Below are 54,135 nucleotides of genomic sequence, written 5' to 3'. Positions count from 1 at the left end.
CGCGGGCGGGCAGATAGCTGCCCACGCCGCGCACCACGGAACGAAGTGTCACGATGTGGCCTCGAGAGGGGCGACCGGCGGGGCCGGACGCGAAGCATGGTAGGCGTCCAGCATGGAACGGATCTTCGACTGGAGATCGTAGCGGGCCATGTCGTAGGCGAGATCGATCGCGCTGGCAAAGCCGAGCGGGTCGGTGCCACCATGGCTCTTGATCACGACGCCATTGAGGCCGAGGAACACCGCGCCGTTGCTCTTGCGCGGGTCCATCTTCTCGCGCAGCGTCGAAAAGGCGTTGCGGGCGAGCAGATAGCCGAGCTTGGCGCGCCAGGTGCGCGACATGGCGGCGCGCAGATATTCGCCGATCTGCTTGGCGGTGCCCTCGCCGGTCTTCAGCGCGATATTGCCGGTGAAGCCCTCGGTGACGATCACGTCGGTGACGCCTTTGCCGATGTCGTCCCCCTCCACGAAGCCGCGGTAGTCCAGCGTCGGCATGTCGGCGTCGCGCAGGATCTGGCCGGCCTCGCGGATGAACTCGAGGCCCTTGACCTCCTCCACCCCGATATTGAGGAGACCGACGGTGGGGCGGTCCAGATCGAAGACCACCCGCGCCATCGCGGCGCCCATCACCGCCATGTCGACGAGGGCGGCGGCATCGGCGCCGATGGAGGCGCCCATGTCGAGGACGATGGATTCGCCCCTCAGCGTCGGCCAGAGGGCGGCGAGAGCCGGGCGCTCGACCCCCTCCATGGTCTTCAGGTTGAAGGCGGCCATGGCCATCAGCGCGCCGGTATTGCCGGCCGAGACCGCGGCCGCGGCCCTGCCGAACTTCACCTCGTCGAGGGCCCGCCACATGGACGAGACTCGGCGCCCGTAGCGCAGCGCCTTGGACGGCTTGTCGTCCATCCGGATGGCGACGTCGGCGTGGACGATCTCGGAGCGGGCACGGACCCGCGGATTGGCGGCGAGCAGCGGTGCGATCTGCCGCTCGTCGCCGACCAGGACGAATTCGATGTCGCCGTGGCGCGACAGGGCGATTTCCGCGCCCGGCACGACGACGGAGGGACCGAAATCGCCCCCCATCACGTCGAGGGCCAGCCGTACCTTTTCGGACATGCACCTATCCGTATGACCGACGCCCGGAGCCGGGAGTCACGAAAGACTTCGGAGCCGACGGCGCGAGACGCCGGGACAATAGCGACTGGCAACGCCTGCACAAGGGGCAGGCAGCACGAACAGCAAACCGCCGCCTGTTTAGGTGCCGCGCTTCAGTTTGGAAAGCCCCGCGAACGGCGACACCTCGGCGCCGTCCTCCGGCGGCGCGAAGTCGGCGTCGGGCTTGCGCGGATAGGGGTCGACGCCGAGGGCGAGAAATTCCGCGGCGATGGCGGCCGCGTCGATGCCGTTGCCGATGAGCGGATCGTCGGCGGCTACGGAGGCGTCGATGGATAGCCCGTCCTCCTCGTCGTGCACCAGATGCGCCTTGAGCTTGCCCTCCGGGCGGAAGGTCGCCTCGACCTCCTCCGCGATGGCGTTCTCCATGGGCTCCAGAGTGACGACGCAGGTCTGGGTGACGGTGGCGCTCACCGTCCCCTCCACCGCCAGGCCGTCGCCGCGATAGGGCCTGACGTGGATGTCCAGGTCGAGGGCGCTCATGGCGTCGACGCCGATCCAGGCGGCGAAGGCGGCGAGGTCCTCGGCCGGCACGTCGCGGCGGCGCACATGAATGCCGCCGGCGGGAACGTCGGCGATCCGCACCGGCCAACGCGGCAGGGCTGCACCCGGGCGCCGGCCTTCGCCGCTGCTCTGTCCGGTCATGAGCGGCCTCCCGCCGGAACGGCAGGGAACTCGATGTCCCCGGCCAGGAACGATTCGTAGGGGCGCGCGGCGAGCGCCGCTGCCGCCTGGCGGACATAGGCGGCGAGCACGCGCGTATCGCCCGAGAGATCAGCGAGGACGTTGCGGGCGAGCGCGCCCTCCAGCGTTTCTCCCTCCCCGCCCGCCAGCGCCGTGTCGTAGGCCTGGACGCGGCCGTAGAAGGACTCGCCCATCTGCCGGATCTTCTTCGGCACCTTGGTGTCGGAGACGCCGAGTTCGCGCAGGCCGCGGTCGAAGTCGAGGAACAGCATGTCGAAGAGCTCCTGGCCGAGCTGCCGGCGCTCCTCGCTCTCCTCCTTCAGCCGATGGAGTACGAGGAAGGCGTGGAGAACCACCATCTCGAAACGCCCCTGCACCGTGTCGGGTACGCCGTGGTCCCGGTAGAACAGGGGATTGCGGGCCTGCGCCACGATGGCGCCGTAAAGCGTCTCGATGGTCGCGTCCTGCTTCTTCCGCCGGAACAGGCTCAGAATCATCGGCTTCGGCGCCTTCGGGTTGAAATGGTTGCCGACGGGAGTTAAGTCAACGCGCCGTCGTCTTCAAGCGGCGGCTTGCCGCCCCCGCCGGCGGCATCGGGATTGAGAAGGTCGGCCGAGAATGATGCGCGTCACGTCACGTTCCGCCCAGGCAGCGCTTGTCGCGGGTCTCGCGGTGCTCCTGTCGGCCTGCTCGCAGGGGCCCTCCGTGTCGTCGCTGACCCCGAGCCTGCCGACGCCGACGCAGTTCCGCATCGGCGAGACCTTCAACCGCGGCTATGTCGTCTCCGAAGAGGCGCTGGCCCAGGTGAAGGAGGGCAATAGCCAGGACCAGGTGATGATCGCGCTCGGCACGCCGACGACCATCTCCACCATCAACGGCGACGTCTTCTACTACATCTCCGAGAAGCAGACCCGGACCTTCACCTTCCAGCAGCCGCGGACGGTGGAGCGCAACGTGATGGCGGTCTATTTCAACTCACGGCGCCAGGTGGAGCGCGTCGCCAATTACGGGTTGCAGGACGGCAAAGTCTTCGACTTCATCTCGCGGTCGACCGTCACCGGCGGTGAGGAAGCCAATCTCCTGCGCCAGATCATCCAGGGTCCGCGCACCTGATCCACCGACGCCGCCGGCCTTTACCGAAAGCCCCGCCGATGCGGGGCTTTTTGTTGGGCCGACGCCCGATCGCGGGCGCCGGCGGAACGAAGCAGCCCGGCTGCCGTTCCTTTCCGAACCACCGGAAAGGACGCCCATGCCCCATCTCGCCGCAGCCGACGGAACCCGCCTCTTCTACAACGACTGGGGCACGGGACGGCCCGTCGTGCTCATCCACGGATGGCCGTTGGACGCGGACATGTGGGAATACCAGGTGCCGGACCTGGTCGCCGCCGGCTACCGCGTCGTCGCCTATGACCGCCGCGGCTTCGGCCGGTCGGACCAGCCGGCGACCGGCTACGACTACGACACGCTCGCCGATGACCTGAAAGCGCTGATGGAGGGGCTCGACCTCCCGCAGGCGACGCTGGTGGGCTTCTCCATGGGCGGCGGCGAGGTCGCGCGCTACCTGTCGCGCCACGGTGCGCAGCGTGTGAAGAGCGCCGTGCTGATCTCCGCGGTCACGCCCGGCCTGCTCGAAGGCCCCGGCAACCCGGACGGCGTTCCCGCCTCCGTCTTCGCCGAGATGATCGAGGGGCTGAAGACCGACCGGCCCGCCTTCCTCGGGACCTTCGGCAAGCAGTTCTACGGCGCTGGAATGCTCAACTTCCAGGTGAGCAGCGAGCTGCTGGCCTGGACGGCCAATGTCGCGATGCTGGCCTCGCCCATCGCCACCATGGCCTGCGTCAAGGCCTTCGCGGAGACCGACTTCCGGGGCGACATGGCCGCGTTCACCGTGCCGACCCTCATCATCCACGGCAGCGCCGACGCCACGGTGCCGATCGACAAGTCCGCCGACCGCACCGCCGAGCTGATCCCGAACGCGCTCTACCGGGTCTACGAGGACGCGCCGCACGGCCTGTTCTTCACCGACAAGCACCGGCTGAACCCGGACCTGCTCGTCTTCCTCGACGGCGGCATCGAGGCGGCCTCGCACCGCAAGCTCGAGGGCGGCAAGACGCTCATCTGATCGCCCTGCACTGCCATCATAAAAAACCCCCGCGGGATCGCTCCGCGGGGGTTTCTCGTTCGCAGGCGTCGCGCCGGTCAGTGCGCCAGGATGGCGAGGAGCAGCAGGGCGACGATGTTGCAGATCTTGATGGCCGGGTTCACGGCGGGACCCGCCGTGTCCTTGTAGGGGTCGCCGACGGTGTCGCCGGTGACGGAGGCCTTGTGGGCGTCCGATCCCTTGTGGTGGGTGACGCCGTCCTTGTCGACGAAGCCGTCCTCGAAGCTCTTCTTGGCATTGTCCCAGGCGCCGCCGCCCGAGGTCATGGAGATGGCGACGAAGAGGCCGTTGACGATGACGCCGAGCAGCGAGGCGCCGAGCGCGGCGAAGGCCGAGGCCTTGGAACCGGACAGGGCGAGCACGCCGAAATAGGCGACCAGCGGCGCCAGGACCGGCAACAGCGAGGGGATGATCATCTCCTTGATCGCCGCCTTGGTCAGCATGTCGACGGCACGGGCATAGTCCGGCTTGTCGGTGCCGGCCATGATGCCCGGCTTCTCGCGGAACTGGCGGCGGACCTCCTCGACGACCGAACCGGCGGCGCGGCCGACGGCGGTCATGGCGATTCCGCCGAACAGGTAGGGGATGAGGCCGCCGAAGATCAGGCCGGCGACGACGTAGGGGTCGGAGAGGTCGAAGGTGACCGGGCTCATGCCCTTGAAGTAGCCGTAGGCCGTGGAGCCGGCCTTGTTCGCCTCGGTGATGAAGTAGTTGAGGTCGTAGCTGTAGGCGGCGAAGAGAACCAGCGCGCCGAGGCCGGCCGAACCGATGGCATAGCCCTTGGTGACGGCCTTGGTGGTGTTGCCGACGGCGTCGAGCGCATCGGTGGAGTGGCGCACCTCCTTCGGCAGGCCCGCCATTTCGGCGATGCCGCCGGCGTTGTCGGTGACCGGGCCGAAGGCGTCGAGGGCGACGATCATGCCGGCGAGGCCGAGCATGGTGGTCACCGCGATGGCCGTGCCGAAGAGCCCGGCGAGCTGGAAGGTGGAGATGATGCCGCCGACGATGACGAGGGCCGGCAGGGCGGTGGATTCCAGCGAGACCGCGAGACCCTGGATCACGTTGGTGCCGTGGCCGGTGACCGAGGCCTGGGCGATCGACACGACCGGGCGCTTGCCCGTGCCGGTGTAGTACTCCGTGATCCAGACGATGAGGCCGGTGACGACGAGGCCGATGAGGCCGCAGACGAAGAGCGCCGAGCCGGTGATGGTCTTGCCGCCGACGACGCCGATGGTGCCCCAGCCGATGACGGCCTGGGTCGCCAGGGCGAGGCCGCCGATGGAGAGCACGCCGGTGACAATGAGGCCCTTGTACAGGGCGCCCATGATCGAGTTGTTGGCGCCGAGCTTCACGAAGAACGTGCCGGCGATGGAGGTGATGATGCAGACCGCGCAGATGGCGAGCGGGTAGATGAGCGCCGACTGCAGCATCGGCGTGCCGGCGAAGAAGATGGCGGCGAGGACCATGGTGGCGACGACGGTCACCGCATAGGTCTCGAAGAGGTCGGCGGCCATGCCGGCGCAGTCACCGACGTTGTCACCGACGTTGTCGGCGATGGTGGCGGGGTTGCGCGGATCGTCCTCCGGAATTCCGGCCTCGACCTTGCCGACGAGGTCGGCACCGACGTCGGCGCCCTTGGTGAAGATGCCGCCGCCGAGACGGGCGAAGATGGAGATGAGCGAGGCGCCGAAGCCGAGGGCGACGAGGCCGTCGATCACCGTGCGGCTGTTCGGGGCGAGCCCGCCGGGACCGGTCAGGGCCCAGAAATAGACGGCGACACCGAGGAGCGCGAGGCCGGCGACCAGGAGGCCGGTGACGGCACCGGCCTTGAAGGCGATGTCGAGGCCCGCGGCGAGGGACTTGGAGGCGGCCTGGGCGGTGCGCACGTTGGCGCGCACGGAGACGTTCATGCCGATGAAGCCGGCAGCGCCGGAGAGCACGGCGCCGATCAGGAAGCCGACCGCGACGGCCGTGCCGAGCAGCCAGCCGACCAGGACGAGGATGACGGCGCCGACCATGGCGATGGTGATGTACTGGCGCTTGAGGTAGGCGGCGGCGCCCTCGGCGACCGCACCGGCGATCTCCTGCATGCGAGCGGAACCCGCATCGGCGTCCAGCAGCGACTTGGTCGCCCACGCGCCATAGACCACGGACAGCAGTCCGCAGCCGATGATGACCCACAATGCTGTATTCATCGATGTTTCCTCTGTCGCGGCGCCCCCGCGCGGGGACAGCCGTCCGGTCCGCCCGGAACCGGATGTGCCTGCTCGTTTCTTATGCGGCGTGAACGGGCCTCAGGCCCACCCCACCACGAGTCCGACGCATTTCTGCCAAAGTCCGGAAGCCGAAGCAACGGATGGGAGGGCTGCGCGGCTCGTCCTTTTGGCTGTGATGGGGGTTTTCCCGCCAATTCGGGCGGAAACGCCCTCAGGCGAGAGCCGGCTTGCGGCGCGAGCCGACCACCAGCGCCACGGCGCCCACGGCGACGATGGGGAAGACGACCCAGTTGACCATGTCCCAGCCGTAGGTCGTGACGATCTGGCCCGACGAGAAGGAGCCGACGGCCATGACGCCGAAGACGCAGAAGTCGTTCACCGACTGGAGGCGGGTGCGCTCCTCCGGCCGGGCGGCGGCGGCGACCATCGCGCTGGCGCCGATATAGCCGAAGTTCCAGCCGAGCCCGAGCAGGATGAGGGCGAGGTAGAAGTGGGGCACGGTGATGCCGGTCAGCGCCACCACGGCGGAGATCGCCGTGAGCGCGAGGCCGAGGGCGACGATGCGCGGCGCGCCGAACCGGGCGATGAGGCTGCCGGTGAAGAAGCTCGGCGCGTACATGGCGATGACATGCCACTGGATGCCGTAGGCCGCGTCGTCGATGGAATGGTTGCAGCCGATCATGGCGAGCGGGGCCGCCGTCATCACGAAATTCATCAGCATGTAGGTCGCAGCCCCGCAGATCACCGCGGTGACGAAGGCGGGGTCGCGGAAATAGGCCGAGGTCGGACGGAACACGGTGCCGGCGGCGGGCGCCTTCGGCTTCGGAATGTCGACGAAGGACAGGATGACGCCGGCCAGCAGCGCCACCACCGCCTGGCCGATATAGGTGCCGGCGAAGAGCACGGGCGGCAGCGCCTCCTTGGTCCAGACGACGAGCTGCGGGCCGACCACGCCGGCGATGATGCCGCCGGTCATGACCCAGGAGATGGCCTTGGGACGGAACGCGTCGGAGGCGGTGTCGGCGGCGGCGAAGCGGTAGCTCTGGGCCGCCGAGGCGTAGAAGCCGGCCGAGAAGGTGGCGAGGCAGAAGACGGGGAAGCTCGAGAAGGTCACCCCGAGATAGCCGAACAGGCCGGTGAGGACCCCGGCACCGGTGGCGATCTGGTAGGCGGTGCGGCGGCCGAAGCGGCGCACCAGCATGCCCACCGGCAGGGAGGCGGCGGCGAGACCGACCACGAAGATGGAGATGGGCAGGGTCGCGAGCGAGCGCACGGGCGCGAGCTCGGCGCCGACGATGGCACCTGTGGCGAACATCACCGTCGTGTTGGCGCCCGCGAGCGCCGTGGCGAGTGCCAGAATGAAGGCGTTGCGCTTGGCGAGCCGGTCGCCGCGGGCCATGGCTTCGGGGGTGGTGCTGGTCATGGCGGGATCACGCGGCTCGGCAGGGTCCGTATCTCCGGCGGGGCCGTCCGGCGATACATCGCCTCTGCCGATCGTCGAAGCTGGAGAAAGTCTGCCTCCATAGCCCGCCTGCCGCCTCTTCGCCACAGGGGAACCGCCGCGCAGGGCTGCAACGCGGGCATGCACCGCCCGCGACGCGGCGGGTCTTGGCAGACGTGTCCTGCGCGCCAGGTGCTTGCCTGGGTGCGGCCCTTGCTGTCCCCTCGCCTTCCCTTTCGTTCGAGAGACCGCCATGAGCCAGCTCTTCTCGCCCCTCGCCGTCGGCCCCGTCACCGTCCCGAACCGCATCGTCGTCGCGCCGATGTGCCAGTATTCGGCCGACGACGGCTGCATGAACGACTGGCACCTGCAGCATCTGATGACCCTCGCCATGTCGGGCGCGGGCATGGTGGTGGTGGAGGCGACCGCGGTGGAGCGGCTCGGGCGCATCACCCACGGCTGCGTCGGCCTCTACAGCGACGCCAACGAGCGGGCGATGCAGCGGGTCATCGACGCCGCGCGCGCCGTCGCCCTGCCGGGCACGACCTTCGGCATCCAGATCGGTCACGCCGGCCGCAAGGCCTCCTCCGAGCGTCCCTGGGAGGGCGGCGGGCCGCTCAAGGACAACGCCGACCCCTGGGCCACGGTCGCGGCCTCCGCCATCCCCTTCGACGAGGGCTGGCACATGCCACGCGAGATGACCGGTCAAGACAAGGTGCGCATCGCCGCCGCCTTCGTCCAGGCCGCCGAGCGCGCGGTGCGCATCGGCTTCGACGCCGTCGAGCTGCACATGGCGCACGGCTACCTCCTGCACAACGTCATGAGCCCGCTCTCCAACACCCGCACCGACGGCTTCGGCGGCAGCCGCGAGAACCGCTTCGCCTGGCCCCTGTCGATCGCCGCGGCTGTGAAAGCGGCCGTGCCGGCCCGGGTCGCGGTCGGCGCCCGCATCACCGGCCAGGACTGGACCGAGGACGGCCTGCAGGTGGCCGACGCGGTGGCGCTCGCCACCGAACTGAAGGCCGTCGGCCTCGACTTCGTCTGCGTCTCCTCCGGTGGCGCGCACCCGCGCGTGCGGATCCAGGCGAAGCCGGGATACCAGGTGCCCTTCGCCCAGGCGGTGAAGGGCGGCACCGGCATCACCACCCGCGCCGTCGGCCTCATCAACACGCCGGCCCAGGCCGAGGAGGTCGTCGCCTCGGGCGCTGCCGATCTCGTCGCCATCGGCCGCGGCATGCTCGACAATCCCCGCTGGGGCTGGCACGCGGCGGAGGAGCTCGGCGCCGAGCTCTCCTATCCGCCGCAATATGCCCGTGTGGCCAAGAAGGTCTGGCCCGGCGCCGCGCTGGCGAGGCCCACCGCGAAAGGCTGACGAAAGCGGCGCCGCTTACCCCGCATTAACCACGATCCGCCACCTTCCGTGTCACGGAATGGAGGATGGCATGATGGGGTCGAGACGGTTGGGGATCTGCCTGGCGGCAGGTTTGACGGCGGCTGCGACCCACGCTGCGGCCGTCGACCTGCCCCCGCCCGCCACCGGCTGGCAGGCGGAATTCGGATCGCGCGTCTTCTTCAGCGGCGGGCGCCTGCAAAAGGACCTCTACGATCCCGACATCCGCCGCCAGATGAACTCGCGGCTGACCTATGGCGGCACGGCGGCGACGACGGGCGAGCTCTTCGGCCGCCTCGACGCGCCCTCCGGCTGGTTCGTGAAGGGCTATGCCGGCATCGGCACACATGGCGGCGGCCTGCTGACCGACGAAGACTATCCGCCCGACACCGTGCCCTATTCCAAGACCCATTCGAACCTGCGCAGCGGCAAGATCGATTACGGCAGCCTCGATCTCGGGTTCACGGTGTGGCGGTCGGAGAGCGTGCGGATCGGCGCCTTCGCCGGCATCCACCACTTCAAGGAAAAGTACAACGGCTACGGTTGTCTCCAGGTTTCGGGGGGCAATTTCTGCAATGTCACCATCCCCTCCTCCGTGCTGACCCTGTCGGAGACCTCGCGCTGGACGTCGCTGCGCATCGGCGTGGTCGGCGACGTGGCGCTGACCGAGCGGCTGAAGCTGACGGCGGAAGCGGCGGCCCTGCCCTATTCGCGGCTCGACGCCTTCGACAACCACTGGATGCGCCCCGACATCAATCCCATGGCGGAAAGCGGCCAGGGCTACGGCTTCCAGGTCGAGGCCAGCCTGACCTACAGGCTGACCGACGCCCTCAGCCTCGGCGCCGGCGGACGCTACTGGTACCACGCCACGACCGGCGCCAAGACCCGCTTTCCCGGCGAGACCAACGCCTCGCACCTCGATTTCCGCTCCGAACGGTGGGGCGCCTTTCTGCAGGCTTCGTATCGCACGGCGTTTTGAGGGACGGGGCCGGCGTGACACCCGTGCCGTCGACGGCTGGCCAACCATGAGGAGAGCGACATGAGGCGGCGCAGGGCGGCGGCGTGGCGCATGGCCACTGTGGCGGCGACGATCGTCGCGGCATCGCCCGCGGCGGGTTTCGACCTGCCGGAGCCGGTGTCCGGCTGGCGGGCGGAGGTCGGCACCCGCGCCTTCTTCAGCGGCGGGCGCTACCAGAAGAGCCTCTACGGGCGCTATCTGAACTCCCGGCTCACCTACGGCGGCACCCGGGCGGTCACGGGCGAGGTGTTCGGCCGCCTCGACATGCCCGGCGGCGTCTTCGTCAAAGGCTATGCGGGCTTCGGCAGCCATACCGGCGGCACCTTGATCGACGAGGATTTCCCGCCTGGTTTCACCCCCTATTCCCGCACCGTCGGCGAGATGCGCAACGGGCGGATCGACTATGCGAGCCTCGACGTCGGAGGGACGGTGTGGCAGTCCGGCGCCAACCGTCTCGGCCTTTTCGTCGGGGTGCACCGCTTCTTCGAGAAATATCACGCCTACGGCTGCCGCCAGACGGCCACCTCCTCCATGTGCGTGCCGACCACGCCCCTCAGTCATCTCGACATGTCGCAGACCGCGCGCTGGACGGTGCTGCGCGTCGGTGCGGTAGCCGACCTCGCGATCACCGACCGGCTCAAGGTCACACTCGACGCGGCATTTCTGCCCTATGCCCATCTGGACGCCTTCGACAACCACTGGAACCGCCCGGAGATCAACCCCACGGCGGAAGTGGGACACGGGATCGGCACGCAGTTGGAGGCGAGCCTCGCCTATCGCCTGACGGACCATCTGTCGCTCGGTGCAGGCGGACGCTTCTGGTACTACCAGACGGCCAAGGCGAAGGCGCGATTCGGTCCGCCCGACCCGCCGGAGCGCGTGTGGAGCGAGCGCTGGGGTCTGTTCGTGCAGGTCTCCTACCGCACCGCCTTCTGAGGCGGGCGGGCGACTGATCACAGGGCGGACGACCGCAGCGGCCGCCATCCACATCCCTCCCTTTGCTTCCCCGGCGCTTGCGCCTATAAGAGCGCGCCCGCAGGCCTTCCGGCCGTGCGGGTTACCGGCGATTCCCGGGTCACGGGACCCGGATCGCGACACGGACCCTCGAAGCGGATCCAAGACCCCGGCGCATGAGCACCGTCCTCGTCCTCAACGGCCCCAACCTCAATCTGCTCGGCACCCGCGAGCCGGCGATCTACGGATCGACGACGCTGGCCGACGTGGAGGCGCTGTGCCGTACCGAGGCCGAGAAGCACGGTCTCGACGTCGACTTCCGCCAGTCCAACCACGAGGGCGTCCTCGTCGACTGGATCCACGAGGCGGGCCGCGCCCATGCGGCGGGCACCCTGAAGGGCGTCGTCTTCAATGCCGGCGCCTATACCCACACCTCGCTGGCGCTCGCCGACGCGACCCGCGGCACCGGCATTCCGCTGATCGAGGTGCACATCACCAATGTCCACGCCCGCGAGGCCGTGCGGCATCACTCCTTCCTGTCACCCGTCGCGCGCGGCATCATCGTGGGGCTCGGCCCCATGGGATATGCGCTCGCCATCGCCGCCGTCGCGGCGCTTCCGGCCAAGGCGTGAGCGGTCCCCGCCGCGCCCAGCCTCACGAGGGCACCATGCTCAAAGGCAAATCTTCCATCGACACGGCGATGATCCGCGAACTGGCGCAGGTCCTGGCCGACACCGACCTCACCGAGATCGAGATCGAGCTCGAGGCCCTGAAAATCCGCGTCGCCCGCCAGGTCACCGTCCATGCGACCGTGGCCGCGCCGGCCCCGGTCGCCGCAGCACCGGCCCCCCTCGCCGCCCCCGCACCGACGCTGGCGGCCCCCGCCGCCGCCGCGGGCGACGACCCGCGCAAGCATCCCGGCGTGGTGCCTTCGCCCATGGTCGGCACTGCCTACCGTCGTCCCTCGCCCGACGCCAAGCCCCTGGTCGAGGTCGGCCAGAGCGTCAAGGAGGGCGAGCGTCTCTGCCTGATCGAGGCGATGAAGACCTTCAACGACATCGTCGCGCCGCGTTCCGGCACGGTGACGCGCATCCTGTTCGAAGACGGCCGGCCGGTGGAATACGGCGAGCCGCTGATGATCATCGAATGAGTCGCCCGATGTTCAACAAGGTGCTGATCGCCAATCGCGGTGAGATCGCGCTGCGCGTCCTGCGCGCGTGCAAGGAACTCGACATCGCCACCGTCGCCGTCCACTCGACGGCCGACGCCGATTCCATGCACGTGAAGCTCGCCGACGAGAGCGTCTGCATTGGCCCGCCCTCGGCGCGCGAGAGCTATCTCCACATCCCCTCGCTGCTGGCGGCCTGCGAGATCACCGGCGCCGACGCGGTGCATCCGGGCTACGGCTTCCTGTCGGAGAACGCCCGCTTCGCCGACATCCTGGAGAGCCACGGCATCACCTTCATCGGCCCCAAGGCCGAGCACATCCGCATCATGGGCGACAAGATCGAGGCCAAGCGGACGGCCAAGCGCCTGGGCATCCCGACGGTCCCGGGCTCCGAGGGCGGCATTTCCGACGACGAGGAGGCCCGCGCGGTCGCCAAGGAGATCGGCTTCCCCGTGATCATCAAGGCGGCGGCCGGCGGCGGCGGACGCGGCATGAAGGTGGCGCGCTCGGCCGACGAGCTCGAGGTGGCGCTGCAGACCGCCAAGACCGAGGCCAAAGCCGCCTTCGGCGACGACGCCGTCTATATCGAGAAATATCTCGGCAAGCCGCGGCACATCGAGATCCAGATCCTCGGCGACGGCCAGGGCAACGCCATCCATCTGGGCGAGCGCGACTGCTCGCTGCAGCGCCGCCACCAGAAGGTGTGGGAGGAAGGTCCCTCCCCGGTGATCACACCGGAACAGCGCGCCGAGATCGGCGGCGTCTGCGCCCGCGCCATGGCCGACATGGGCTATGTCGGGGCCGGCACCATCGAGTTCCTCTACGAGGACGGCCAGTTCTTCTTCATCGAGATGAACACCCGCATCCAGGTCGAGCATCCGGTCACCGAGATGATCACCGGCGTCGACCTCGTCAACGAGCAGATTCGCATCGCCGCGGGGCAGAAGCTGTCGCTGAAGCAGTCGGACATCGTCGTCGAGGGCCACGCCATCGAATGCCGGGTCAATGCCGAGAACCCGGCGACCTTCCGTCCCTCGCCGGGCAAGCTCAACCTGTTGCACCCGCCCGGCGGCATCGGCGTGCGCGTCGACAGCCACGCCTACCAGGGCTACACGATCCCGCCCTATTACGACTCGCTGGTCGGCAAGCTCATCGTCCACGGACGCACCCGCACCGAGTGCCTGGCGCGCCTGCGCCGTGCGCTCGACGAGTTCGTGGTGGACGGCATCGAGACGACGCTGCCGCTGTTCCGCACCCTCGTGCGCAACCCCTCGATCATCGCCGGCAACTACGACATCCACTGGCTGGAGAAATTCTTGGCCGGCGAGGCGGCGAAGAACGCCTGAGGCTCACGGGCCCCAGAGGCCTTTGAGAACCAGCGGCACTTCCGCGTAGGCGCCCACCAGCGCATGGGGACGCGAGAGCAGCAGGGCCTGCGGCGCGTGGTAGCCCCACGCGACCGCGATCGAAGCGACGCCCGCGGCATGGGCCATGTCGATGTCGTAGGTCGTGTCGCCGATCATCACTGTGTCCTCAGGCAGCGCGCCGACCTCGGCCATGGCCTGCTCGATCATGGCGGGATGGGGCTTGGACGGCGCGTCGTCCGCGGTCTGGATCGTGGCGAAGCGCTCGAGCAGGCCGTGATGGGTCATGACGATGCGCACGCCGCGCTGCGACTTGCCGGTGGCGATTCCAAGCGCCACCTCCTGCTCCGCCAGCCATTCCACCACCTCTCGCGCACCCTCGTAGAGCGGCTCGGCATTGCCCGGCTTCAGGCGCTGGGCGTGGAAGGCGCCCTTGTAGGCCTCGACGAGGGCCGGAATATCCGGGTCGCCCTCGCGCGTCAGCGTGGCGAAGGCCTCGGCCAGCGACAGGCCGACGATGGAGAGCGTCGCCTCGCGCGAGGGTGCGGGGCGGCCGAGCGAAGCGAAGGCCTCGTCCATGCAGGCGACGATGAGGTGCTGGCTGTCGACGAGCGTGCCGTCGCAGTCGAAGATGACGAGCTTCACGTGACGGGCGCTCCGGGACCGGAGCGCCTTGTGGGTCATCGGCGCGCCGAGTTCAAGCGCCGAAGCGGCAGGACCTGACCGCCATGCGGAATTCCGGCGTGCGCGGCACATAGCCCCGGGCTCGGACCGCTTCGCGGCACTGAAGGATGCGGGCGAGATCCGGCCGGCGCGCCTCAAGGCAGGCGATGACCGCGCCGCGCACCTCCGGGCCGCGATAGCCGCGGGCGCGGGCCTCCTGCCGGCACTGGAAGCGCTCGGCGCGCAGCTCGGGATTGCCGCGGCCCATGCCGGGGCCGGGTCCATAGCCGTAGGGCTGGGCAGCGAGCGGGGTGGCGGCGAGCAGCGCGAGGGCGGCGGCGGTGAGGCTTTTCATGGGGAGCATCCGGTGCAGGGCGATGACGCCAGCCTTGGCGCCGGCCGCCTGAACCCCGGCTGAAGGCAGCGTTCAGCCCGGGCGGCGCTCCAGCGCCTCGACCCGATCCTCCAGCGCGGCGATACGCCGCTCGGCAAGGTCGTTGGCACGGCGCAGCTCGGCGACGAGGTCGCCCATGGCACGGCCGTCGCCGCCGCCCGGCACGGTGCGGATCACCCGGCGCGTGACGATGACGATCAGCGCGAGGATGACGGCGAGCACCGCCGCGGTGACGTAGATCCAGCCGGTCAGTGACATTACTCCTCCGGCGCCTCGACGATGGGGTCGTAGCGCGAGACGTCCCAGCCCAGCAGGTTGAACGTCTGCTCCATATGGGGCGGCAGCGGCGCGGAGACATCGATCGTGCCCTTGCCGCGCGGGTGGGGAACGACGATGCGGCGGGCGTGGAGGTGCAGCTTGTGCTGGATGCCACCGGGGATCTCCCAGTTCTCCACGTCGAAATATTTGGGATCGCCGAGGATGGGATGGCCGATCTCGGCGGCGTGGACGCGCAGCTGGTGGGTGCGGCCCGTCACCGGCTTCATGGAAAGCCAGGAGAGCTTCTGCGCCATGGTGTCGATGACGGCGTAGTAGCTCACGGCGTGGCTCGCGCCCTTCTCGCCATGCTTGGCGATGCGCATGAAGCTCTCGTCCTCGCGCTCTTCCTTGGCGAGATAGGTGGAGACGCGGCCCTGCCGGGGCTTCGGCACGCCGGCCACCACGGACCAGTAGATCTTGCGCGCCGCGCGGGTGCGGAATGTCTTCGCCAGCGCCGCCGCGGCGAAGCGGGACTTGGCGACGAGCAGGCAGCCCGAGGTGTCCTTGTCGAGGCGGTGGACGAGCCGGGGACGCTGCCCGTCCTCGTCGGTGAGCACGGCGAGCATGCCGTCGAGATGCTTCTTGGTGCCCGAACCGCCCTGCACGGCGAGGCCGGCGGGCTTGGCCAGCACCATGACGTCGGCGTCCTCATAGAGGGTGATGGAGGCGAGGAAGCCGGCGACGTCCTCGCCGACCTTGGCCGACATGGGCCGCGCCTGGTCGAGCTTCAGCGGCGGCACGCGCACCGCCTGGCCGGCCTCGAGCCGATCCTTGGTCTCGACGCGTCGGCCGTTCACGCGCAACTCGCCCTTGCGGACGATTCGCTGGATGTAGCTGAAGGAGAGCTGGGGAAAGCGCGCCGCGAGGAAACGGTCGACGCGCATATCGGCCTCGTCCTCGGTGACCGTCAGGGTCTGGACGCCGGTCTGCAGCGTGTCGGTGGCGGCGGCCTTCAGTTCGGCGCGGGTCGGGCCTGCCGGGGCCGGAGCAGGCGCACGGCGCGGCGGCCGGGCTTCCTCACGCCGCGGCGCCTCTTCGCGCGGGGCGCGGGCGCGCGCTGTGCGGCGCTCGCCGGCCGGCTCGCGGCGGATGGTGCGCGGCTCCTCGACGGCATCGATGTCGAGGTCGGCCTCGGGCGCCCAGGCGGCGGCGTCGATATCCCAGTCGTCCGAGCGGCCGCGGCGGGGCGAGCCGTCGAAGGAGCGCAGGTCGGTCGGCTCGCGCCGGACGCGCTCGCGGCGCGGCGGCCCGGAGCGGCGCGGCTCGCCGTCGCGCTCCTCGGGCCGGCGATCCTCGAAGCCGCGCTCGTCGGACCGCTCGAAGGGCCGGCGGCTGCGGACCGGGCCGCGTGGCGCGCGCTCGGCCTCGGCGGCGAAGGGCGGGCGCTTGGCCGGCGGACGGGCGCCCATGCGCGGCGCATCGCCGGCAGGCCCGGCGCTGCGGCCGCGGGCCGGCTTTGCCGAACCCTTGCCCGGTCCCTTGCCGAAGCCCTTTGCAGGTCCCTTGGCCGCGCCCTTGCCGCCGAAGCGCTTGGCGCCGCGGTCGACGGGTCCCTGACCGGGCGGCTTGCCCCTGCCCTTCATGAGAAGCTCCTGATGACGGCGAGGCCGACCGCCACGGCTGCGATCGAAAGAACCACCGAAAGCACCACATAGAGGGCGGCGGCCCCATAGTCACCCCGTTCGATCAGGGTCACCGCATCGAGGGAGAAGGCGGAGAAGGTGGTGAAGCCGCCGAGGATGCCGGTGGTGAGGAAGAGCCGGAGGTCCTGGCTCCACGGCACCGAGGCGCGGAAGGCCAGCCAGCCGGCGATCAGCCCCATGGCGAGGCCGCCGACGACGTTGACGATGAGGGTGCCGGCCGGGAAGCCCGGCCCGAAGGCCTTCAGCGACCAGACGTTGACACCGTAGCGCGCCGCCCCGCCGATGCCGGAGCCGAGGAAGACGAGAAGGAGCTTGGTCATGGGCCAAGGCCTAGCGGAAGTCGCGGGCGCCGTGAAGCGTCAGCCGCCGCGCTCGCGCCGGAGCTTCGCCCACCACTCCATGCGCTTCGCCACCTCCCGCTCGAAGCCGCGTTCCACCGGCCTGTAGAGGCTCTGCCGGCCCAGCGCCTCGGGCCAGTAGTCCTGGCCGGAAAAGGCGTCGGGCTCGTCATGGTCGTAGCGGTAGCCCTCCCCATAGCCCTCCGACTTCATCAGCTTGGTCGGCGCGTTGAGGATGGTCTTCGGCGGGGTGAGGCTGCCGCGCTCCTTGGCGAGCGCCAGCGCGGCCTTCCAGGCGGTGTAGGCGGCGTTGGATTTGGGCGCGGTGGCGACGTAGATCACCGCATTGGCCAGTGCCAGCTCCCCCTCCGGGCTGCCGAGGAAATCGTAGGCGTCCTTGGCGGCATTGGCGACGACGAGAGCCTGGGGATCGGCGAGGCCGATATCCTCGACCGCCATGCGGACCACGCGGCGGGCGATGAAGAGCGGGTTCTCGCCGGCGTCCAGCATGCGGGCGAGATAGTAGAGCGCCGCGTCGGGGTCGGAGCCGCGCACCGTCTTGTGGAGCGCGGAGATGAGGTTGTAGTGGCCCTCCTGCGCCTTGTCGTAGATCGGCGCGCGGCGCTGCACGATATCGGAGAGACCGGCGGTGTCGAAGACCTCGCCCTCGCCGGCAGCGCGCCAGACCTCCTCCGCCAGTGTCAGGATGGCGCGGCCGTCGCCGTCGGCCATGCGCACGAGAGCGAGGCGGGCGTCGGCGTCGAGCGGCAGGGGCTTTCCCTCCAGCGCCTCGGCGCGGGCGAGCAGCTTTTCCAGGGCGTCGTCGTCGAGGGAGCGGAAGGTCAGCACGCGCGCACGGGAGAGCAGCGCCGCGTTGAGCTCGAAGGACGGGTTCTCGGTCGTCGCCCCCACGAGGGTCACCGTGCCGTCCTCGACTACGGGCAGGAAGGCGTCCTGCTGGGAGCGGTTGAAGCGGTGAATCTCGTCGACGAAGAGCAGGGTGCCGCGCCCCTGGACCCGCCGGGCGCGCGCCTGCTCGAAGACCTTCTTGAGGTCCGCGACGCCGGTGAAGATGGCGGAGATCTGCTCGAAGGCGAGGTCGGTCTCGCCGGCGAGGAGCCGCGCGACCGTCGTCTTGCCGGTGCCGGGCGGGCCCCAGAAGACGAGGGAGCCGAGGGAGCGGGTGCGCAAGAGCCGCGTCAGCGCGCCGTCGGGACCGGTCAGGTGCTCCTGTCCGGCGACCTCGGCCAGTGTCTGCGGCCGCAGGCGGTCGGCGAGCGGGCGCGGCGCCTTCGGATCCGGGCCCGCGGCCTCGAAGAGGTCCACGGGGCTCAGCCGCCCATCATGGAATTGATGATCTGGCCGCCGCGGTCGATCTGGAAGCGCCAGAGCCGGGCGCGCTGCGCCGTGGCCTCGCGCAGGTCGGCCGGCGACTTGATGTCGCGGCCGTTCACCGACAGGACGACGTCGCCCGGCTGGAGGCCCACCTGCCCCGCCGCCGAATTGGGCTCCACCGCCATGATGACGACGCCGTCCGTGCGGTGGGAGACGCGCAGCTCGTCGGCCATGCCCGGCGCGAGGGTCGCGACGCGGGCGCCGGCGAAGGGCGAGGGCCCGGCGAGGGTGACGGCGTCCTGGCCGCCGGGCGGGGCCGGCTCCAGCGCCACGGGGACGACGAGGTTGCGGCCGTTGCGGGTCACGGCGATGCTCGCCATGCCGCCGATCGGCTTGACACCGAAGCGATAGCCGAAGCCGTCCGGATCCTCGACCGTCTGTCCGTCGACGGCGGTGATGAGGTCGCCGGCGCGCATGCCGGCCTTGGCGGCGGGCGAGTTCGGCACGACGGAGACGACGAGCGCGCCGGTCGGGCGGGCGAGCCTCAGGCTTTCCGCGACATCGGCGGTCACGGCCTGGAGGCGGCCGCCGAACCAGGGGCGCTGGACCGTCTGGCTGCCGGACTTGGCCGATTCGACGACGAGGCGCACGAGCGCGGTCGGAATGGCGAAGCCGATGCCGTGGCTGCCGCCGGAGCGCGAGAAGATGGCGGTGTTCACGCCGACGAGGCGGCCGGCCATGTCGACCAGCGCACCGCCGGAATTGCCGGGGTTGATGGCGGCATCCGTCTGCACGAAGGACTGGTAGTCGGCGACGCCGACCTGCGTGCGCGCCAGCGCCGAGACGATGCCCTGTGTGACGGTCTGGCCGACGCCGAAGGGATTGCCGATGGCGAGCACGATGTCGCCCACCTCCAGCGCGTCGGACTCGCCGATGTCGAGGACGGCGAGGTCGGCCGGCGGGTTCTTCAGCTTCAGCACCGCGAGGTCGGTACGCGGGTCGCGCAGCACGATGTCGACCTCGAACTCGCGCCGGTCAGCGAAGGCGACCCTCACCTCCGTCATGTTCTGGATGACGTGGTTGTTGGTGATGACGAGGCCGGAGCGGTCGACGATGACGCCCGAGCCGAGGGAGCGCGCCACCTCAGCGCGGCCGGGCCCCTGCGGACCGCCCTGCCCGCCCCGGTCGCCGAAGAAGCGGCGGAAGATCGGGTCGTCGAAAAAGGGATGGGCCTGCACCTGCTCGACACGGGCGCCGTAGACGTTCACGACGGCCGGCGCTGCCCGCTTCACCACGGGCGCGAAGGAGAGCTGCACGTCGGCGCGGCTCTGCGGCGCCTGGCGCTGGGCCTCGACGGCACCGGAGGAGAGGACGGCGAGGGCTGCGGCGAGGAGGGCGATGGGAGCGAGTCTGGTCATGGCGCCAATATAGCGAGGCCCCCGCGGTCCCGGAAGGGAATGCAGGGGCGGACTGCGCCGGGCGCCGTTGACGGGCCCCACGCCCCCCGCGAGGCTCTCGGGCCTTCGCATCAGGATCCGTTTCATGACCGCCGTCGATTTCGCCCCCGGCAACTACCGTTTCGTTCCCAATGTCTTCCAGTATTCCGGCGCGGTGGCCGCCATGCCCGGGCACCATCTGGTGCGGACGGTGTTTCCCAAGCCGGTTCCCCTTGCGGAGGCGTTCCGACGTATCGCCGACATGCTCACCTCGGCCGGCCGGCCGCTCACAGCCTTCTGCGCCTGCGAGCTGCGCTCGCCAGCTCCCTTCGACGAAGCGGGGTTCCGCGCCTTCAACCAGATATATGCCGGGACCCTCGCCGCCTGGGACCTGATCGACGGCGAGGTCAACCCGGTGGCCCGGGCCAGTGTCTGCCCCGTCGTCGACCCGCCGGCGGAGCCCTCCATCCACGCCTTCACCCATGTCGCGGTCGGCGATGCGGGCCGCCCCTCCTTCGTCGTCGCCGGCAGCGGCGAGGGTTTCGACAAGGGCCCTGGCCATTTCTCCGAGCGCATCGTCCGCTTCGGCGAGGCCTCGCAGGACGCCCTGCGCGACAAGCTGCGGACCGTGCTCACCCACATGGAGACGCGGATGGCGCCGCTCGGCTTCGGCTGGGCGGATACGACGGCCGCCCAGATCCACACGCTGCACGATCTCGGTCCGCTCCTGGAGGCCGAGGTCTTCGACCGCGGCGCAGGACGGAACGGGGTGACGCTCCACCGCGACCGGCCGCCCATCGACGGGCTGGAGATCCTGATGGACACGCGCGGCGTCGGCGTCGAGCGCGTCCTCTGACGGCGGCAGGCGGCCGATGCGTTCGGGCCGGTTGACCGGGGGGAAACGACCCGCGAGGCTCGCCGGCGAGGAAACGCGGAGACCCCCATGAACCCGATCGACTTTGCCGCCGGCAACTACCGCTACGTGCCGAGCGTGTTCCAGTATTCCGCCGGCGCCGCCGCCCTGCCCGGCTATCACGTCGAGCGGGTGATGTTCCGCAATCCCGTGCCGCTGAAAGAAGGGTTCGCCCGTATCGCCGGCCTCATCCAGGGCGCGGGGCGGCCGCTGACCTCCTTCTGCGCCTGCGAGCTCAGGTCGCCGGCCCCCTTCGACGATGCCGGCTTCAAGGCCTTCAACGAGGTCTATGTCGGCACGCTTGCCGAGTGGGGCATCTACGACCCCGCCACCAGGGCCAACCCCGTGGCGCGCTCCAACGTCTGTCCGGAAATCGGCGGCCCGCCGGAGCCCTCCTTCCACGCCTTCTCCTACATCGCCGAGGGCGACGCGGGCGTGCCGCAGTTCGTCATCTCGGGCTCCGGCGAGGCTCGCGAGGGCGCTGGCCCCTATGCCGAGCGCATCGTCCGGCTGAACGACACGAGCCCGCAGGGCCTGCGCGAGAAGGGGGTCTTCGTGCTGGAGCAGATGGAGAAGCGCATGGCGGCCTTCGGCCACGGCTGGCCGGACACGACGGCGGCCCAGGTCTATTGCGTCCACGACATCCATCCCTTCCTCGCCGACGAGATCGTCCGGCGCGGCGCGGCCCGCTGTGGCCTGTCCTGGCACTACAACCGGCCGCCGGTGGTGGGACTGGACTACGAGATGGACTGCCGGAGCGTCGCCGTCGAGCGCAGCCTGTGACCCCTGCGGAAACCGGGGGCTGGCGCGGCTTCTTCGGGCCGATCCTCGCCGGCTATTGCGGCCTGCTGATCGGCGTCGGCATGGGGCGCTTCGGCTATCCGCCGCTGATCCCGGCCATGGTCGAGGCGGGCTGGGCGACGCCGACGACGCTGCACCTCGCGGGGGCCTTCAACCTCGCCGGCTACATCGTCGGCGCGGGAACGGCGCTGGCCACCGCCCGGGCGCTGGGTGTCAGGCCGGCCATCGCGCTCGCCTCGCTGCTGGCGGTGCTGGCCTTTGCGGTCTCCGCTGTGCCTCTGCCCGGCTGGGCCTTCATCGCCCTGAGGGCGCTGTCGGGCGCGACGGGGGGCGTGCTGATGATCGTCATCCCGCCGGTGGTCGCCAATGTGGTGGCGCCCTCGCACCGGGGCCGCGCCAACGGCCTCGCCTTCGCCGGCGTCGGCACCGGCTTCGTGCTGTCGGGAACGGCGGTACCGGCCTTCGCCGCCGGCGGGCCGGCCGGGGCCTGGCTGGCCCTGGCGGCGGCACTGGCGCTCGCCAGCGTCGTGATGATGGCGCTGCTGCCGCGCTCGGCGCCGCCGGTCGCGGCCAACCGCAACGACCCGGCTCCCGCCTGGCGGCGCGAACCCGCCTTTCTCGGCCTTGCCGCCGCCTATTGCGGAGCGGCGGCGGGCTATGTGCCCCACACGATCTTCTTCGTCGACCACGTCGCCCGTGACCTCGGCTTCGGCCTCGCGATCGGCGGCTGGATCTGGGTGGCGGCCGGCGCCACCGCCGTGGTGGCACCGATGGTGGCGGGGCTGGCGGCGGACCGGTTCGGCTACGCGCCTGTGCTCAGGGTCATCGTTGCCCTCATGGCGATCGGCGCGGCCATTCCCGCCCTCACCCACAATCTCGTCCTGCTGACGCTCTCGGCCATGATGGCGGGCGGGCTGATGATCGGGCTCGGATCATCCACCTCCGGGCGCACCCGCGAGATCGTCGGACCCGCGGCGCACACCGCTGCCTGGGCGCTCCAGACGGTCGCCTTCGCCATCGTCCAGGCGGCGGCAGCCTATGGCTTCACGGCGCTGCTCGCCGCCACCGGCAGCCACGCCCTCGTCTTCGCACTGGCGGGGGCCATCATGGCGACGGGCCTGGCGCTGGAACTGATGACGGCCCGCATGCGGCCCCCCGCCGCCGGCTGATCCGAAACGCGAAAAGGGCGGCCGCAGGGCCGCCCTTCCACCAGCCCGCCGAGGGGCAGGCCTTCATCCTGTGGCAGATCAGGCCGCGGCCTGCTCCGGCTTCGCCTGGACGGGACCGGAGTCCTTGCCCTTGGCGTCGACGTCGCGGTCGACGAACTCGATCACCGCGACCGGCGCGTTGTCGCCGTAGCGGAAGCCCGCCTTCAGCACGCGGGTGTAGCCACCCTGGCGCGACTGGTAGCGGGGGCCGAGAACCTCGAAGAGCTTCTTGACCATGCCGAGATCGCGGATCTGCGAGACCGCCTGGCGGCGGGCGTGCAGGTCGCCGCGCTTGCCGAGCGTCACCAGCTTCTCGACGATCGGACGCAGGTCCTTCGCCTTCGGCAGGGTGGTGACGATCTGCTCGTGCTTGATCAGCGCGGCGCACATGTTGGCGAACATCGCCTGGCGATGCTCGGCCGTGCGGTTGAACTTGCGGTGGGCTTTGCCGTGACGCATCGCCTTGTCCTCCGGTGGATCGCGGACCTCACGGTCGGCGATGAATTGAAAATCAGTAATGGTCCTCGAAGCGCTTGGCGAGCTCTTCGATATTCTCCGGCGGCCAGCCCGTAACCTCCATGCCGAGGTGGAGGCCCATCTGGGCAAGCACTTCCTTGATCTCGTTCAGCGACTTGCGGCCGAAGTTCGGAGTGCGGAGCATTTCCGCCTCGGTCTTCTGGATCAGGTCGCCGATGTAGACGATGTTGTCGTTCTTCAGGCAGTTCGCCGAGCGGACCGAGAGCTCGAGCTCGTCGACCTTCTTCAGGAGCGCCGGGTTGAAGGCGAGATCCGGGATCGATTCCTGGACGACTTCCTTGCGCGGCTCCTCGAAGTTCACGAAGATCTCGAGCTGGTCCTGCAGGATGCGCGCCGCATAGGCAATCGCGTCCTCGGGCGAGACCGACCCGTTGGTCTCCACCGTCAGGGTCAGCTTGTCGTAGTCGAGCACCTGGCCCTCGCGGGTCGGCGAGACCTGGTAGGACACCTTCTTGACCGGCGAGAAGAGGCTGTCGACCGGGATGAGGCCGATCGGCGCATCCTCGGCGCGGTTCTTCTCGGAGGGCACATAGCCCTTGCCGGTGTCGACGGTGAACTCCATGCGGATCGAGGCGCCCTCGTCGAGGGTGCAGATCACCAGTTCGGGGTTGAGGATGACCACGTCGCCGACGGTCTGGATGTCGCCGGCGGTGACCACGCCCGGGCCCTCCTTGCGCACGACCATGCGCTTCGGGCCGTCGCCCTGCATCTTGATCGCGATGTCCTTGATGTTCAGGACGATGTCGGTGACGTCCTCGCGGACGCCCGGAATGGACGAGAACTCGTGGAGGACGCCGTCGATCTGGACGGCCGAGACGGCAGCGCCCTGGAGCGAGGACAGGAGGACGCGGCGCAGGGCGTTGCCGAGGGTGACGCCGAAACCGCGCTCGAGCGGCTCGGCCGTGGCGGTCGCCACGCGCTTCGGGTCATCGCCGGGAACGATGTGGAGCTTCTCCGGCTTGATCAGTTCCTGCCAGTTCTTCTGGATCACGGGGTGTTACCTTCGCTTGGATCTGGCCGCTGTCTCGTCCCCTGCAGGACCCTGACGGCCGGTTCCCCTCGCCTGTCGACGGGGGGCGGAAAATCGCGGACCGCCACAGGCCAGTCCGCGATTGCGAGAAACGTGAGAGATCAGACGCGGCGGCGCTTGCGCGGCCGGCAGCCGTTGTGCGGGATCGGCGTCACGTCGCGGATGGAGGTGACGGTGAAGCCGGCGGCCTGCAGGGCGCGCAGCGCCGACTCACGGCCCGAACCGGGACCCGACACCTCGACCTCGACGGTGCGCATGCCGTGCTCGGCGGCCTTGCGGGCCGCGTCCTCGGCGGCGACCTGGGCGGCGTAGGGGGTCGACTTGCGCGAACCCTTGAAGCCCATGGTGCCCGACGAGGACCAGGCGATCGTGTTGCCCTGGGCGTCGGTGATGGTGATCATCGTGTTGTTGAACGACGCGTTCACGTGGCAGACGCCGGAGGCGATGTTCTTTCGCTCGCGGCGGCGAACGCGGGTGGCTTCCTTGGCCATTCTCTAGTCCTTGTCCTTCAGGCGCGCCCGTAATGCCAGGCGCTCGGGAAACGGTCCGGAGCGCGCGGGGCGCTCCGGGTCACGATCACTTCTTCTTGCCGGCGATCGGCTTCGCCGGACCCTTGCGGGTGCGGGCGTTGGTATGGGTGCGCTGGCCGCGGACCGGCAGGCCCTTGCGGTGACGCAGGCCGCGGTAGCAGCCGAGGTCCATGAGGCGCTTGATGTTCATGGAGACTTCGCGGCGGAGGTCGCCCTCGACCATGTAGTCACGGTCGATGGTCTCGCGGACGGCCAGGACTTCCTGGTCGGTCAGCTGGTTGACGCGACGCTCGGCCGGGATCTTGACCTTGTCGCAGATCTCGGCGGCGAACTTCGGGCCGATGCCGTGAATGTACTGCAGCGCGATGACGACGCGCTTATTTGTCGGGATGTTGACACCCGCGATACGAGCCATGTCTCGTCTCCATGTGATCCGCGTCGCCGCGGTGAGAAATGAAATCCATGCGTCCGGTGGAGGCCGGCCCCTGCATGGTTGTCCTTGAAACGGTACGATCCGCCTGCGCAGCAGACGGACCGAAGCCACCGTCGATCGGACGAGATGGGGCGCATAGCCCGCCCCCGTCCGCACGTCAAGCCGAAACTGGCGGAAACCTCAGACTCCGAGGTGGCCGGCGATGGCTTTCGTCACGTCGTCGATCGGCGCCATGCCGTCGACCGTCTTCAGCGCGCCCTTGGAGGCGTAATAGTCGGAGACCGGCGCGGTCTGGGCCCGGTAGGCGTCGAGCCGCTTCTTCAGGGCCTCGGCGTTGTCGTCAGCCCGCACCGGCTCGCCGCGCGCGGTCATCTCGGCGACGCGCTTCTCGATGCGCCCGACGAGGATGCCCTCGTCCACCTTCAGCTCGATCACCGCGTCCAGCTTCATGCCGGACTTCGCCAGCATGGCGTCGAGCGCCTCGGCCTGGGCGACCGTGCGCGGGAAGCCGTCGAGGATGAACCCCTTCGCGCAGTCCGGCTCGGCGATGCGGTCCTCGATGATGCCGACGACGATCTCGTCGGAGACGAGCTCGCCCCGCGCCATGACGTCCTTGGCCTTGAGGCCGATCGGCGTGCCGTTCTTGACCGCAGCCCTGAGCATGTCACCGGTGGAGAGCTGCACGAGCCCGTGGGTCTCCACCAGACGCTGTGCTTGGGTCCCCTTCCCCGCCCCGGGAGGCCCGAGCAGAATCAGCTTCATCGACGTTTCCCCCTGAGCTGCGACTTCTTGATGAGCCCCTCATACTGATGGGCCAACAGATAACCCTGGACCTGAGCGACGGTGTCGAGCGTCACGGTGACGACGATCAGCAGCGAGGTTCCGCCCAAGAGATAGAAGCTTTGGCCGAGCTGGCCAATCAGCACTTCGGGCAATAGGCAGACCAGGGTGATGTAGGCGGCGCCGATGACCGTGATGCGGGTCAGGACGTAGTCGATGTACTGCGCCGTCTTCTCACCGGGGCGGATGCCCGGGATGAAGCCACCGTACTTGCGCAGGTTGTCGGCCGTCTCGGTCGGATTGAACACGATGGCCGTGTAGAAGAAACAGAAGAAGATGATCAGCAGCGCATAGAGCGCCATGAACAGCGGCTGGCCGTGGCCGAGGAGCTGGGCGGTGAGGCGCAGCCATTCCGCGGGATTGGTCTGGAACGACAGCGCGGTCGTCGGCAGCAGCAGCAGCGAGGACGCGAAGATCGGCGGAATGACGCCGGCCGTGTTCAGCTTCAGCGGCAGGTGGGAGGAGTTGCCCTCGAACACCTTGTTGCCCTGCTGGCGCTTCGGATACTGGATCAGCAGCCGCCGCTGGGCGCGCTCGAAGAAGACGATGACGACGATCGTCAGCCCGATGAGAATCAGGAGGCCGAGGAGCAGCGGGGTGGCGATGACGCCCTGGCGGCCGAGCTCGAAGGCCTGGGCCAGCACGCTCGGCAGTTCGGCGACGATGCCGGCGAAGATGATCAGCGAGATGCCGTTGCCGATGCCGCGCTGGGTGATCTGCTCGCCGAGCCACATCATGAACATGGTGCCGCCCGTCAGGGTGATCACCGTCGACATGACGAAGAACAGGCCGGGATTGGCGACGACCGTGCCGGACGACTGCAGGCCGACAGCGATGCCCCAGGACTGGAAGACCGCCAGCACCACGGTGAGATAGCGCGTGTACTGGTTGATCTGCTTGCGGCCCTGCTCGCCCTCCTTCTTCAGCTTCTCCAGCTCCGGCACCACGGCGGTGAGCAGCTGGATGATGATGGAGGCGGAGATGTAGGGCATGATGTTCAGCGCGAAGATCGCCATGCGCCCGACGGCGCCTCCGGCGAAGACGTTGAACATCGCCAGGACGCCCTGGTTGGCGTTGAAGATCTGGCGCAGCGCCTCGGGATCGATTCCCGGCAGCGGGATATAGGTGCCGAGGCGATAGACCAGCAGCGCTCCGAGGGTGAACCACAGGCGCTTCTTCAGGTCTTCGGCCTTGCCGAAGGCGCCGAAATTCAGATTGGCTGCCAGTTGTTCCGCTGCCGATGCCATGGTGGCTCCGATGCAAGTGGGACGGACGCGTCCATCCGGAAAAGTCGCATTCACTTAACGGCCCGGGGCCGCCTTCGCCAGTCCCCCGCGGTCGCAGCGCGATGCGGGTCACGAGGCTCGTACAGATGAAAAGGGGCCGGTCCTCGTCGAACCGGCCCCTCGAAGCTTGATCGTCGCGTTCGGCTGGGAGGGCCGGCCGGCCGTCAGGCCGCGGCCTCTTCCTTCGCCTTCAGAAGGGTGACGGTGCCACCCGCCTTCTCGACCGCGGCGACGGCACCGGCGGAGGCGCCGGACACGGTCAGCTCGATCTTCGACGTCAGTTCGCCGGTGGCCACGAGGCGGATGCCGTCGCGCGAGCGGCGCAGCACGCCGCTCTCGACCAGAGCGGCCTCGTCGATCTTGCCGGCCTTCAGCTTGCCGGAGTCGATCGCGCGCTGGATGCGGGCGAGCGTGACCTCTACGAACGAGAGGCGGAAGATGTTGTTGAAGCCACGCTTCGGCAGGCGACGATGCAGCGGCATCTGGCCGCCCTCGAAGCCCTTGATGGCGACGCCGGAGCGCGACTTCTGGCCCTTCACGCCGCGACCGGCGGTCTTGCCCTTGCCGGACCCGATGCCGCGACCGACGCGCATCTTGCGATGCGTTGCGCCGTCGTTGTCCTTCATGTCGGTGAGTTTCATGAGATCAATCCACCACTTTCACGAGGTGAGACACCTTCGCGATCATGCCGCGGACACTCGGGGTGTCCTCCAGCGTGGCGCGGCGGTGCAGCTTGTTGAGCTTCAGGCCGACGAGGGTCGCTTCCTGCGACTTCTCGCGGCGGATCGGCGAACCGATCTGCTCGATGGTGACGGTCTTGTTGGCCATGGATCCGATCCTTACGCGTCGCCCTCGCCTTCCTCCTGGCGGCGGGCCTGGAGGACCGACACCTTGAGGCCACGGCGAGCCGCGACGGAGCGCGGGCTGTCCTGGTTCTTCAGCGCGTCGAACGTGGCGCGCACCATGTTGTAGGGGTTGGAGGACCCCATCGACTTGGCGACCACGTCGGCCATGCCGAGCGTTTCGAAGACGGCGCGCATCGGGCCGCCGGCGATGATGCCGGTACCGGCCGGAGCGGCGCGCAGGATGACCTTGCCGGCGCCGTGGCGGCCGTGCACGTCGTGATGGAGGGTGCGGCCCTCGCGCAGGGCGACGCGGATGAAGCCGCGCTTGGCGGATTCGGTCGCCTTGCGGATCGCCTCAGGCACCTCGCGGGCCTTGCCGTGGCCGAAGCCGACGCGGCCCTTCTGGTCGCCCACCACGACGAGCGCGGCGAAACCGAACCGCTTGCCGCCCTTCACCGTCTTGGAGACACGGTTGATGTGCACGAGCTTGTCGGTGAATTCGCTGTCGCGCTCTTCGCGGTTGCGCTCGCGTTCACGTTCCCGAGCCATGTTCTGTCCTTTCGGCGGTGAGAACCGCCCGTATCCGTTAGAAGCTCAGGCCGCCCTCACGGGCGCCGTCGGCGAGCGCCTTGACGCGCCCGTGATAGAGATAGGCACCACGGTCGAAGACCACGGTGGACACCCCGGCCTGCACCGCACGCTCGGCGACGAGCTTGCCGACGGCGGTCGCCGCGGCCTGATCGGCGCCGGTCTTCAGTGCGGACTTCAGGTCCTTCTCCAGTGACGAGGCACTCGCAACCGTCACGCCCTTCGCGTCGTCGATGATCTGCGCATAGATATGCTTCGACGAACGGAAGACGCTCAGCCGCGGACGCCCATTCGCCGTCGAGCGCAGGGCCCGACGGACACGCGCCTTGCGACGCTCCGTTGCATCCTTGAATTTGGCCATAGCCAGCTCCTTTGATCGGGCGCGTTCGCGAGAGAACGACGCCCCGGAAGACGGACGGGCCCCGGAGAACCGGGGCTCATCGCCTTACTTCTTCTTGCCTTCCTTGCGGAAGATGAACTCGCCCGCGTAGCGGACGCCCTTGCCCTTGTAGGGCTCCGGACCGCGATAGTCGCGGATCTCGGCGGCGACCTGGCCCACCTGCTGCTTGTCGTTGCCGGAGATGACGATCTCGGTCGGCTTCGGGGTCGCGATGGTGATGCCGTCCGGCACGGGATAGTTGATGTCGTGGCTGTAGCCAAGAGCGAGGTTGAGAACCTTGCCCTGGGCGGCCGCGCGATAGCCGACGCCGGTGATCTCGAGCTTCTTCTCGAAGCCCTTGCTCACGCCGACGGCGAGGTTGGAGACGCGGGTGCGGGCCATGCCCCACATGGAGCGGGCGCGCTTGCCCTGGTCGCGCGGGTCCACCTTGATCACGTTTCCGTCCATCTTGACGACGACGTCATCGGGGCAGGTGAACGAGAGCTCACCCTTGGGACCCTTCATCTTCACGGTCTGGCCGGACACCTGGGCGGTGACGCCCTGCGGCAGGTCGACCGGCTTCTTACCGATACGAGACATTGGATATCGTCCTTTGTCGTGAGGGAGCCCTGCCAGGTCAGAAGACCGTGCAGAGCACCTCCCCGCCTACATTCTGTTCCCGCGCATCGTGGTCGGCCATCACGCCCTTGGGGGTCGAGATGATCGTGATGCCGAGACCGTTGGACACGCGCGGCGTGTTGCCGACGCCGGCATAGACCCGGCGGCCCGGCTTGGAGACGCGCGCGATTTCACGGATGACCGGCTCGCCGTCGAAATACTTGAGCTCGATCTCGAATTCCGAACGGCCGTTCGGATGCGTGACGGTCATGTAGTCGCGGATGTAGCCTTCGGCCTTGAGCACCTCGAGCACGCGGGCACGCAGCTTCGAGCCCGGCGTCAGGACGCGGGTCTTGCGGCGCATCTGCGCGTTGCGGATGCGGGTCAGCATATCGCCGAGCGGATCGTTGAGAGCCATGATCTGTCTCCTCTCACCAGCTCGACTTCACGAGGCCCGGAACGAGCCCCTTGTTGCCGAGGTCACGCAGAGCCACGCGGCTCATGCCGAGCTTGCGATAGAACGCCCGCGGACGGCCGGTGACTTCGCAGCGGTTCTTGATGCGGACCTTGGCGCCGTTGCGCGGCAGGCTCGCAAGCTTCACGGTGGCCGCGAAACGCTCTTCGATCGAGATCGACTGGTCCATCACGGTCGCCTTCAGCGCAGCGCGCTTCTTGGCGTCCCGCGCGACCAGAGCGCGGCGGTGGTTGTTCTTTTCGATGGAGCTCTTCTTCGCCATCGGTTTCTCCTGGTTTCCGCGTCTGAGACGGGCTTCTAGCTTTAAGAAACCCGGCTCACTGCCGGAACGGGAAGTTGAAGGCCTTGAGGAGAGCACGGGCTTCCTCGTCGGTCTTGGCGGTGGTGCACACGATGATGTCCATGCCCCACATCTGATCCACCTTGTCATAGGAGATCTCGGGGAACACGACGTGCTCCTTCAGACCCATGGCGAAGTTGCCACGGCCGTCGAAGCTCTTCGGGTTGAGGCCGCGGAAGTCGCGGACGCGCGGCAGCGCGATCGTGACCAGGCGGTCGAGGAACTCGTACATGCGCTGCTTGCGAAGGGTGACCTTGCAGCCCAGCGGCATGTTCTCGCGAACCTTGAAGTTCGAGATGGCCTGGCGGGCCCGGGTGATGACCGGCTTCTGGCCGGTGATCAGCGCGAGATCCGCGGCGGCAACCGTCGCCTTCTTGGAATCGGCAGTGGATTCGCCGACGCCCATGTTGACGACGATCTTCTCGATCTGCGGGATCTCGAAGGGGTTCTTGTAGCCGAACTCCTCCGCCAGCTTCTGCCGGACCACGCTGTCGTAATGCGCCTTGAGGCGCGGGGTGTAAGCCGCCTCAGCCATCGATGGTCTCCCCGGACTTCTTGGCCACGCGCACCTTGGTGCCGTCGGCGAGGACCTTGAAACCGACGCGGGTCGGCTTGCCGGTCTTCGGATCGGCATAGGCCAGATTCGACAGGTGGATCGGGCTCTCCTTGGAGATGATCCCGCCTTCCTGGGTCTGGCTCTGGCGCTGATGGCGCTTGACGATGTTGACGCCGCGCACGAGGGCACGGCCCTCGGTCGGCATGACCTGGATCACTTCACCGGTGCGACCCTTGTCGCGGCCGGTGAGGACGACGACCTTGTCGCCCTTCTTGATCTTCGCAGCCATCACAGCACCTCCGGCGCGAGCGAGATGATCTTCATATGGTTCTTGGCGCGCAGTTCGCGCGGAACCGGTCCGAAGATACGGGTGCCGATCGGCTCCTTCTGATTGTTGATCAGAACGGCCGCATTGCGGTCGAAACGGATCACCGAACCGTCGATGCGGCGGATGTCCTTGGCGGTGCGCACGACGACCGCCTTCATGACGTCGCCCTTCTTCACGCGGCCGCGCGGGATAGCCTCCTTCACCGACACCACGATGATGTCGCCGACATGGGCGTAACGGCGCTTGGCGCCACCGAGCACCTTGATGCACATGACGCGGCGTGCGCCCGAATTGTCCGCCACGTCGAGATTGGTTTGCATCTGGATCATGACGCAACCTCTTCCTTTCGCGCCCGTCTCGGGTCTCCCCGACGGCGGCGCGCTGTTCTAACGATCACCGAAAGCTCACGCCTTCGGCAGCACGACCCAACGCTTCAGCTTCGACAGGGGCTTGCCCTCCTCGATGCTCACCACGTCGCCCGTCTTGAAGGCGTTGCCTTCATCGTGGGCGTGATAGTTCTTGGTGCGACGCACCGTCTTCTTCAGCAGCGGATGGGTGAAGCGACGCTCCACCTTCACCACGACCGTCTTGTCCTGCTTGTCGCTGACGACGATGCCCTCGAGCACACGCTTCGGCATATGCCCTCTCCTTACTTCTTCTCGGCGCGCTTCTGCGCGGCGATGGTCTTGACGCGGGCGATGTCGCGGCGGACCTGGCGGACGCGCGCGACGTTCTCGAGCTGACCGGTGGCCTTCTGGAAGCGCAGGTTGAACTGCTCCTTCTTCAGGTCACCGAGCTGGCCCTCGAGCTCGTCGAGGGTCTTGGTCCGGATCTCTTCGGCCTTCATGACCCCTCTCCTCACTCGGCGATGCGCTGGACGAAGCGCGTCTTGATCGGCAGCTTGGCGGCGGCCAGCTCGAGCGCCTTCTTGGCGACCTCGACGGGCACGCCGTCGAGCTCGAACATGATGCGGCCAGGAGCGACCTTCGCGGCCCAGTACTCGTTGGCGCCCTTACCCGAGCCCATGCGGACCTCGGCGGGCTTCTTCGAAACCGGAACGTCCGGGAAGATGCGGATCCAGACACGGCCGGCGCGCTTCATCTCACGAGTCATGGCGCGACGGGCGGCCTCGATCTGGCGCGCGGTGATGCGCTCCGGCTCCATGGCCTTGAGGCCGAACTGGCCGAAGTTCAGGTCCGTACCGCCCTTCGCAGCGCCGCTGATGCGACCCTTGAACTGCTTACGGAACTTGGTTTTCTTGGGCTGAAGCATGGTTCTAGACCTTCATCCTCACGCCGCGTCGCGGTCTTGACCGCGCGAACGGCGGGTCGACCCCTCACCCTCGGACAGCTTCCTGTCCTGGGCCATCGGGTCGTGCTCCATGATCTCGCCCTTGAAGATCCACACCTTGACGCCGCACGTCCCGTAGGTCGTGAAGGCCGTGGCGACGCCGTAGTCGACGTCGGCACGCAGGGTGTGCAGCGGCACGCGACCTTCGCGATACCACTCGAGGCGGGCGATCTCGGCGCCGCCGAGGCGGCCCGAGCAGTTGATGCGGATGCCCTCGGCGCCCAGACGCATGGCCGACTGAACGGCACGCTTCATGGCACGACGGAAGGCGACGCGACGCTCGAGCTGCTGGGCAATCGACTCGGCCACCAGGGTCGCGTCGGTCTCGGGCTTGCGGATCTCGACGATGTTGATGACGACTTCGGCGTCGGTCATCTTCGAGACGGCCTTCTTCAGCTTGTCGATGTCGGCGCCCTTCTTGCCGATCACGATGCCCGGGCGAGCCGAGTGGACCGTGACGCGGCACTTGCGGTGCGGACGCTCGATGACGATCTTCGACACCGCCGCCTGCTTCAGGAGCTTCATCAGCTCACGGCGGATCTTGAGATCCTCGTGGAGCAGCTTGCCGTACTCGCCCTTGTTGGCGAACCAGCGCGAATCCCAGGTGCGGTTGATGCCGAGGCGGAAACCGATCGGATTGATCTTCTGACCCATCGTTCTCTCCTCAGGCCTTGGCTTCCTCGACCTGACGAACGACGATCGTCAGGTGCGAGAACGGCTTTTCGATCCGGGCGCCGCGACCGCGGGCACGGGCGTGGAAGCGCTTGAGCACGAACGCCTTGCCGACATGGGCCTCGGCGACGATCAGGTCGTCGACGTCGAGGTCATGGTTGTTCTCGGCGTTGGCGATCGCGCTCTCGAGGCACTTCTTCACGTCGTTGGCGATCCGCTTGCGCGAGAACTCCAGATCGGCGAGCGCGGTGTCGACCGGCTTGCCGCGGATCAGCGCGGCAACCAGGTTCAGCTTGCGCGGCGAGACGCGAAGCATGCGGGCGACCGCCTTGGCTTCGTTGTCGCTGAGGGCGCGGGGTGTTGCGGGCTTACCCATGGCTCACTTCCGCTTCGCTTTTTTGTCGGCCGCATGGCCGTAGAAGGTGCGGGTCGGCGAGAACTCGCCGAACTTGTGGCCGACCATCTCCTCGGTGACCTGCACCGGGACATGCTTCTGACCGTTGTAGACGCCGAAGGTCAGCCCCACGAAATGGGGGAGGATCGTGGAGCGACGGCTCCAGATCTTGACGACCTCGTGACGGCCCGACGAGCGGGCTGCCTCGGCCTTCTTCAGGAGGTATCCGTCGACGAACGGACCTTTCCAGACGGAACGTGCCATGACGGGCCTCTGTTACTTCTTCTTCGAATGACGGCTCGACACGATGAACTTGTCGGTCCGCTTGTTCGAACGAGTCTTCTTGCCCTTGGTCGGGAAGCCCCAGGGCGTGACGGGATGACGGCCACCGGAGGTGCGGCCTTCGCCGCCGCCGTGCGGATGGTCGATCGGGTTCATGGCGACGCCGCGGTTGTGCGAGCGCCAGCCGAGCCAGCGGTTGCGACCGGCCTTGCCGATCGAAACGTTCATGTGGTCCGGGTTCGACACCGCGCCGATGGAGGCGAGGCAGCGGCCGTGGACCAGACGCTGTTCGCCGGAGTTGAGGCGAAGGATGACGTATCCCTCGTCGCGGCCGACGATCTGGGCGTAGGTGCCGGCGGAACGGGCGACCGCGCCGCCCTTGCCGATCTTGAGCTCCACGTTGTGCACGATGGTGCCCACCGGGATGTTGGCGATCGGCATGGCGTTGCCCGGCTTCACGTCGGCGCTCTCGGCCGAGATGACGCTGTCGCCGACAGCCAGGCGCTGCGGCGCCAGGATGTAGGAGAGCTCGCCGTCAGCGTACTTGATAAGCGCGATGAAGGCCGAACGGTTCGGATCATACTCGATCCGCTCCACCACGGCGGCCATGTCGGTCTTGCGGCGCTTGAAGTCCACCAGACGGTAGGACCGCTTGTGGCCGCCGCCACGGAAGCGCGAGGTCACGCGACCGAGGTTGTTGCGGCCGCCGCTCGAGGACTTGCCCTCGGTCAGCGTCTTGACCGGCTTGCCCTTGTAGAGGTCGGAACGGTCGACCAGGACGAGCTGACGAAGGCCCGGCGTGATCGGCTTGAAGGTCTTGAGTGCCATGGTTTACCCCTCGCCTCACAGACCAGTCGTGATGTCGATGGAGTGGCCCTCGGCGAGGGTCACGACCGCCTTCTTCACGTCCGACCGCTGGCCGAGCATGCCCTTGAAACGCTTGGTCTTGCCCTTCTGGACGAGCGTGTTGACGCTCTTAACCTTGACGTCGAACAGCTTCTCCACCGCCGCCTTGATCTGCGGCTTGGTGGCCTCGATGGCCACCTTGAAGACGACCTGGTTGTTTTCGGCGACCAGCGAGCCCTTCTCGGTGATCAGCGGCGCCTTGATGACGTCGTAGTGACGCGGATCGACGGTGCTCATTTGAAGCGCGCCTCCAGTGCGTCGACGGCCGCCCGGGTGAGGACCAGGGTGTTCCGGCGCATGATGTCGTAGACGTTGATGCCCTGAACGGGGAGGACATCGACGAGCGGAATGTTGCGGGCGGCGAGCGCGAAGTTCTTGTCGACCTCGGCGCCGTCGATGATCAGCACGCTCTTGAACCCGAGCTTCTCGAACTGCGCCTTCAGCGACTTGGTCTTGGCCGCCTCGGTGGAGGCCTTCTCCAGCACCACGAACGAGCCGGCCTTCACCTTGGTGGAGAGGGCATGCTTCAGACCGAGGGCGCGGACCTTCTTCGGCAGATCGTGCTCGTGGGAACGCGGGGTCGGACCGAAGGAGCGGCCGCCGCCACGGAAGAGGTTGGCACGCGCCGAGGAGTGACGGGCCGAACCCGTTCCCTTCTGCTTGTACATCTTCTTGCCGGTGCGGTGGATCTCGGCGCGGTTCTTCACGTCGTGGGTGCCGGCGCGGCGCTTGGCGAGCTGCCAGCGCACCACGCGGTGCAGGATGTCGGCACGGGGCTCGAGGCCGAAGATCTCATCGGAGAGATCGACGGAACCGGCGTCGGCGCCTTCCAGGGTCTTGATTGTCAGTTTCATCTCAACCCTCCGTGGATTCGGCGGCGGCGGCAGGAGCGGCATCGGCGCCCGGCAGCTTGAAGCCACCCGGCAGCGGAGCCTCCTTCGGCAGCGGCTTCTTCACCGCGTCGCGGACCAGGATCCAGCCACCCTTCGAGCCGGGGACGGCGCCCTCGACCATGATCACGCCGCGCTCCACGTCGGTGCGCACGACCTTGAGGTTCTGCGTGGTGACGCGCACGTCGCCCATGTGGCCGGCCATGCGCTTGTTCTTGAAGACCTTGCCCGGATCCTGGCGGTTACCGGTCGAACCGTGGGAACGGTGCGAGACGGAGACGCCGTGGGTGGCGCGAAGGCCGCCGAAGTTGTGGCGCTTCATGGCGCCGGCGAAGCCCTTGCCCTGGCTGGTGCCCGTCACGTCGACGAACTGGCCGGGGATGAAGTGGTCGGCGGAGAAACGGGCGCCGACGGGGACGATTTCCTTCTCGCCCACGCGGAACTCGACGATCTCGTGCTTCGGCTCGACCTTGGCGACGGCGAAGTGGCCGCGCTGGGCCTTCGTCGTGTTCTTCACCTTGGCAAGGCCGGCACCGAGCTGCAGGGCCAGGTAGCCGTCCCGCTCCGCCGTGCGGTGGGCGACGACCTGGCAGTCGTCCAGCAGGAGAACCGTCACGGGGACGTGTTCGCCGCCATCGGTGAAGATGCGGGTCATCCCCATCTTCTTGGCAATCACACCGGAACGCATCGCGCGCATTCCTCGTTTTGGGGTCGTCCGTGCCCGTGAGGCGGACCGGAGAGGACCCGGGTTCAACGTGAGATGCGCCGGTTACCGGTGCATCGGCATACTCGTCGCCAGGCCGTCATCGGCCTGTCGCAGGACTCAGAGCTTGATCTCGACGTCGACACCGGCGGCCAGGTCAAGCTTCATCAGCGCGTCCACGGTCTGCGGGGTCGGGTCCACGATGTCGAGAAGCCGCTTGTGGGTGCGGATCTCGAACTGCTCGCGCGACTTCTTGTCGATGTGCGGCGAGCGGTTCACCGTGAACTTCTCGATCCGCGTCGGCAGCGGGATCGGCCCGCGGACCTGGGCCCCGGTGCGCTTCGCCGTGTTAACGATCTCGCGCGTCGAGGTGTCCAGGACCCGATGGTCGAACGCCTTGAGGCGGATCCGGATGTTCTGGTTCATGGGTTCGCCCCTTTAAGGCAAAGCGAAGGGAACGCACGGCGGACCGCGCGTCCCCGGGAAAACGAAATCACTCGATGATGGAGGCGACGACGCCGGCGCCGACGGTGCGGCCGCCCTCACGGATGGCGAAGCGCAGCTTCTCCTCCATGGCGATCGGCACGATCAGGCTCACCGTCATGGCGATGTTGTCGCCCGGCATCACCATTTCCGTGCCCTCGGGAAGGGTCACGATGCCCGTCACGTCGGTGGTGCGGAAGTAGAACTGCGGACGGTAGTTGGTGAAGAACGGCGTGTGGCGGCCGCCCTCCTCCTTCGTCAGGATGTAGGCCTCGGCCTTGAACTTCGTGTGCGGCTTCACCGAGCCCGGCTTGCACAGCACCTGGCCGCGCTCGACGTCCTCGCGCTTCGTGCCGCGCAGCAGCGCGCCGATGTTGTCGCCCGCCTGGCCCTGGTCGAGCAGCTTGCGGAACATCTCGACGCCGGTGACCGTCGTCTTCTGCGTGTCGCGGATGCCGACGATCTCGATTTCCTCGCCGACCTTCACGATGCCGCGCTCGACGCGGCCGGTGACCACCGTGCCGCGGCCCGAGATCGAGAACACGTCCTCGACCGGCATCAGGAAGGGCTGGTCGATCGGGCGCTCCGGCTGCGGGATGTAGGCGTCCACCGTCTCCATCAGCTTCAGGATGGCGTCACGGCCGATCTCCGGCGAACGGTCCTCGAGGGCGCAGAGGGCCGAGCCCTTGGTGATCGGAATGTCGTCGCCCGGGAACTCGTATTTCGACAGCAGCTCGCGAACCTCGAGCTCGACCAGCTCCAGGAGCTCGGCGTCGTCGACCATGTCCACCTTGTTCATGAACACGACCAGAGCCGGAACGCCGACCTGGCGGGCCAGCAGGATGTGCTCGCGGGTCTGCGGCATCGGGCCGTCGGCGGCCGACACGACCAGGATCGCGCCGTCCATCTGGGCCGCGCCGGTGATCATGTTCTTCACGTAGTCGGCGTGGCCGGGGCAGTCGACGTGGGCGTAGTGGCGGTTCTTCGTCTCGTACTCGACATGCGCCGTCGAGATCGTGATGCCGCGCGCCTTCTCTTCAGGCGCCTTGTCGATCTGGTCATAGGCCGTGAAGGTCGCGCCGCCCGACTCGGCCAGCACCTTCGTGATCGCAGCCGTCAGCGACGTCTTGCCGTGGTCGACGTGACCAATCGTGCCGATGTTGCAATGCGGCTTCGTGCGTTCGAACTTTTCCTTGGCCATGACGGCCTCCTTCAATGTTCGCGATGCCGGAGGATCAGGGGACCCGGTCCGGCAAGAGACCGAGATTTACGCGTATTTGGCCTGGACTTCGGCGGCGACGTTGGACGGCGCCTGCTCGTAGTGGCTGAACTGCATGGTGTAGCTGGCGCGGCCCTGGCTGAAGGAGCGCAGCTGGTTGACGTAGCCGAACATGTTCATGAGCGGCACCTTGGCCTGGATCACGTTGGCGTTGCCGCGCATGTCCTGGCCCTGGATCTGGCCACGGCGGGAGTTGAGGTCGCCGATGACCGAGCCGGTGTACTCCTCGGGGGTGACCACCTCGACCGACATGATCGGCTCCAGCAGCACCGAGCCACACTTCTGCAGCGCCTCGCGCATGGCGGCGCGGGAGGCGATTTCGAAGGCGAGGACCGAGGAGTCGACGTCGTGGTAGGCGCCGTCGATGAGGGTCGTCTTGACGTCGACCACGGGGAAGCCGGCGATGATGCCCGCGCCCATGACCGAGTCGATGCCCTTCTCGACGCCGGGGATGTATTCCTTGGGAACCGCGCCGCCGACGATCTTCGACTCGAAGGCGTTGCCGGCGCCGGCCTCGTTCGGCTCGACGATGATCTTGATCTTCGCGAACTGACCGGTGCCGCCCGTCTGCTTCTTGTGGGTGTAGTCGATCTCGGCGCGCTTGGTGATCTTCTCGCGGAAGGCCACCTCGGGAGCGCCGACCGTCACGTCGACCTTGTGGGTGCGGCGCAGGATGTCGACCTTGATGTCGAGGTGGAGCTCGCCCATGCCCTTGATGCGGGTCTGGCCGGACTCGGCGTCGGTGGAGACGCGGAAGGACGGATCCTCAGAAGCCAGCTTCATGAGGGCCAGTGCCATCTTCTCCTGGTCGGCCTTGGTCTTCGGCTCGACGGCCATCTCGATGACCGGCTCGGGGAATTCCATGCGCTCCAGGATGACGGGCTTCTGCGGGTCGCAGAGCGTGTCGCCGGTGCGGGTGTCCTTCAGGCCGACAAGGGCGACGATGTCGCCGGCATAGGCCTCGGAGATTTCCTCGCGGTTGTTGGCATGCATGAGGACCATGCGGCCGACGCGCTCGTTCTTCTCGCGGGAGGAGTTGAGCAGGGCCATGCCCTTCTCGAGCTTGCCCGAGTAGATGCGGCAGAAGGTCAGGACGCCGTACTGGTCGTCCATGATCTTGAAGCCGAGCAGCGACAGCGGCTCGCTGTCCGACGACTTGCGCTCGATCTCGGCCTCGGTCTTCGGATCGATGCCCTTGATCGCCGGCACGTCGACGGGCGACGGCAGGTAGTCGACCACGGCGTCGAGCAGCGTCTGGACGCCCTTGTTCTTGAAGGCCGAGCCGCAGAGCACCGGGAAGAAGGCCGAGGTGAGAACGGCCTTGCGGATGAGGCGCTTCAGGGTCGCCTCGTCGGGCTCGTTGCCCTCGAGGTAGGCTTCCATGGCGGCGTCGTCGAGCTCGACGGCGGCTTCGACCAGCTCGTTGCGATACTGGGCGGCCTTCTCCTTGAGATCGTCCGGGATCTCGAGGTTGGCGTCGAAGTCGGCGCCGAGCGACTCGCCCGACCACACGACCGCCTTCATGCGGACGAGGTCGACGAGGCCCTTGAAGTTGGACTCCGAGCCGATCGGCAGCTGGATGGCGACGGGCTTGGCACCGAGGCGCTTCTTGATGTCCTCGAGGCACATGTAGAAGTCGGCGCCGGTCTTATCCATCTTGTTGGCGAAGACGATGCGCGGAACCTTGTACTTGTCACCCTGGCGCCAGACGGTCTCGGTCTGCGGCTCGACGCCCTGGTTGGAGTCGAGGACGCAGACGGCGCCGTCGAGCACGCGCAGCGAACGCTCGACCTCGATGGTGAAGTCGACGTGGCCGGGGGTGTCGATGATGTTCAGGCGCTTGCCCGCCCACTGGGCGGTCGTGGCGGCCGACGTGATGGTGATGCCGCGCTCCTGCTCCTGCTCCATGAAGTCCATGGTCGCGGCGCCGTCGTGGACTTCGCCGATCTTATGGGACTTGCCGGTGTAGTAGAGGATCCGCTCGGTCGTCGTCGTCTTGCCCGCATCGATGTGGGCCATGATGCCGAAGTTGCGGTAGTCCTCGATCGCGTGCGTGCGCGGCATGATCTCAGTTCCTTCGGTTCCGGATGAACCGTGACAGTTCGTTACCAGCGATAATGCGAGAAGGCGCGGTTGGCTTCGGCCATCTTGTGGGTGTCTTCGCGCTTCTTCACCGCGTTGCCGCGGTTGTTGGCGGCGTCCATCAGCTCGGAGGAGAGCTTGTCCACCATGGTCTTGTCGTTGCGCGAGCGGGCCGCCTGGATGAGCCAGCGGATCGCCAGGGCCTGGCGACGCTCGGGGCGAACCTCGACCGGAACCTGGTAGGTCGCACCGCCGACGCGGCGGGAGCGGACCTCGATGGCCGGCATGACGTTCTCGAGGGCCGACTGGAACACCGCGAGGGGCTCCTGCTTCGCCTTGGACTCGATCTGGTCGAACGCGCCGTAGACGATCTGCTCGGCCACCGACTTCTTACCTTCGTACATGACCGAGTTCATGAACTTGGCCAGCACGACATTGCCGTACTTCGCATCCGGGATGACTTCCCGCTTTTCGGCCCGATGACGACGAGACATCGCTCTCTCCGTTGATCCTGAAAGCCACCGGCCGCTCCAGCCCGGCGCCTACGCGCCTCGGCCAGGAGCGGCCGGTGGAAACTACTCTTACTTCGGGCGCTTGGCGCCGTACTTGGAACGGCGCTGCTTGCGGTTCTTGACGCCCTGGGTGTCGAGAACGCCGCGCAGGATGTGGTAGCGCACGCCGGGAAGATCCTTGACGCGGCCGCCGCGGATCATGACCACGGAGTGCTCCTGGAGGTTGTGGCCCTCACCAGGAATGTAGCCGATGACCTCGAAGCCGTTGGTCAGTCGCACCTTGGCGACCTTGCGGAGCGCCGAGTTCGGCTTCTTCGGGGTCGTCGTGTAGACACGCGTGCACACGCCACGCTTCTGCGGGCAGCCCTCCATGTGGCGGGACTTCTCGCGGTAGGTGCGCGGCTGACGCGGCTTGCGGATCAGCTGGTTGACTGTCGGCATCGGCGGCCTTGTCCTTGAACCATTGGGGCCCGGTCGCCCGGAACCCGTTTGAAGCCTGGCTTTGCCCGTCCCGTTTCCGGAACGAGCAACCGGGCGCCCGGTTTGCCCCGAAGGACAAACTGCGCCCGGCGAAAACAGAGGATCGCCAGTCCTTGCGGCGGCGATCATGCGTTTCGATCTGACTGACGTCAGGCGATGCGGTCTCGGTTAGCTTCGATCGGAACCGGCGAAGCCGTTCCCAGGACCGCGTGTGCAACCGACCTTCATCGGAAAGTCGGGTGGCAATACACGCTGAGTCGCCCCCCGTCAAGCAGGGAGCCCCCGCCCCCGGCGCAAAGACCGGAAGTTTCGTCGCCGCCGCGCAATGCGACAGAAACAAAATGCGCCGGTCCCGGCATGATCCGACATTATCGCGGTCTTATTCCAGTCCACGTGTCGGCGGCCTCGGCCACCGGCACTGAGATCACTTGCTTAATCTGCCGGGAATCGGATTATCGCGGAGCGCTGTGACGCGGGGAAAGATTGTCCTTCGGGGGGCGACCTGAACGTTTCACACCAAGGAAGCGGTTTGCCGTGCACTGGACGTTTGTGCGGCCCACATCAAAGAGGATAGAGACCATGGCGTTCAGGAACGTCGTTTTTGCGGCCATCGCCGCCGCTACGCTGGCCGGGGGCTTCGGGATCCAAGCCCAGGCCCAGACCGACCGGGACGGTCAGCAGCGCTGGATCAACATCGTCAACCGCTCGGGCGTGACGATCCGCGAGTTCTACATGACCGACGTCGACACCCGCGGCTGGGGCGACGACCGCCTCGGCCAGGAGGTCGTGGAACCCGGCGACTCGCTGCGCGTCGTTCCGACCCCCCGCCAGCGCGCCCGCGGCTACTGCCAGTACGACATGAAGGTCGTCTTCGCCAACGACCGCTCGGTCGAGCGTCGCGGCGTCAACCTGTGCCAGACGACGAACCTCGTCTGCACCTCTACGGGCTCCTGCCGCGTCAACTGATCCCCGGCACCGATCCCAAGCAAAAGGGCCGCCTTTCGGGCGGCCCTTTTCATATGTCGGAAGCGGCAGGGGGCGCCCCCCTGCCCTCGCGCCACATCAGGACTGCGGCGCCTCGATGACGGCCACCTCGGCGGGAGCGCCCGCCGGCGTGCCGGCGGCCTTCTGCTTCTCGTCGAGGATCAGATCGTCTCGCTTCAGCGCGATCTCGCGGATGCGGCTGATCATGGCGCCGGTGCCGGCGGGGATCAGACGACCGACGATGACGTTCTCCTTCAGGCCCTCGAGCGTGTCCGACTTGCCGTTGACGGCCGCCTCGGTGAGCACGCGCGTGGTCTCCTGGAAGGAGGCCGCGGAGATGAAGGACCGCGTCTGCAGCGAGGCTTTGGTGATGCCGAGCAGAACCGGCGTGCCGGTGGCCGGCCGCTTGTTCTTGTCGTCGGCGATCGCCAGGTTCGCCTCTTCCATCTCGGACGCGTCGACCTGATCGCCATGGATGAGATCGGTGTCACCGGGATCGGTGATCTCGACCTTCTGGAGCATCTGGCGGACGATGACCTCGATGTGCTTGTCGTTGATGACGACGCCCTGGAGCCGGTAGACCTCCTGGATCTCGTTGACGAGGTAGGCAGCGAGCTCCTCCACGCCCTTGATCGCCAGGATGTCGTGCGGCGCCGGATTGCCGTCGACGATGAAGTCGCCCTTCTGCACCTCGTCGCCGTCCTGAAGGTGGATGTGCTTGCCCTTCGGGATCAGATACTCGGCGGCCTCGGCGTCGGCCTCGAAGGGCTCGATCGTCAGGCGACGCTTCTGCTTGTAGTCCTTGCCGAAGCGCACCACGCCGGAGATCTCGGCGATGATCGCCGCATCCTTCGGACGACGCGCCTCGAACAGCTCGGCGACACGCGGCAGACCGCCGGTGATGTCGCGCGTCTTGGCGCTCTCCAGCGGGATACGGGCGATGACGTCACCCGCATGGATCTGCGCGCCCGGCTCGAAGCCGATGATCGCGTCGACCGCCAGGGCGTAGCGGGCATCCGTACCACGCGGCAGCTTCTGCAGCTTGCCGTTGGAGTCGCGGATGACCAGCGACGGCTTGAGATCGGCGGACCGGGTCGAGGTGCGCCAGTCGGTGACCACGCGCTTGGTGAAGCCGGTGGCCTCGTCGGTGGTTTCCGCGAGGGACTGGCCGTCGACCAGATCCTCGAAGCCCAGCACGCCGTCGATCTCGGAGATGATCGGACGGGTGTAGGGGTCCCACTCGGCGATGCGCTGGCCGCGCTTGACCTTCGTGCCCTCGTCGACGCGCAGCTTGGCGCCGTACTGGATACGATGGGTGGCGCGCTCGGTGCCGTCCGCATCGACGATGATGACGGCCATGTTACGGCCCATCGCGATGAGTTCGCCGTCCGAGTTCTTCACGATCGAGCGGTTGCGGATCTTGATCGTGCCCTCGAAGGTCGCCTCGATGAACGAGGTGTCGACCACCTGGGCGGCGCCGCCGATGTGGAAGGTACGCATGGTGAGCTGGGTGCCCGGCTCGCCGATGGACTGCGCCGCGATGACGCCGACCGCTTCGCCGATGTTCACCGGCGTACCGCGGGCGAGGTCACGGCCGTAGCACTGGCCGCAGACGCCGACCTTGGTCTCGCAGGTGAGCACCGAACGGATCTTCACCTCCTGGATGCCGGCGGCGGTGATCGCCTCCACGTCCTTCTCCAGGATCATGGAGCCGGCCTCCACCAGCACCTTGCCCGAGGACGGGTCGGTGACGGTGACGGCGGCCGAACGGCCGAGGATGCGCTGGCCGAGGGTCGCGACGACCTGGCCCGCATCCACGATGGCGCGCATGCCGATACCCTTCTCGGTATGGCAGTCGCGTTCCGTGATGATGCAGTCCTGGGCCACGTCGACGAGGCGGCGGGTCAGGTAGCCCGAGTTCGCCGTCTTCAGCGCGGTGTCGGCCAGACCCTTGCGGGCGCCGTGGGTGGAGTTGAAGTACTCCATCACGGACAGGCCTTCCTTGAAGTTCGAGATGATCGGCGTCTCGATGATCTCGCCCGACGGCTTGGCCATGAGGCCGCGCATGGCGGCGAGCTGGCGCATCTGGGTCGGCGAACCACGCGCGCCCGAATGCGACATCATGTAGATGGAGTTGATCGGCTTGTCGCGGCCGGTCTCGTCCTTCTTCACCGAGGAGATGCGCAGCATCATCTCCTGGGCGAGACGGTCCGAGCACTTGGCCCAGGCGTCGACCACCTTGTTGTACTTCTCACCATAGGTGATGAGGCCGTCGAGATACTGCTGCTCATAGTCCTTGGTGAGCGTGCGGGTTTCCTCGACGATCGGCCACTTGTTGTCCGGCACGACCATGTCGTCCTTGCCGAAGGAAATGCCGGCCTTGTAGGCGTGGTAGAAGCCCAGCGCCATGATGCGGTCGCAGAAGATCACCGACTCCTTCTGGCCGCAGAAGCGGTAGACGGTGTCGATCATCGCCGAGATCTCCTTCTTCGTCATCAGCTTGTTGGCTGCGTCGAAGGGAACCTTGGGCGACTTGGGCAGGAGCTGGCCGAGCAGGACGCGGCCGGGCGTGGTCTCGTACATGCGACGGACGTGGTTGCCGTCGGCGTCGAGCCCTTCCCAGCGATACTTGATCTTGGTGTGCAGCGTGACGACCTTGTTCGCCAGCGCATGCTCGAGCTCGCCGACGTTGGCGAAGGCCTTGCCCTGGCCGGGCATGCCATCCGACATCAGCGAGACGTAGTAGAGGCCGAGAACGATGTCCTGCGAGGGCACGATGATCGGCGCGCCGTTGGCCGGATGCAGGATGTTGTTCGTCGACATCATGAGGACGCGGGCTTCGAGCTGCGCCTCCAGCGACAGCGGCACGTGCACGGCCATCTGGTCACCGTCGAAGTCGGCGTTGAAGGCCGAGCAGACGAGCGGGTGAAGCTGGATCGCCTTGCCCTCGATCAGCACCGGCTCGAAGGCCTGGATGCCGAGGCGGTGAAGCGTCGGGGCGCGGTTGAGCAGGACCGGATGCTCGCGGATGACCTCGTCGAGGATGTCCCAGACCTCGGGACGCTCCTTCTCGACCAGCTTCTTGGCCTGCTTGACGGTTGCCGACAGGCCCTTGGCGTCGAGGCGGGCGTAGATGAAGGGCTTGAACAGCTCCAGCGCCATCTTCTTCGGCAGGCCGCACTGGTGCAGCTTCATCTCCGGGCCGACGACGATGACCGAACGGCCGGAATAGTCGACGCGCTTGCCGAGCAGGTTCTGGCGGAAGCGGCCCTGCTTGCCCTTCAGCATGTCGGCGAGCGACTTCAGCGGGCGCTTGTTGGCACCCGTGATGACGCGGCCGCGGCGGCCGTTGTCGAACAGGGCATCGACCGCTTCCTGAAGCATGCGCTTCTCGTTGCGGATGATGATGTCCGGCGCGCGCAGCTCGATCAGCCGCTTCAGGCGGTTGTTGCGGTTGATGACGCGGCGGTAGAGGTCGTTGAGATCGGAGGTCGCGAAGCGGCCGCCGTCGAGCGGAACCAGCGGGCGCAGGTCCGGCGGGATGACGGGAACGACCGTCAGGATCATCCACTCCGGCTTGTTGCCGGACTGGATGAAGGCCTCGATGATCTTCAGGCGCTTGGCGAGCTTCTTCGGCTTCAGCTCGGTGGTGGCCTCGGCGATCTCCTTGCGGGTGTCGGCGGCCAGTTTCTCGAGGTCGAGGCCGCGCAGCAGCTCGCGGATGGCCTCGGCGCCGATCAGCGCGGTGAAGCTGTCGTCACCAAACTCGTCCTGAGCCTTGATGTACTCCTCCTCGGAGAGGAGCTGACGCTCCTTCAGCGAGGTCAGGCCCGGCTCGATGACGCAGTAATATTCGAAATAGAGGATGCGCTCGAGGTCCTTGAGCGGCATGTCGAGCAGCAGGCCGATGCGGCTCGGCAGCGACTTCAGGAACCAGATGTGGGCCACCGGGGCGGCCAGCTCGATATGGCCCATGCGCTCGCGGCGCACGCGCGAGAGGGTGACCTCGACGCCGCACTTCTCGCAGATGATGCCCTTGTACTTCATGCGCTTGTACTTGCCGCACAAGCACTCGTAGTCCTTGATGGGGCCGAAGATGCGCGCGCAGAACAGGCCGTCACGCTCGGGCTTGAACGTGCGGTAGTTGATCGTCTCCGGCTTTTTGATCTCGCCGAAGGACCAGGACAGAATCTTCTCGGGGCTGGCGATCGAGATCTTGATCTGATCGAACGTGGCCGGCTGCGTGGTCGGATTGAAGAGATTTGCGATCTCTTGGTTCATCGCCGTCTCCTAAGCCCGGTCTCCCGGGGGGAAGTTCGGGGCCGGGAGAAGGTTCCCGGCCGATGAAAGCGTCTTCAGGTGGAACGTCAGGGGGACCGGACGGACCCGGTCTCCTCCGCAGGCATGGACGCCTTACTCGGCGGCCTGCTGTCCCACGTCGTCGTTGTCGGTGCGCACGGGCTTCGAGGTGGCGAGCTCGACGTTGAGGCCGAGCGAGCGCATTTCCTTGACCAGCACGTTGAAGCTCTCGGGAATGCCCGCCTCGAAGGTGTCGTCGCCGCGGACGATCGCCTCGTAGACCTTGGTGCGGCCGGCCACGTCGTCCGACTTCACCGTGAGCATTTCCTGCAGCGTGTAGGCGGCGCCGTAGGCTTCGAGGGCCCAGACCTCCATCTCGCCGAAGCGCTGGCCGCCGAACTGCGCCTTGCCGCCCAGCGGCTGCTGGGTGACGAGCGAGTAGGGGCCGATGGACCGCGCGTGGATCTTGTCGTCCACGAGATGGTGCAGCTTCAGCATGTAGATGTAGCCGACGGTGACCTGCCGATCGAACACCTCGCCGGTCTTGCCGTCATACAGCGTCACCTGACCGGAATGGTTCAGGCCCGCCGTGTCGAGCATGGCCTCGATGTCGGCCTCCTTCGCGCCGTCGAAGACGGGGGTCGCGAAATGGATGCCGCGCCGGGTGTTGCGGGCGAGTTCGACCAGGTTGTCCTCGTCGAGCGCGCCGATCTGCGGGTCCTCGCCGTAAATCTTGGTGAAGGCCTCCTTCAGCGGCTTCACGTCCTTCGAGCGCATGTAGGCGTCGTAGGCCTGCCCCACCATCTTGCCGAGGCCGGCGGCGGCCCAGCCCAGATGGGTTTCGAGGATCTGGCCGACGTTCATGCGGCTCGGCACGCCCAGCGGGTTGAGCACGATGTCCGCATGGGTGCCGTCCTCGAGGAACGGCATGTCCTCGATCGGCACGATGCGGGACACGACGCCCTTGTTGCCGTGACGGCCGGCCATCTTGTCGCCCGGCTGGATCTTGCGCTTCACGGCGATGAAGACCTTGACCATCTTCATCACGCCCGGCGGCAGCTCATCGCCGCGCTGCAGCTTCTCGACCTTGTCCAGGAAGCGCTGCTCGAGGCGGCGCTTGGACTCGTCGTACTGCTTCCGCATGGCCTCGATCTCGGCCATGAGCGCGTCGTCGGCGACGCCGAAGGCCCACCACTGGCCGCGCGGGTACTCCGCGAGGAGGTCACGGGTCAGGACCGTGTCCTTCTTGAAGGCCTTGGGGCCGGAGATGCCGGTCTTGCCGTCGAGAACCTCGGCGAGGCGGCCGTAGACGTTGCGGTCCAGGATCGCCTGCTCGTCGTCGCGGTCCTTGGCGAGACGCTCGATCTCCTCGCGCTCGATCGCCATGGCGCGCTCGTCCTTGTCGACGCCGTGACGGTTGAACACGCGGACTTCGACGATGGTGCCGGTGACGCCCGGGGGCACGCGCAGCGAGGTGTCGCGCACGTCCGAGGCCTTCTCGCCGAAGATGGCGCGCAGGAGCTTCTCCTCCGGCGTCATCGGGCTCTCGCCCTTCGGCGTGATCTTGCCGACGAGGATGTCACCCGCCTGCACTTCCGCGCCGATATAGACGATGCCGGCCTCGTCGAGGTTCTTCAGCGCCTCTTCCGACACGTTCGGAATGTCGCGCGTGATCTCCTCCGGCCCGAGCTTGGTGTCGCGGGCGGAGACCTCGAACTCCTCGATGTGGATCGAGGTGAAGACGTCTTCCTTCACGATCCGCTCGGAGAGCAGGATGGAGTCCTCGAAATTGTAGCCGTTCCACGGCATGAACGCGACGAGCACGTTGCGGCCGAGGGCGAGATCGCCGAGGTCGGTCGAGGGGCCGTCGGCCAGGATCTCGCCCTTCTTGACGATGTCGCCGACGCGCACCAGCGGACGCTGGTTGATGCAGGTCGACTGGTTCGAGCGCTGGAACTTCATCAGCCGGTAGATGTCGACGCCCGACTTGGTGGGGTCGAGGTCTTCCGTGGCGCGGATGACGATACGGGTGGCGTCCACCTGGTCGACGACGCCGGTGCGGCGGGCGGCGATGGCGGCGCCGGAGTCACGGGCGACGACGGATTCCATACCGGTGCCGACGAAGGGCGCATCGGCCTTCACCAGCGGCACGGCCTGGCGCTGCATGTTCGAGCCCATGAGGGCGCGGTTGGCGTCGTCGTTCTCGAGGAACGGGATGAGCGCGGCCGCGACCGACACGAGCTGCTTCGGCGACACGTCCATGAAGTCGACGCGGTCGACCGGCAGCAGCAGGGTCTCACCCGCCTGGCGGCAGATGACGAGGTCTTCCATGAACTTGCCGCTCTCGTCGATGGGCGCGTTCGCCTGGGCGACCGAGTACTTCCCCTCCTCCATGGCGGACAGGTAGATCACCTCGTCGGTGACCCGGCCGTCGCGCACCTTGCGGTAGGGCGTCTCGATGAAGCCGTACTTGTTGACGCGGGCGAAGGTCGCCAGCGAGTTGATCAGGCCGATGTTCGGGCCTTCCGGCGTCTCGATCGGGCAGATGCGGCCGTAATGCGTCGGGTGCACGTCGCGCACCTCGAAGCCGGCGCGTTCGCGCGACAGGCCGCCCGGTCCGAGCGCCGAGAGGCGGCGCTTATGGGTGATCTCGGACAGCGGGTTGGTCTGGTCCATGAACTGCGAGAGCTGCGAGGAGCCGAAGAACTCGCGCACGGCGGCGGCCGCCGGCTTGGCGTTGATCAGATCCTGCGGCATGACCGTGTCGATCTCGACCGAGGACATGCGCTCCTTGATGGCGCGCTCCATGCGGAGCAGGCCGACGCGGTACTGGTTCTCCATGAGCTCGCCGACCGAGCGAACGCGGCGGTTGCCGAGGTGGTCGATGTCGTCGATCTCGCCCTTGCCGTCGCGCAGCTCGACGAGCGTCTTGACCACGGCGAGGATGTCGTCCTTGCGCAGGATGCGCACGGTGTCCTCGGCGGTGAGGTCGAGGCGCATGTTCATCTTCACGCGGCCGACGGCCGAGAGGTCGTAGCGCTCGCTGTCGAAGAACAGCGAGTGGAACATGGCCTCGGCGGTCTCCACCGTCGGCGGCTCGCCCGGACGCATGACGCGGTAGATGTCGAACAGCGCGTCCTCGCGCGTCATGTTCTTGTCGGCGGCGAGCGTGTTGCGGATGTAGCCGCCGATGGTGACGTGGTCGATGTCGAGGGTCGGGAGGGTCTCGTAGCCCTCGCCCACCAGCATCTTCAGCATCTTCTCGGTGATCTCCTCGCCGGCCTCGGCGTAGATTTCACCGGTCTGCATGTTGACCATGTCCTCGGCGAGGTAGCGGCCCGCCAGCTCCTCGGTCGACAGGCGCAGCGCCTTCAGGCCCTTCTCGGCGAGCTTCTTGGCCTCGCGGACCGAGAGCTTCTTGCCGGCCTCGAGCACGACCTCGCCGGTATCGGCGTCGATCAGGTCGTTGACGGCCTTGAAGCCGCGCATGCGGGCGGCGTCGTAGGGCACGCGCCAGCCATCCTTCTTGTCCTTCGTCACCATGATGTGGTTGTAGAAGGTCGCGAGGATGTCCTCGGCGCTCATGCCGAGCGCATAGAGAAGGCTCGTCACCGGGATCTTCCGGCGGCGGTCGATGCGGGCGTAGACGATGTCCTTGGCGTCGAACTCGATGTCGAGCCAGGAACCGCGATAGGGGATGATGCGGGCGGCGAAGAGCAGCTTGCCCGAGGAATGGGTCTTGCCCTTGTCGTGGTCGAAGAAGACGCCCGGCGAGCGGTGCATCTGCGAGACGATGACGCGCTCGGTGCCGTTGACGATGAAGGTGCCGTTTGACGTCATGAGCGGGATGTCGCCCATGTAGACGTCCTGCTCCTTGATGTCCTTGACCGACTTCGCGCCGGTGTCGGCGTCCACATCGAACACGATGAGGCGCAGCGTCACCTTGAGCGGCGCAGCGAAGGTCATGCCGCGCTGGCGGCACTCGTCGACGTCGTATTTCGGCGGCTCGAACTCGTACTTCACGAACTCCAGCATGGCGCTGCCGGAGAAATCGGTGATCGGGAACACCGATTTGAACACGGCCTGCAGCCCCTCGTCGGAGCGTCCGCCCTTGGGCTCGTCGACCATCAGGAACTGGTCATAGGACGACTTCTGAACCTCGATGAGGTTCGGCATCGTCGCTACTTCCCTGATTTTGCCGAAGAACTTGCGGAACCTTTTGCGGCCGGTGAAAGTCTGAGCCATGTCGCCTCTCGCTTGGGCCGCCAGGCGTCGGCGGCGGCCCTGGTTCCAGCGACGGACGGGCTGACGAGAGCCGCCTCCGTCGCAGACGCCTGACCGGACGGTCCACAGGCGGGTCGATGGGCGACCCTGGACCGTCCGGTCAAACGCTGACACCTCTGTTAGCCTCGCGGTGCCCGGGGGCCCCGCATTCGAATGCACGTCCGCCCGAGGGCGGTCCCTCCCCGGTCGCCCGGGTCGGAGAAGCCCGCGCGGGCGGCCCGAAGACCGCCCGCGCGGAGCGGGATCACTTCAGCTCGACCTTGGCGCCGGCGGCCTCGAGCTGCTTCTTCAGCTTCTCGGCCTCGTCCTTGGCGACGCCTTCCTTGACGGCCTTCGGAGCACCCTCGACGAGGTCCTTGGCTTCCTTCAGGCCCAGGCCGGTGATGGCGCGGACTTCCTTGATCACCTCGATCTTCTTGTCGCCGGCGGCGGCAAGCATCACGGTGAACTCGGTCTGCTCCTCGACCGGGGCGGCGGCGGCGCCGGCACCCGGAGCGGCGGCGACGGCCACGGCGGCGGCGGCGGAGACGCCCCACTTCTCCTCGAGCATCTTGGCGAGCTCGGCGGCCTCGAGAACGGTGAGCGACGACAGCTCGTCGACGATTTTGGCAAGATCAGCCATTTCCAACTTCCTTTTGAACGGTTCGAACCGGTTTGAGTGAGAGAAGCCTCACGCGGCCTTGTCTCGGTCGGCATAAGCGTTGAACACGCGAGCCAGCTTGGCGGCGGGCGCGGTCGAGAGCTGGGCGATCTTGGTCGCGGGAGCCTGGATGAGGCCCACGAGCTTGGCGCGCAGTTCGTCGAGCGACGGCATGGTGGCGAGTGCCTTCACACCGTCCGCGTTCAGAGCGGTCTTGCCCATGGCTCCGCCGAGGATCACGAACTTGTCGTTGATCTTGGCGAAGTCGGACGCGACCTTCGGAGCCGCGACCGGATCCTGGCTGATGGCCAGAATCGTGGGGCCCTTCAGGAGGGCTCCGATCGACGCGACGTCCGTGCCTTCGAGAGCGATCTTGGCGAGGCGGTTCTTGGTGACCTTCACCGACGCGCCCTGGGCCTTCATCTTGCGACGGAGGTCCTGCATCTGCGCCACGGTGAGGCCGGAATAGTGAGCGACGACGACGACGCCGGAGGTCTTGAAGACCTCGTTGAGCGTGCCGACCAGCTCCTTCTTTTCCGTGCGATCCACGTTTGCTCTCTCTGGTCGGGGCTTCCTTGCGGAAAACCCCGGGTTGCACCTGCCGATCACCGCCGCCGACGAACCGGCATGGGAGATCGACGTTCGGCCCTGTCCCCTCTGGAACACCGCGGGATGAAATCCCTCGGCCGAGGTGCCGTGAGTTCGAACCCTTCCCTCGGCGTTTCCGCCGGTGAAACGGTCTTCACCCGTCTGTGCAGGCTTTCGCGATTAAGAGGGGAGACCCCCTCGCCTGCAGTCTCGGACAGGACGATCCGGTCTCGCGATCCCGGGTCCTCGGACCCTCGTGGGACAACTCCACCGGCCTTGCCGCGCAGGTTTCCCGGCGCGGAAGCTCTTCACAAAACTCGTGTCGGACTCCTGATCAGGGTCCGGGAACCACTCCCGGCGTCTCCTGTGACGGATGCGACCCCTTCAAAACGGCGAATCGCGATCCACGGCCCAAACGCAATGAGGGCGTGGTTGCCCACACCCCTAGCCGGCGTCGTCTAGCAAAGGCTGTTCCACTTGCCAAGTGGGGCGGGCCATTTTTTTGGCCAGCCCCACGGCTGGTGCAGGTCTGCATCCCGGACGCACGACCGGTCGGGGCACGCGCGCGGGGCGCGTGCCCTCGGCGGCATCAGGCGTTCAGCACGCTGGCCGGATCGACCTTCACGCCGGGGCCCATGGTCGAGGAGATCGCGATCTTCTGGACATAGGTGCCCTTGGCGCCGGTCGGGCGGGCTTTCACGACGGCGTCGGCGAAGGCCTTGATATTCTCCACCAGCTTGCCCTGGTCGAAGGAGACCTTGCCCACGGCGGAGTGGATGATGCCGGCCTTCTCGACGCGGAACTCCACCGCACCGCCCTTGGAGGCGGCGACAGCCGACTTCACGTCCATGGTCACCGTGCCGACCTTCGGGTTCGGCATCAGGCCGCGCGGGCCGAGTACCTTACCGAGGCGGCCGACCAGGCCCATCATGTCCGGGGTGGCGATGCAGCGATCGAAATCGATCTTGCCGCCCTGGACGATCTCGAGCAGGTCCTCCGCGCCGACGATGTCGGCACCGGCCGCCTTGGCTTCGTCCGCCTTGGCGCCACGGGCGAAGACGGCGACGCGGAGCGTCCGGCCGGAACCGTTCGGCAGGTTGCAGACGCCGCGGACCATTTGGTCGGCGTGGCGAGGGTCGACACCGAGATTCATGGCGATCTCGATGGTCTCGTCGAACTTCGCCGTGGCGCGGTCCTTGACGAGCTTCACGGCATCGTCGATCGCGTAGGTCTTGGCGGCGTCGATGCCCTCGAGGGTCTTACGATAGCGCTTTCCGCTCATGGCTTACCCCACCACCTCGAGGCCCATGGAACGGGCCGAGCCTTCGATCATCGACGAGGCCGATTCGACCGTGTCGCAGTTCATGTCGACCATCTTCGCCTTGGCGATCTCGGCGATCTGGGCGCGCGTGATCTTGCCGATGAAGCCCTTGCCGGGGGTCGTGTGGCCCTTGTCGATCTTGGCGGCCTTCTTCACCCAGTAGGTGACCGGGGGCTGCTTCATCTCGAAGGTGAAGGAACGGTCCTGGTAGGCGGTGATGACGACCGGAATCGGCATCCCCTTCTCCATCTGCTGGGTCTTCGCGTTGAAGGCCTTGCAGAATTCCATGATGTTGAGGCCGCGCTGACCGAGAGCGGGACCGATGGGCGGGGCGGGGTTAGCGGCCCCGGCCGGCACCTGCAGCTTGATGAATCCGACGATTTTCTTCGCCATGATGTCCTCCTGACGCGCCCTGGCGGGCGGTCGGTTGGGTTTCGTGGTCGGGGTCGGGACGGTTGGCGAACCGCCGCCCCTCGCCTCCCACGGGTGAAGGAGAGACGGCTTCCCGCCTCCCCGTCGGCGACCGAAAGGCCGCCGTCCGCCGCCGGCACGAGGCCGGTGGCGCTATCGGGTCAGAGCTTGTCGA

At 67.6% G+C, this 54,135-nt stretch carries 63 protein-coding genes (2 of these 63 only partly in view); 12 read left to right on the top strand and 51 right to left on the bottom strand.

The features are described from left to right. From C6569_RS06375 to C6569_RS06360, 4 genes are all read right to left on the bottom strand, one after another. Positions 1-55 carry the start of a beta-ketoacyl-ACP synthase III gene (locus C6569_RS06375; protein WP_106750924.1) on the bottom strand. Its footprint begins 923 nt before the window's first position, so the window shows 55 of its 978 coding nt (coding positions 1-55); it begins with the start codon at positions 53-55; its stop codon lies beyond the left edge, outside the window. Next, entirely contained in the window at positions 49-1,113 is a 1,065-nt protein-coding gene (plsX, locus tag C6569_RS06370) for a phosphate acyltransferase PlsX (protein WP_106748056.1), read from the bottom strand. Before plsX ends, C6569_RS06375 begins: the two co-directional genes overlap by 7 nt. 138 nt (positions 1,114-1,251) lie before the next feature. Next, the gene (locus C6569_RS06365; protein ID WP_106748055.1) at positions 1,252-1,815 is read right to left on the bottom strand and encodes a YceD family protein; all 564 of its coding nucleotides are present in this window, start codon (positions 1,813-1,815) and stop codon (positions 1,252-1,254) included. Further along, positions 1,812-2,351 carry a ubiquinol-cytochrome C chaperone family protein gene (locus tag C6569_RS06360; RefSeq protein WP_106748054.1) on the bottom strand — a complete coding sequence of 180 codons (540 nt, stop codon included), beginning with the start codon at positions 2,349-2,351 and terminating at the stop codon, positions 1,812-1,814. Before C6569_RS06360 ends, C6569_RS06365 begins: the two co-directional genes overlap by 4 nt. A 208-nt stretch (positions 2,352-2,559) precedes the next feature. On the opposite strand from C6569_RS06360, the gene C6569_RS06355 reads away from it, so the two are divergent. Continuing rightward, positions 2,560-2,967 carry an outer membrane protein assembly factor BamE gene (locus C6569_RS06355; protein ID WP_245898253.1) on the top strand — a complete coding sequence of 136 codons (408 nt, stop codon included), beginning with the start codon at positions 2,560-2,562 and terminating at the stop codon, positions 2,965-2,967. 136 nt (positions 2,968-3,103) lie between these two features. After that, positions 3,104-3,976: an alpha/beta fold hydrolase gene (locus C6569_RS06350; protein ID WP_106748052.1), complete on the top strand. Its 873-nt coding sequence runs from the start codon at positions 3,104-3,106 to the stop codon at positions 3,974-3,976. A gap of 77 nt (positions 3,977-4,053) precedes the next feature. Here C6569_RS06350 and C6569_RS06345 read toward each other — a convergent pair whose 3' ends face one another. Both C6569_RS06345 and C6569_RS06340 read right to left on the bottom strand, forming a co-directional pair. After that, the gene (locus tag C6569_RS06345; protein WP_106748051.1) at positions 4,054-6,210 is read right to left on the bottom strand and encodes a sodium-translocating pyrophosphatase; all 2,157 of its coding nucleotides are present in this window, start codon (positions 6,208-6,210) and stop codon (positions 4,054-4,056) included. Positions 6,211-6,442: 232 nt separating this feature from the next. Next, positions 6,443-7,654 carry an MFS transporter gene (locus C6569_RS06340; protein ID WP_106748050.1) on the bottom strand — a complete coding sequence of 404 codons (1,212 nt, stop codon included), beginning with the start codon at positions 7,652-7,654 and terminating at the stop codon, positions 6,443-6,445. Positions 7,655-7,925: 271 nt separating this feature from the next. Between C6569_RS06340 and C6569_RS06335 the strand changes: the two genes are divergently transcribed. The 6 genes from C6569_RS06335 (at position 7,926) to accC (ending at position 13,548) form a co-directional block, all read left to right on the top strand. Further along, positions 7,926-9,044 (top strand): NADH:flavin oxidoreductase/NADH oxidase, encoded by a 1,119-nt coding sequence (locus C6569_RS06335; RefSeq protein ID WP_106748049.1) that lies wholly within the window; start codon positions 7,926-7,928, stop codon positions 9,042-9,044. 70 nt (positions 9,045-9,114) lie between these two features. Further along, positions 9,115-10,041: a non-ribosomal peptide synthetase gene (locus C6569_RS06330; RefSeq protein ID WP_146144747.1), complete on the top strand. Its 927-nt coding sequence runs from the start codon at positions 9,115-9,117 to the stop codon at positions 10,039-10,041. A 60-nt stretch (positions 10,042-10,101) separates the two neighbouring features. Continuing rightward, on the top strand, positions 10,102-11,016 hold the full coding sequence (locus tag C6569_RS06325) for a hypothetical protein (RefSeq protein WP_146144746.1): 915 nt from the start codon (positions 10,102-10,104) through the stop codon (positions 11,014-11,016). Positions 11,017-11,210: 194 nt separating this feature from the next. Next, positions 11,211-11,666, top strand: a complete 456-nt coding sequence (gene aroQ, locus C6569_RS06320) for a type II 3-dehydroquinate dehydratase (RefSeq protein WP_106748046.1) — start codon at positions 11,211-11,213, stop codon at positions 11,664-11,666. 35 nt (positions 11,667-11,701) lie between these two features. Next, a complete protein-coding gene (gene accB / locus C6569_RS06315; RefSeq protein WP_106748045.1) occupies positions 11,702-12,184 on the top strand; it encodes an acetyl-CoA carboxylase biotin carboxyl carrier protein in 483 nt (160 codons plus the stop codon). Between the two features lie 8 nt (positions 12,185-12,192). Continuing rightward, a complete protein-coding gene (accC, locus tag C6569_RS06310) occupies positions 12,193-13,548 on the top strand; it encodes an acetyl-CoA carboxylase biotin carboxylase subunit (protein ID WP_106748044.1) in 1,356 nt (451 codons plus the stop codon). Positions 13,549-13,551: 3 nt separating this feature from the next. On the opposite strand, the gene C6569_RS06305 is transcribed toward accC, so the two are convergent. The 7 genes from C6569_RS06305 to C6569_RS06275 form a co-directional block, all read right to left on the bottom strand. Further along, the gene (locus tag C6569_RS06305; RefSeq protein WP_106748043.1) at positions 13,552-14,211 is read right to left on the bottom strand and encodes an HAD-IA family hydrolase; all 660 of its coding nucleotides are present in this window, start codon (positions 14,209-14,211) and stop codon (positions 13,552-13,554) included. A 52-nt stretch (positions 14,212-14,263) separates the two neighbouring features. Continuing rightward, positions 14,264-14,584, bottom strand: a complete 321-nt coding sequence (locus tag C6569_RS06300) for a hypothetical protein (RefSeq protein ID WP_106748042.1) — start codon at positions 14,582-14,584, stop codon at positions 14,264-14,266. A gap of 72 nt (positions 14,585-14,656) precedes the next feature. Beyond that, positions 14,657-14,881, bottom strand: a complete 225-nt coding sequence (locus C6569_RS06295) for a hypothetical protein (protein WP_106748041.1) — start codon at positions 14,879-14,881, stop codon at positions 14,657-14,659. Continuing rightward, entirely contained in the window at positions 14,881-16,524 is a 1,644-nt protein-coding gene (locus tag C6569_RS06290) for an RluA family pseudouridine synthase (RefSeq protein ID WP_245898252.1), read from the bottom strand. The genes C6569_RS06295 and C6569_RS06290 overlap by 1 nt, the downstream gene beginning before the upstream one ends. Further along, on the bottom strand, positions 16,521-16,904 hold the full coding sequence (gene crcB / locus C6569_RS06285) for a fluoride efflux transporter CrcB (protein WP_106748040.1): 384 nt from the start codon (positions 16,902-16,904) through the stop codon (positions 16,521-16,523). Before crcB ends, C6569_RS06290 begins: the two co-directional genes overlap by 4 nt. A 39-nt stretch (positions 16,905-16,943) precedes the next feature. Beyond that, entirely contained in the window at positions 16,944-18,248 is a 1,305-nt protein-coding gene (locus tag C6569_RS06280; protein WP_106748039.1) for a replication-associated recombination protein A, read from the bottom strand. Positions 18,249-18,253: 5 nt separating this feature from the next. Then, positions 18,254-19,675, bottom strand: a complete 1,422-nt coding sequence (locus C6569_RS06275) for a Do family serine endopeptidase (protein WP_106748038.1) — start codon at positions 19,673-19,675, stop codon at positions 18,254-18,256. 124 nt (positions 19,676-19,799) lie between these two features. Between C6569_RS06275 and cnbZ (C6569_RS06270) the strand changes: the two genes are divergently transcribed. The 3 genes from cnbZ (C6569_RS06270) to C6569_RS06260 all read left to right on the top strand — a co-directional run bounded on the left by cnbZ (C6569_RS06270) (position 19,800) and on the right by C6569_RS06260 (position 22,576). Further along, complete coding sequence (cnbZ, locus tag C6569_RS06270; RefSeq protein ID WP_106748037.1) at positions 19,800-20,549, top strand: 2-amino-5-chloromuconate deaminase CnbZ; 750 nt, start codon at positions 19,800-19,802, stop codon at positions 20,547-20,549. A gap of 87 nt (positions 20,550-20,636) precedes the next feature. Beyond that, positions 20,637-21,389, top strand: a complete 753-nt coding sequence (cnbZ, locus tag C6569_RS21905; protein ID WP_106748036.1) for a 2-amino-5-chloromuconate deaminase CnbZ — start codon at positions 20,637-20,639, stop codon at positions 21,387-21,389. Continuing rightward, entirely contained in the window at positions 21,386-22,576 is a 1,191-nt protein-coding gene (locus tag C6569_RS06260) for a YbfB/YjiJ family MFS transporter (RefSeq protein WP_106748035.1), read from the top strand. The genes cnbZ (C6569_RS21905) and C6569_RS06260 overlap by 4 nt, the downstream gene beginning before the upstream one ends. A gap of 78 nt (positions 22,577-22,654) precedes the next feature. Here C6569_RS06260 and rplQ read toward each other — a convergent pair whose 3' ends face one another. The 31 genes from rplQ to rpsL all read right to left on the bottom strand — a co-directional run bounded on the left by rplQ (position 22,655) and on the right by rpsL (position 41,394). After that, positions 22,655-23,074 carry a 50S ribosomal protein L17 gene (gene rplQ, locus C6569_RS06255; RefSeq protein ID WP_106748034.1) on the bottom strand — a complete coding sequence of 140 codons (420 nt, stop codon included), beginning with the start codon at positions 23,072-23,074 and terminating at the stop codon, positions 22,655-22,657. Between the two features lie 52 nt (positions 23,075-23,126). Further along, complete coding sequence (locus C6569_RS06250; RefSeq protein ID WP_106748033.1) at positions 23,127-24,143, bottom strand: DNA-directed RNA polymerase subunit alpha; 1,017 nt, start codon at positions 24,141-24,143, stop codon at positions 23,127-23,129. 140 nt (positions 24,144-24,283) lie between these two features. Further along, complete coding sequence (gene rpsK, locus C6569_RS06245; protein ID WP_106748032.1) at positions 24,284-24,673, bottom strand: 30S ribosomal protein S11; 390 nt, start codon at positions 24,671-24,673, stop codon at positions 24,284-24,286. Positions 24,674-24,758: 85 nt separating this feature from the next. Beyond that, on the bottom strand, positions 24,759-25,127 hold the full coding sequence (gene rpsM / locus C6569_RS06240; RefSeq protein ID WP_106748031.1) for a 30S ribosomal protein S13: 369 nt from the start codon (positions 25,125-25,127) through the stop codon (positions 24,759-24,761). Positions 25,128-25,325: 198 nt separating this feature from the next. Next, the gene (locus C6569_RS06235) at positions 25,326-25,907 is read right to left on the bottom strand and encodes an adenylate kinase (RefSeq protein ID WP_106748030.1); all 582 of its coding nucleotides are present in this window, start codon (positions 25,905-25,907) and stop codon (positions 25,326-25,328) included. Then, complete coding sequence (secY, locus tag C6569_RS06230) at positions 25,904-27,232, bottom strand: preprotein translocase subunit SecY (protein ID WP_106748029.1); 1,329 nt, start codon at positions 27,230-27,232, stop codon at positions 25,904-25,906. The genes C6569_RS06235 and secY overlap by 4 nt, the downstream gene beginning before the upstream one ends. Before the next feature lie 203 nt (positions 27,233-27,435). Further along, entirely contained in the window at positions 27,436-27,912 is a 477-nt protein-coding gene (gene rplO / locus C6569_RS06225; protein WP_106748028.1) for a 50S ribosomal protein L15, read from the bottom strand. A gap of 4 nt (positions 27,913-27,916) precedes the next feature. After that, on the bottom strand, positions 27,917-28,099 hold the full coding sequence (gene rpmD / locus C6569_RS06220; RefSeq protein WP_106748027.1) for a 50S ribosomal protein L30: 183 nt from the start codon (positions 28,097-28,099) through the stop codon (positions 27,917-27,919). A gap of 11 nt (positions 28,100-28,110) precedes the next feature. Next, positions 28,111-28,665 carry a 30S ribosomal protein S5 gene (gene rpsE, locus C6569_RS06215; RefSeq protein WP_106748026.1) on the bottom strand — a complete coding sequence of 185 codons (555 nt, stop codon included), beginning with the start codon at positions 28,663-28,665 and terminating at the stop codon, positions 28,111-28,113. 37 nt (positions 28,666-28,702) lie between these two features. Beyond that, a complete protein-coding gene (rplR, locus tag C6569_RS06210) occupies positions 28,703-29,065 on the bottom strand; it encodes a 50S ribosomal protein L18 (RefSeq protein ID WP_106748025.1) in 363 nt (120 codons plus the stop codon). Between the two features lie 84 nt (positions 29,066-29,149). Next, the gene (gene rplF / locus C6569_RS06205) at positions 29,150-29,683 is read right to left on the bottom strand and encodes a 50S ribosomal protein L6 (RefSeq protein WP_106748024.1); all 534 of its coding nucleotides are present in this window, start codon (positions 29,681-29,683) and stop codon (positions 29,150-29,152) included. Between the two features lie 37 nt (positions 29,684-29,720). Further along, the gene (gene rpsH / locus C6569_RS06200) at positions 29,721-30,119 is read right to left on the bottom strand and encodes a 30S ribosomal protein S8 (protein WP_106748023.1); all 399 of its coding nucleotides are present in this window, start codon (positions 30,117-30,119) and stop codon (positions 29,721-29,723) included. 13 nt (positions 30,120-30,132) lie between these two features. Continuing rightward, positions 30,133-30,438 (bottom strand): 30S ribosomal protein S14, encoded by a 306-nt coding sequence (gene rpsN, locus C6569_RS06195; RefSeq protein ID WP_106748022.1) that lies wholly within the window; start codon positions 30,436-30,438, stop codon positions 30,133-30,135. A gap of 55 nt (positions 30,439-30,493) precedes the next feature. After that, positions 30,494-31,051, bottom strand: a complete 558-nt coding sequence (rplE, locus tag C6569_RS06190) for a 50S ribosomal protein L5 (RefSeq protein ID WP_106748021.1) — start codon at positions 31,049-31,051, stop codon at positions 30,494-30,496. After that, positions 31,044-31,361, bottom strand: a complete 318-nt coding sequence (rplX, locus tag C6569_RS06185; protein WP_106748020.1) for a 50S ribosomal protein L24 — start codon at positions 31,359-31,361, stop codon at positions 31,044-31,046. Before rplX ends, rplE begins: the two co-directional genes overlap by 8 nt. Then, positions 31,361-31,729 (bottom strand): 50S ribosomal protein L14, encoded by a 369-nt coding sequence (gene rplN, locus C6569_RS06180; protein WP_106748019.1) that lies wholly within the window; start codon positions 31,727-31,729, stop codon positions 31,361-31,363. The genes rplX and rplN overlap by 1 nt, the downstream gene beginning before the upstream one ends. A 75-nt stretch (positions 31,730-31,804) precedes the next feature. Beyond that, positions 31,805-32,038 carry a 30S ribosomal protein S17 gene (gene rpsQ, locus C6569_RS06175; RefSeq protein ID WP_106748018.1) on the bottom strand — a complete coding sequence of 78 codons (234 nt, stop codon included), beginning with the start codon at positions 32,036-32,038 and terminating at the stop codon, positions 31,805-31,807. 11 nt (positions 32,039-32,049) lie between these two features. Next, positions 32,050-32,247, bottom strand: coding sequence for a 50S ribosomal protein L29 (rpmC, locus tag C6569_RS06170; protein WP_106748017.1), 198 nt, complete (start codon positions 32,245-32,247; stop codon positions 32,050-32,052). Positions 32,248-32,258: 11 nt separating this feature from the next. Then, positions 32,259-32,672: a 50S ribosomal protein L16 gene (rplP, locus tag C6569_RS06165; RefSeq protein WP_106748016.1), complete on the bottom strand. Its 414-nt coding sequence runs from the start codon at positions 32,670-32,672 to the stop codon at positions 32,259-32,261. A gap of 18 nt (positions 32,673-32,690) precedes the next feature. Next, entirely contained in the window at positions 32,691-33,404 is a 714-nt protein-coding gene (rpsC, locus tag C6569_RS06160; protein ID WP_106748015.1) for a 30S ribosomal protein S3, read from the bottom strand. Between the two features lie 10 nt (positions 33,405-33,414). Next, positions 33,415-33,798: a 50S ribosomal protein L22 gene (gene rplV / locus C6569_RS06155; RefSeq protein ID WP_106748014.1), complete on the bottom strand. Its 384-nt coding sequence runs from the start codon at positions 33,796-33,798 to the stop codon at positions 33,415-33,417. 3 nt (positions 33,799-33,801) lie between these two features. Then, on the bottom strand, positions 33,802-34,080 hold the full coding sequence (rpsS, locus tag C6569_RS06150; protein ID WP_106748013.1) for a 30S ribosomal protein S19: 279 nt from the start codon (positions 34,078-34,080) through the stop codon (positions 33,802-33,804). Between the two features lie 12 nt (positions 34,081-34,092). Further along, positions 34,093-34,926 carry a 50S ribosomal protein L2 gene (gene rplB, locus C6569_RS06145; protein WP_106748012.1) on the bottom strand — a complete coding sequence of 278 codons (834 nt, stop codon included), beginning with the start codon at positions 34,924-34,926 and terminating at the stop codon, positions 34,093-34,095. A 15-nt stretch (positions 34,927-34,941) separates the two neighbouring features. After that, positions 34,942-35,241, bottom strand: coding sequence for a 50S ribosomal protein L23 (locus C6569_RS06140; RefSeq protein ID WP_106748011.1), 300 nt, complete (start codon positions 35,239-35,241; stop codon positions 34,942-34,944). After that, positions 35,238-35,858 carry a 50S ribosomal protein L4 gene (gene rplD / locus C6569_RS06135; RefSeq protein WP_106748010.1) on the bottom strand — a complete coding sequence of 207 codons (621 nt, stop codon included), beginning with the start codon at positions 35,856-35,858 and terminating at the stop codon, positions 35,238-35,240. The genes C6569_RS06140 and rplD overlap by 4 nt, the downstream gene beginning before the upstream one ends. A 1-nt stretch (position 35,859) precedes the next feature. Further along, entirely contained in the window at positions 35,860-36,582 is a 723-nt protein-coding gene (gene rplC, locus C6569_RS06130) for a 50S ribosomal protein L3 (RefSeq protein WP_106748009.1), read from the bottom strand. Between the two features lie 135 nt (positions 36,583-36,717). Next, complete coding sequence (gene rpsJ / locus C6569_RS06125) at positions 36,718-37,023, bottom strand: 30S ribosomal protein S10 (protein WP_106748008.1); 306 nt, start codon at positions 37,021-37,023, stop codon at positions 36,718-36,720. Positions 37,024-37,090: 67 nt separating this feature from the next. Continuing rightward, a complete protein-coding gene (gene tuf, locus C6569_RS06120; protein WP_106747996.1) occupies positions 37,091-38,281 on the bottom strand; it encodes an elongation factor Tu in 1,191 nt (396 codons plus the stop codon). A gap of 66 nt (positions 38,282-38,347) precedes the next feature. Next, a complete protein-coding gene (fusA, locus tag C6569_RS06115) occupies positions 38,348-40,423 on the bottom strand; it encodes an elongation factor G (RefSeq protein ID WP_106748007.1) in 2,076 nt (691 codons plus the stop codon). A 41-nt stretch (positions 40,424-40,464) separates the two neighbouring features. Then, entirely contained in the window at positions 40,465-40,935 is a 471-nt protein-coding gene (gene rpsG / locus C6569_RS06110) for a 30S ribosomal protein S7 (protein WP_106748006.1), read from the bottom strand. An 87-nt stretch (positions 40,936-41,022) separates the two neighbouring features. Next, positions 41,023-41,394, bottom strand: coding sequence for a 30S ribosomal protein S12 (gene rpsL / locus C6569_RS06105; RefSeq protein WP_038312203.1), 372 nt, complete (start codon positions 41,392-41,394; stop codon positions 41,023-41,025). A gap of 618 nt (positions 41,395-42,012) precedes the next feature. Between rpsL and C6569_RS06100 the strand changes: the two genes are divergently transcribed. Then, positions 42,013-42,399: a hypothetical protein gene (locus C6569_RS06100; protein WP_106748005.1), complete on the top strand. Its 387-nt coding sequence runs from the start codon at positions 42,013-42,015 to the stop codon at positions 42,397-42,399. A 96-nt stretch (positions 42,400-42,495) separates the two neighbouring features. On the opposite strand, the gene rpoC is transcribed toward C6569_RS06100, so the two are convergent. The 7 genes from rpoC to nusG all read right to left on the bottom strand — a co-directional run. Further along, complete coding sequence (gene rpoC, locus C6569_RS06095; protein ID WP_106748004.1) at positions 42,496-46,698, bottom strand: DNA-directed RNA polymerase subunit beta'; 4,203 nt, start codon at positions 46,696-46,698, stop codon at positions 42,496-42,498. Positions 46,699-46,830: 132 nt separating this feature from the next. Next, positions 46,831-50,961 carry a DNA-directed RNA polymerase subunit beta gene (gene rpoB, locus C6569_RS06090; RefSeq protein WP_106748003.1) on the bottom strand — a complete coding sequence of 1,377 codons (4,131 nt, stop codon included), beginning with the start codon at positions 50,959-50,961 and terminating at the stop codon, positions 46,831-46,833. A 283-nt stretch (positions 50,962-51,244) separates the two neighbouring features. Continuing rightward, complete coding sequence (rplL, locus tag C6569_RS06085; protein WP_106748002.1) at positions 51,245-51,622, bottom strand: 50S ribosomal protein L7/L12; 378 nt, start codon at positions 51,620-51,622, stop codon at positions 51,245-51,247. Positions 51,623-51,670: 48 nt separating this feature from the next. Then, positions 51,671-52,189, bottom strand: coding sequence for a 50S ribosomal protein L10 (gene rplJ, locus C6569_RS06080; RefSeq protein ID WP_106748001.1), 519 nt, complete (start codon positions 52,187-52,189; stop codon positions 51,671-51,673). A gap of 628 nt (positions 52,190-52,817) precedes the next feature. Next, positions 52,818-53,510, bottom strand: coding sequence for a 50S ribosomal protein L1 (rplA, locus tag C6569_RS06075; RefSeq protein WP_106748000.1), 693 nt, complete (start codon positions 53,508-53,510; stop codon positions 52,818-52,820). Positions 53,511-53,513: 3 nt separating this feature from the next. Then, entirely contained in the window at positions 53,514-53,942 is a 429-nt protein-coding gene (gene rplK, locus C6569_RS06070; RefSeq protein ID WP_106747999.1) for a 50S ribosomal protein L11, read from the bottom strand. Positions 53,943-54,121: 179 nt separating this feature from the next. Continuing rightward, positions 54,122-54,135: the 3' portion of a transcription termination/antitermination protein NusG gene (gene nusG / locus C6569_RS06065; RefSeq protein WP_106747998.1), read on the bottom strand. The gene runs 517 nt beyond the window's last position; 14 of the gene's 531 nt are visible here — the last part of the coding sequence; its start codon lies beyond the right edge, outside the window — the gene reads right to left on this strand; it ends in the stop codon at positions 54,122-54,124.

Source organism: Phreatobacter cathodiphilus, from assembly GCF_003008515.1.
In the GTDB taxonomy this organism is placed as follows: domain Bacteria; phylum Pseudomonadota; class Alphaproteobacteria; order Rhizobiales; family Phreatobacteraceae; genus Phreatobacter; species Phreatobacter cathodiphilus.
Note: the sequence above shows the minus strand (reverse complement) of the source record. Positions and strands in the feature narration are given on the sequence as shown.

Bases quoted from the DNA above. Each gene is read 5' to 3' on its own strand.
- rpsS (WP_106748013.1), bottom strand. From the start codon at position 34,080: ATGGCACGTTCCGTCTGGAAAGGTCCGTTCGTCGACGGATACCTCCTG.
- rplQ (WP_106748034.1), bottom strand. From the start codon at position 23,074: ATGCGTCACGGCAAAGCCCACCGCAAGTTCAACCGCACGGCCGAGCAT.
- C6569_RS06100 (WP_106748005.1), top strand. From the start codon at position 42,013: ATGGCGTTCAGGAACGTCGTTTTTGCGGCCATCGCCGCCGCTACGCTG.
- C6569_RS06350 (WP_106748052.1), top strand. From the start codon at position 3,104: ATGCCCCATCTCGCCGCAGCCGACGGAACCCGCCTCTTCTACAACGAC.
- aroQ (WP_106748046.1), top strand. From the start codon at position 11,211: ATGAGCACCGTCCTCGTCCTCAACGGCCCCAACCTCAATCTGCTCGGC.
- rplR (WP_106748025.1), bottom strand. From the start codon at position 29,065: ATGGCCAAATTCAAGGATGCAACGGAGCGTCGCAAGGCGCGTGTCCGT.
- fusA (WP_106748007.1), bottom strand. From the start codon at position 40,423: ATGCCGCGCACGCACGCGATCGAGGACTACCGCAACTTCGGCATCATG.
- accC (WP_106748044.1), top strand. From the start codon at position 12,193: ATGTTCAACAAGGTGCTGATCGCCAATCGCGGTGAGATCGCGCTGCGC.
- C6569_RS06275 (WP_106748038.1), bottom strand. From the start codon at position 19,675: ATGACCAGACTCGCTCCCATCGCCCTCCTCGCCGCAGCCCTCGCCGTC.
- rplO (WP_106748028.1), bottom strand. From the start codon at position 27,912: ATGAAACTCACCGACATGAAGGACAACGACGGCGCAACGCATCGCAAG.
- C6569_RS06360 (WP_106748054.1), bottom strand. From the start codon at position 2,351: ATGATTCTGAGCCTGTTCCGGCGGAAGAAGCAGGACGCGACCATCGAG.
- rpsL (WP_038312203.1), bottom strand. From the start codon at position 41,394: ATGCCGACAGTCAACCAGCTGATCCGCAAGCCGCGTCAGCCGCGCACC.
- rplL (WP_106748002.1), bottom strand. From the start codon at position 51,622: ATGGCTGATCTTGCCAAAATCGTCGACGAGCTGTCGTCGCTCACCGTT.
- rpmC (WP_106748017.1), bottom strand. From the start codon at position 32,247: ATGAAGGCCGAAGAGATCCGGACCAAGACCCTCGACGAGCTCGAGGGC.
- rplK (WP_106747999.1), bottom strand. From the start codon at position 53,942: ATGGCGAAGAAAATCGTCGGATTCATCAAGCTGCAGGTGCCGGCCGGG.
- rpsE (WP_106748026.1), bottom strand. From the start codon at position 28,665: ATGGCTCGGGAACGTGAACGCGAGCGCAACCGCGAAGAGCGCGACAGC.
- rplD (WP_106748010.1), bottom strand. From the start codon at position 35,858: ATGAAACTGACAATCAAGACCCTGGAAGGCGCCGACGCCGGTTCCGTC.
- cnbZ (WP_106748037.1), top strand. From the start codon at position 19,800: ATGACCGCCGTCGATTTCGCCCCCGGCAACTACCGTTTCGTTCCCAAT.
- rpsC (WP_106748015.1), bottom strand. From the start codon at position 33,404: ATGGGTCAGAAGATCAATCCGATCGGTTTCCGCCTCGGCATCAACCGC.
- C6569_RS06295 (WP_106748041.1), bottom strand. From the start codon at position 14,881: ATGTCACTGACCGGCTGGATCTACGTCACCGCGGCGGTGCTCGCCGTC.
- C6569_RS06140 (WP_106748011.1), bottom strand. From the start codon at position 35,241: ATGAGCACCGTCGATCCGCGTCACTACGACGTCATCAAGGCGCCGCTG.
- rpsJ (WP_106748008.1), bottom strand. From the start codon at position 37,023: ATGAACCAGAACATCCGGATCCGCCTCAAGGCGTTCGACCATCGGGTC.
- C6569_RS06300 (WP_106748042.1), bottom strand. From the start codon at position 14,584: ATGAAAAGCCTCACCGCCGCCGCCCTCGCGCTGCTCGCCGCCACCCCG.
- C6569_RS06335 (WP_106748049.1), top strand. From the start codon at position 7,926: ATGAGCCAGCTCTTCTCGCCCCTCGCCGTCGGCCCCGTCACCGTCCCG.
- rplE (WP_106748021.1), bottom strand. From the start codon at position 31,051: ATGGCTGAGGCGGCTTACACCCCGCGCCTCAAGGCGCATTACGACAGC.
- C6569_RS06290 (WP_245898252.1), bottom strand. From the start codon at position 16,524: ATGAAGGGCAGGGGCAAGCCGCCCGGTCAGGGACCCGTCGACCGCGGC.
- rplB (WP_106748012.1), bottom strand. From the start codon at position 34,926: ATGGCACTCAAGACCTTCAAGCCGATCACGCCGGGCCTTCGTCAGCTC.
- rplA (WP_106748000.1), bottom strand. From the start codon at position 53,510: ATGAGCGGAAAGCGCTATCGTAAGACCCTCGAGGGCATCGACGCCGCC.
- C6569_RS06340 (WP_106748050.1), bottom strand. From the start codon at position 7,654: ATGACCAGCACCACCCCCGAAGCCATGGCCCGCGGCGACCGGCTCGCC.
- C6569_RS06345 (WP_106748051.1), bottom strand. From the start codon at position 6,210: ATGAATACAGCATTGTGGGTCATCATCGGCTGCGGACTGCTGTCCGTG.
- rpoB (WP_106748003.1), bottom strand. From the start codon at position 50,961: ATGGCTCAGACTTTCACCGGCCGCAAAAGGTTCCGCAAGTTCTTCGGC.
- crcB (WP_106748040.1), bottom strand. From the start codon at position 16,904: ATGACCAAGCTCCTTCTCGTCTTCCTCGGCTCCGGCATCGGCGGGGCG.
- rpsN (WP_106748022.1), bottom strand. From the start codon at position 30,438: ATGGCGAAGAAGAGCTCCATCGAAAAGAACAACCACCGCCGCGCTCTG.
- tuf (WP_106747996.1), bottom strand. From the start codon at position 38,281: ATGGCCAAGGAAAAGTTCGAACGCACGAAGCCGCATTGCAACATCGGC.
- rpsM (WP_106748031.1), bottom strand. From the start codon at position 25,127: ATGGCTCGTATCGCGGGTGTCAACATCCCGACAAATAAGCGCGTCGTC.
- rpoC (WP_106748004.1), bottom strand. From the start codon at position 46,698: ATGAACCAAGAGATCGCAAATCTCTTCAATCCGACCACGCAGCCGGCC.
- C6569_RS06235 (WP_106748030.1), bottom strand. From the start codon at position 25,907: ATGAAGCTGATTCTGCTCGGGCCTCCCGGGGCGGGGAAGGGGACCCAA.
- rpsK (WP_106748032.1), bottom strand. From the start codon at position 24,673: ATGGCCAAGGAAGCCACCCGCGTTCGCCGCCGCGAGCGAAAGAACATC.
- secY (WP_106748029.1), bottom strand. From the start codon at position 27,232: ATGGCATCGGCAGCGGAACAACTGGCAGCCAATCTGAATTTCGGCGCC.
- rplV (WP_106748014.1), bottom strand. From the start codon at position 33,798: ATGGGTAAGCCCGCAACACCCCGCGCCCTCAGCGACAACGAAGCCAAG.
- C6569_RS06325 (WP_146144746.1), top strand. From the start codon at position 10,102: ATGAGGCGGCGCAGGGCGGCGGCGTGGCGCATGGCCACTGTGGCGGCG.
- rpsG (WP_106748006.1), bottom strand. From the start codon at position 40,935: ATGTCTCGTCGTCATCGGGCCGAAAAGCGGGAAGTCATCCCGGATGCG.
- plsX (WP_106748056.1), bottom strand. From the start codon at position 1,113: ATGTCCGAAAAGGTACGGCTGGCCCTCGACGTGATGGGGGGCGATTTC.
- rpmD (WP_106748027.1), bottom strand. From the start codon at position 28,099: ATGGCCAACAAGACCGTCACCATCGAGCAGATCGGTTCGCCGATCCGC.
- rplX (WP_106748020.1), bottom strand. From the start codon at position 31,361: ATGGCTGCGAAGATCAAGAAGGGCGACAAGGTCGTCGTCCTCACCGGC.
- rplP (WP_106748016.1), bottom strand. From the start codon at position 32,672: ATGCTTCAGCCCAAGAAAACCAAGTTCCGTAAGCAGTTCAAGGGTCGC.
- rplC (WP_106748009.1), bottom strand. From the start codon at position 36,582: ATGCGTTCCGGTGTGATTGCCAAGAAGATGGGGATGACCCGCATCTTC.
- rpsQ (WP_106748018.1), bottom strand. From the start codon at position 32,038: ATGCCGAAGCGTGTGCTCGAGGGCATCGTCGTCAGCGACAAGCAGGAC.
- accB (WP_106748045.1), top strand. From the start codon at position 11,702: ATGCTCAAAGGCAAATCTTCCATCGACACGGCGATGATCCGCGAACTG.
- cnbZ (WP_106748036.1), top strand. From the start codon at position 20,637: ATGAACCCGATCGACTTTGCCGCCGGCAACTACCGCTACGTGCCGAGC.
- rplF (WP_106748024.1), bottom strand. From the start codon at position 29,683: ATGTCTCGTATCGGTAAGAAGCCGGTCGACCTGCCGCAGGGCGTCACC.
- C6569_RS06330 (WP_146144747.1), top strand. From the start codon at position 9,115: ATGATGGGGTCGAGACGGTTGGGGATCTGCCTGGCGGCAGGTTTGACG.
- C6569_RS06365 (WP_106748055.1), bottom strand. From the start codon at position 1,815: ATGACCGGACAGAGCAGCGGCGAAGGCCGGCGCCCGGGTGCAGCCCTG.
- rpsH (WP_106748023.1), bottom strand. From the start codon at position 30,119: ATGGCTCTCAACGATCCGCTCGGCGATATGCTGACCCGCATCCGCAAC.
- rplN (WP_106748019.1), bottom strand. From the start codon at position 31,729: ATGATCCAGATGCAAACCAATCTCGACGTGGCGGACAATTCGGGCGCA.